At 63.9% G+C, this 57,671-nt stretch carries 43 protein-coding genes (1 of these 43 running past the window's edge); 21 read left to right on the forward strand and 22 right to left on the reverse strand.

The annotated features are described in order from the left end of the window. Nucleotides 1-232: 232 nt before the first annotated feature. The 9 genes from drmC to ACFYLW_RS11515 all read right to left on the reverse strand — a co-directional run bounded on the left by drmC (nucleotide 233) and on the right by ACFYLW_RS11515 (nucleotide 16,862). Nucleotides 233-994, reverse strand: coding sequence for a DISARM system phospholipase D-like protein DrmC (drmC, locus tag ACFYLW_RS11475; RefSeq protein ID WP_390183008.1), 762 nt, complete (start codon nucleotides 992-994; stop codon nucleotides 233-235). After that, nucleotides 994-2,835 carry a DrmB family protein gene (drmB, locus tag ACFYLW_RS11480; protein WP_390183009.1) on the reverse strand — a complete coding sequence of 614 codons (1,842 nt, stop codon included), beginning with the start codon at nucleotides 2,833-2,835 and terminating at the stop codon, nucleotides 994-996. Before drmB ends, drmC begins: the two co-directional genes overlap by 1 nt. Next, the gene (drmA, locus tag ACFYLW_RS11485) at nucleotides 2,832-6,821 is read right to left on the reverse strand and encodes a DISARM system helicase DrmA (protein WP_390183190.1); all 3,990 of its coding nucleotides are present in this window, start codon (nucleotides 6,819-6,821) and stop codon (nucleotides 2,832-2,834) included. The genes drmB and drmA overlap by 4 nt, the downstream gene beginning before the upstream one ends. Before the next feature lie 2 nt (nucleotides 6,822-6,823). Next, complete coding sequence (locus tag ACFYLW_RS11490) at nucleotides 6,824-10,912, reverse strand: Eco57I restriction-modification methylase domain-containing protein (protein WP_390183010.1); 4,089 nt, start codon at nucleotides 10,910-10,912, stop codon at nucleotides 6,824-6,826. After that, on the reverse strand, nucleotides 10,909-14,022 hold the full coding sequence (gene drmD, locus ACFYLW_RS11495; protein WP_390183011.1) for a DISARM system SNF2-like helicase DrmD: 3,114 nt from the start codon (nucleotides 14,020-14,022) through the stop codon (nucleotides 10,909-10,911). Before drmD ends, ACFYLW_RS11490 begins: the two co-directional genes overlap by 4 nt. Beyond that, nucleotides 14,019-14,459: a very short patch repair endonuclease gene (locus tag ACFYLW_RS11500; RefSeq protein WP_390183012.1), complete on the reverse strand. Its 441-nt coding sequence runs from the start codon at nucleotides 14,457-14,459 to the stop codon at nucleotides 14,019-14,021. Before ACFYLW_RS11500 ends, drmD begins: the two co-directional genes overlap by 4 nt. Next, on the reverse strand, nucleotides 14,431-15,522 hold the full coding sequence (locus tag ACFYLW_RS11505) for a DNA cytosine methyltransferase (RefSeq protein WP_390183013.1): 1,092 nt from the start codon (nucleotides 15,520-15,522) through the stop codon (nucleotides 14,431-14,433). Before ACFYLW_RS11505 ends, ACFYLW_RS11500 begins: the two co-directional genes overlap by 29 nt. After that, nucleotides 15,515-15,766 carry a helix-turn-helix domain-containing protein gene (locus tag ACFYLW_RS11510; protein ID WP_390183014.1) on the reverse strand — a complete coding sequence of 84 codons (252 nt, stop codon included), beginning with the start codon at nucleotides 15,764-15,766 and terminating at the stop codon, nucleotides 15,515-15,517. Before ACFYLW_RS11510 ends, ACFYLW_RS11505 begins: the two co-directional genes overlap by 8 nt. Nucleotides 15,767-15,878: 112 nt before the next feature. Further along, nucleotides 15,879-16,862: an HNH endonuclease gene (locus ACFYLW_RS11515; RefSeq protein ID WP_390183015.1), complete on the reverse strand. Its 984-nt coding sequence runs from the start codon at nucleotides 16,860-16,862 to the stop codon at nucleotides 15,879-15,881. 66 nt (nucleotides 16,863-16,928) lie between these two features. Here ACFYLW_RS11515 and ACFYLW_RS11520 point away from each other — a divergent pair, with 66 nt between their 5' ends. Both ACFYLW_RS11520 and ACFYLW_RS11525 read left to right on the forward strand, forming a co-directional pair. Next, entirely contained in the window at nucleotides 16,929-17,330 is a 402-nt protein-coding gene (locus ACFYLW_RS11520) for a hypothetical protein (protein WP_390183016.1), read from the forward strand. A 231-nt stretch (nucleotides 17,331-17,561) separates the two neighbouring features. Then, nucleotides 17,562-18,002 (forward strand): hypothetical protein, encoded by a 441-nt coding sequence (locus ACFYLW_RS11525; protein ID WP_390183017.1) that lies wholly within the window; start codon nucleotides 17,562-17,564, stop codon nucleotides 18,000-18,002. Between the two features lie 34 nt (nucleotides 18,003-18,036). Here the strand turns inward: ACFYLW_RS11525 and ACFYLW_RS11530 are convergent, their stop codons facing one another. The 4 genes from ACFYLW_RS11530 to ACFYLW_RS11545 form a co-directional block, all read right to left on the reverse strand. Beyond that, nucleotides 18,037-19,386: a hypothetical protein gene (locus tag ACFYLW_RS11530; protein ID WP_390183018.1), complete on the reverse strand. Its 1,350-nt coding sequence runs from the start codon at nucleotides 19,384-19,386 to the stop codon at nucleotides 18,037-18,039. 454 nt (nucleotides 19,387-19,840) lie between these two features. Further along, nucleotides 19,841-25,936: a DEAD/DEAH box helicase gene (locus ACFYLW_RS11535; RefSeq protein WP_390183019.1), complete on the reverse strand. Its 6,096-nt coding sequence runs from the start codon at nucleotides 25,934-25,936 to the stop codon at nucleotides 19,841-19,843. After that, nucleotides 25,933-29,328, reverse strand: a complete 3,396-nt coding sequence (locus ACFYLW_RS11540) for an STY4851/ECs_5259 family protein (RefSeq protein ID WP_390183020.1) — start codon at nucleotides 29,326-29,328, stop codon at nucleotides 25,933-25,935. Before ACFYLW_RS11540 ends, ACFYLW_RS11535 begins: the two co-directional genes overlap by 4 nt. A 183-nt stretch (nucleotides 29,329-29,511) precedes the next feature. Then, entirely contained in the window at nucleotides 29,512-30,141 is a 630-nt protein-coding gene (locus ACFYLW_RS11545) for a hypothetical protein (RefSeq protein ID WP_390183021.1), read from the reverse strand. Nucleotides 30,142-30,215: 74 nt separating this feature from the next. Here ACFYLW_RS11545 and ACFYLW_RS11550 point away from each other — a divergent pair, with 74 nt between their 5' ends. The 7 genes from ACFYLW_RS11550 to ACFYLW_RS11580 all read left to right on the forward strand — a co-directional run bounded on the left by ACFYLW_RS11550 (nucleotide 30,216) and on the right by ACFYLW_RS11580 (nucleotide 34,718). Continuing rightward, on the forward strand, nucleotides 30,216-30,977 hold the full coding sequence (locus ACFYLW_RS11550; protein WP_390183022.1) for an exonuclease domain-containing protein: 762 nt from the start codon (nucleotides 30,216-30,218) through the stop codon (nucleotides 30,975-30,977). A gap of 11 nt (nucleotides 30,978-30,988) precedes the next feature. Beyond that, nucleotides 30,989-31,960, forward strand: coding sequence for a CsgG/HfaB family protein (locus ACFYLW_RS11555; protein WP_390183023.1), 972 nt, complete (start codon nucleotides 30,989-30,991; stop codon nucleotides 31,958-31,960). Further along, the gene (locus ACFYLW_RS11560) at nucleotides 31,960-32,265 is read left to right on the forward strand and encodes a hypothetical protein (protein WP_181544088.1); all 306 of its coding nucleotides are present in this window, start codon (nucleotides 31,960-31,962) and stop codon (nucleotides 32,263-32,265) included. The genes ACFYLW_RS11555 and ACFYLW_RS11560 overlap by 1 nt, the downstream gene beginning before the upstream one ends. Continuing rightward, nucleotides 32,262-32,630, forward strand: coding sequence for a DUF4810 domain-containing protein (locus ACFYLW_RS11565; RefSeq protein ID WP_390183024.1), 369 nt, complete (start codon nucleotides 32,262-32,264; stop codon nucleotides 32,628-32,630). Before ACFYLW_RS11560 ends, ACFYLW_RS11565 begins: the two co-directional genes overlap by 4 nt. Before the next feature lie 5 nt (nucleotides 32,631-32,635). Beyond that, nucleotides 32,636-33,310: a DUF799 domain-containing protein gene (locus ACFYLW_RS11570; RefSeq protein ID WP_390183025.1), complete on the forward strand. Its 675-nt coding sequence runs from the start codon at nucleotides 32,636-32,638 to the stop codon at nucleotides 33,308-33,310. A 95-nt stretch (nucleotides 33,311-33,405) separates the two neighbouring features. Then, nucleotides 33,406-34,092, forward strand: a complete 687-nt coding sequence (locus tag ACFYLW_RS11575; RefSeq protein WP_390183027.1) for a hypothetical protein — start codon at nucleotides 33,406-33,408, stop codon at nucleotides 34,090-34,092. Continuing rightward, on the forward strand, nucleotides 34,089-34,718 hold the full coding sequence (locus ACFYLW_RS11580) for a hypothetical protein (RefSeq protein WP_390183029.1): 630 nt from the start codon (nucleotides 34,089-34,091) through the stop codon (nucleotides 34,716-34,718). The genes ACFYLW_RS11575 and ACFYLW_RS11580 overlap by 4 nt, the downstream gene beginning before the upstream one ends. 12 nt (nucleotides 34,719-34,730) lie before the next feature. Here the strand turns inward: ACFYLW_RS11580 and ACFYLW_RS11585 are convergent, their stop codons facing one another. Together ACFYLW_RS11585 and ACFYLW_RS11590 are read right to left on the reverse strand one after the other, a co-directional pair. Next, nucleotides 34,731-37,421 carry a UvrD-helicase domain-containing protein gene (locus ACFYLW_RS11585; RefSeq protein ID WP_390183030.1) on the reverse strand — a complete coding sequence of 897 codons (2,691 nt, stop codon included), beginning with the start codon at nucleotides 37,419-37,421 and terminating at the stop codon, nucleotides 34,731-34,733. Between the two features lie 20 nt (nucleotides 37,422-37,441). Beyond that, nucleotides 37,442-37,654, reverse strand: coding sequence for a hypothetical protein (locus ACFYLW_RS11590; protein WP_390183032.1), 213 nt, complete (start codon nucleotides 37,652-37,654; stop codon nucleotides 37,442-37,444). 739 nt (nucleotides 37,655-38,393) lie between these two features. On the opposite strand from ACFYLW_RS11590, the gene ACFYLW_RS11595 reads away from it, so the two are divergent. From ACFYLW_RS11595 to ACFYLW_RS11625, 7 genes are all read left to right on the forward strand, one after another. Continuing rightward, complete coding sequence (locus ACFYLW_RS11595; protein WP_390183033.1) at nucleotides 38,394-39,116, forward strand: hypothetical protein; 723 nt, start codon at nucleotides 38,394-38,396, stop codon at nucleotides 39,114-39,116. 154 nt (nucleotides 39,117-39,270) lie between these two features. Next, complete coding sequence (locus ACFYLW_RS11600) at nucleotides 39,271-39,468, forward strand: hypothetical protein (protein ID WP_390183034.1); 198 nt, start codon at nucleotides 39,271-39,273, stop codon at nucleotides 39,466-39,468. Between the two features lie 192 nt (nucleotides 39,469-39,660). After that, nucleotides 39,661-40,185: a hypothetical protein gene (locus ACFYLW_RS11605; RefSeq protein ID WP_390183035.1), complete on the forward strand. Its 525-nt coding sequence runs from the start codon at nucleotides 39,661-39,663 to the stop codon at nucleotides 40,183-40,185. A gap of 9 nt (nucleotides 40,186-40,194) precedes the next feature. After that, entirely contained in the window at nucleotides 40,195-41,730 is a 1,536-nt protein-coding gene (locus tag ACFYLW_RS11610) for a hypothetical protein (RefSeq protein WP_390183036.1), read from the forward strand. After that, the gene (locus ACFYLW_RS11615) at nucleotides 41,730-43,757 is read left to right on the forward strand and encodes a hypothetical protein (RefSeq protein ID WP_390183037.1); all 2,028 of its coding nucleotides are present in this window, start codon (nucleotides 41,730-41,732) and stop codon (nucleotides 43,755-43,757) included. Before ACFYLW_RS11610 ends, ACFYLW_RS11615 begins: the two co-directional genes overlap by 1 nt. Nucleotides 43,758-43,781: 24 nt before the next feature. Next, nucleotides 43,782-44,459 carry a hypothetical protein gene (locus ACFYLW_RS11620; RefSeq protein ID WP_390183038.1) on the forward strand — a complete coding sequence of 226 codons (678 nt, stop codon included), beginning with the start codon at nucleotides 43,782-43,784 and terminating at the stop codon, nucleotides 44,457-44,459. A gap of 168 nt (nucleotides 44,460-44,627) precedes the next feature. After that, nucleotides 44,628-44,933 carry an excalibur calcium-binding domain-containing protein gene (locus ACFYLW_RS11625; RefSeq protein WP_390183039.1) on the forward strand — a complete coding sequence of 102 codons (306 nt, stop codon included), beginning with the start codon at nucleotides 44,628-44,630 and terminating at the stop codon, nucleotides 44,931-44,933. 24 nt (nucleotides 44,934-44,957) lie between these two features. Here ACFYLW_RS11625 and ACFYLW_RS11630 read toward each other — a convergent pair whose 3' ends face one another. The 6 genes from ACFYLW_RS11630 to ACFYLW_RS11655 form a co-directional block, all read right to left on the reverse strand. After that, the gene (locus ACFYLW_RS11630; RefSeq protein WP_390183040.1) at nucleotides 44,958-45,881 is read right to left on the reverse strand and encodes a 3'-5' exonuclease; all 924 of its coding nucleotides are present in this window, start codon (nucleotides 45,879-45,881) and stop codon (nucleotides 44,958-44,960) included. A gap of 333 nt (nucleotides 45,882-46,214) precedes the next feature. Beyond that, complete coding sequence (locus ACFYLW_RS11635; protein WP_390183041.1) at nucleotides 46,215-47,108, reverse strand: plasmid partitioning protein RepB C-terminal domain-containing protein; 894 nt, start codon at nucleotides 47,106-47,108, stop codon at nucleotides 46,215-46,217. After that, complete coding sequence (locus ACFYLW_RS11640; RefSeq protein ID WP_390183042.1) at nucleotides 47,109-47,987, reverse strand: plasmid partitioning protein RepB C-terminal domain-containing protein; 879 nt, start codon at nucleotides 47,985-47,987, stop codon at nucleotides 47,109-47,111. Beyond that, a complete protein-coding gene (locus tag ACFYLW_RS11645) occupies nucleotides 47,984-49,546 on the reverse strand; it encodes a recombinase family protein (RefSeq protein WP_390183043.1) in 1,563 nt (520 codons plus the stop codon). The genes ACFYLW_RS11640 and ACFYLW_RS11645 overlap by 4 nt, the downstream gene beginning before the upstream one ends. A gap of 648 nt (nucleotides 49,547-50,194) precedes the next feature. After that, on the reverse strand, nucleotides 50,195-51,910 hold the full coding sequence (locus tag ACFYLW_RS11650; protein ID WP_390183044.1) for a recombinase family protein: 1,716 nt from the start codon (nucleotides 51,908-51,910) through the stop codon (nucleotides 50,195-50,197). Further along, the gene (locus tag ACFYLW_RS11655; protein ID WP_390183045.1) at nucleotides 51,861-52,283 is read right to left on the reverse strand and encodes a DUF2924 domain-containing protein; all 423 of its coding nucleotides are present in this window, start codon (nucleotides 52,281-52,283) and stop codon (nucleotides 51,861-51,863) included. Before ACFYLW_RS11655 ends, ACFYLW_RS11650 begins: the two co-directional genes overlap by 50 nt. A 369-nt stretch (nucleotides 52,284-52,652) precedes the next feature. Here ACFYLW_RS11655 and ACFYLW_RS11660 point away from each other — a divergent pair, with 369 nt between their 5' ends. Then, nucleotides 52,653-52,955: a DUF6680 family protein gene (locus ACFYLW_RS11660; protein ID WP_390183046.1), complete on the forward strand. Its 303-nt coding sequence runs from the start codon at nucleotides 52,653-52,655 to the stop codon at nucleotides 52,953-52,955. Between the two features lie 432 nt (nucleotides 52,956-53,387). Here the strand turns inward: ACFYLW_RS11660 and ACFYLW_RS11665 are convergent, their stop codons facing one another. Next, the gene (locus tag ACFYLW_RS11665) at nucleotides 53,388-53,519 is read right to left on the reverse strand and encodes a hypothetical protein (RefSeq protein WP_292082107.1); all 132 of its coding nucleotides are present in this window, start codon (nucleotides 53,517-53,519) and stop codon (nucleotides 53,388-53,390) included. A gap of 230 nt (nucleotides 53,520-53,749) precedes the next feature. Here ACFYLW_RS11665 and ACFYLW_RS11670 point away from each other — a divergent pair, with 230 nt between their 5' ends. The 4 genes in view from ACFYLW_RS11670 to ACFYLW_RS11685 are tightly spaced (at most 17 nt apart) and all read left to right on the forward strand, a layout consistent with a single transcriptional unit that may run on beyond the window. Then, nucleotides 53,750-55,195, forward strand: coding sequence for an aldehyde dehydrogenase family protein (locus tag ACFYLW_RS11670; protein ID WP_390183048.1), 1,446 nt, complete (start codon nucleotides 53,750-53,752; stop codon nucleotides 55,193-55,195). 17 nt (nucleotides 55,196-55,212) lie between these two features. Continuing rightward, nucleotides 55,213-55,977, forward strand: a complete 765-nt coding sequence (locus ACFYLW_RS11675; protein ID WP_390183049.1) for a glucose 1-dehydrogenase — start codon at nucleotides 55,213-55,215, stop codon at nucleotides 55,975-55,977. Then, complete coding sequence (gene leuB, locus ACFYLW_RS11680) at nucleotides 55,961-57,082, forward strand: 3-isopropylmalate dehydrogenase (protein ID WP_390183050.1); 1,122 nt, start codon at nucleotides 55,961-55,963, stop codon at nucleotides 57,080-57,082. Before ACFYLW_RS11675 ends, leuB begins: the two co-directional genes overlap by 17 nt. Nucleotides 57,083-57,092: 10 nt before the next feature. After that, nucleotides 57,093-57,671, forward strand: the 5' end (the start) of a protein-coding gene (locus tag ACFYLW_RS11685; RefSeq protein WP_390183051.1) for an acetylornithine deacetylase/succinyl-diaminopimelate desuccinylase family protein. Its footprint extends 708 nt past the window's final position; 579 of the gene's 1,287 nt are visible here — the first part of the coding sequence; the start codon lies at nucleotides 57,093-57,095; its stop codon lies off the right edge, out of view.

Genomic DNA, 57,671 nt, shown 5'->3' on the forward strand with positions numbered 1-57,671 from the left:
CCCTGATGGAAGCGATCAGAGCCTGAGAAGGAGGCGCTCCGCGCCTCGTCGCCACTACCGTCTCCCCGTGGCCCAACAGGTTTTTACACGGCCTCAGTCAGATCCGGCCACTCACCCCACCGCCCCTGGCCGCGCTTTGCGCATAAGGGCCATTTCCAGAAAGCGCATTTGCCGTTCCTATGCTTCGTCACTCATGGGCCGCACGGCAGAAGAACTGACTGCTTCCCGAACGCTAGACCCTTCGAATAACCTTCGTTTCGACAAGAGCGTTTAGATGCGCGCGTAGGTCCGTCGGAATGTGTCCGCCGCTGATCAGGACGCCAGCTTCCATGTTCTTCTCAAGTGCGTGACCTGTCAGGTTCGCGCTGGTCAAGAATGCTGCGTTCCCATCTGCAACAGCCACTTTCGCGTGAACTCTACCTTCGATGAACGGTGCCGGCCGGTCAGTCCAGGCATACAAGATCGCAGAGGGCACACAGCGCCGCATCGTAGCGATAGGGTCTACAGATAGGCTCCCGCCATGGCTCGTCGACGTCTCCAGAAGAACTCTTACATCCACGCCGCGGGCGGCTGCAGCAGTCAATGCGTTGACGACCGAGGAGACACTATATGCCACGAAGCTGACGAGGAAGAGGTCAGTCTGTGCGTGACCGATGAGATCTAAGAGCACCTGTGCTGTCCGACGTGTTGCGACGAAGGGTGTTGTCGGGCCAGTCCAAACTAGTTCAACACTGCTCTCCGACTGCACCTGTTGGCGAGCAAACGCAGCCCCGACCAAGATACCAGCCAGCACATCGCCTGATATTCCCGTATGCTTCCACGCCGCTATCAGACGATCAAGCGCTACGCGAGCAGCCGGCGTAGTCACGAGCTGGTGCAGCCCCCCATCTCTCTTGGTAGGCACCGAGCCACGGAGACGATCAGCAAGCGCTTCGACTCTCAACGGAGACAGCAGGGCTACGAGGTCCGTGATTGCGATCAGTATCGCTTCCATCAAACGGTCTCGAAGAATGCTGCATCGGGGTTTTCGAGAGTAGGTACGACGAGGGAGCGATCGAGATGGCGATTCCCGCGCTCACAGGAAGTCTCCGAGACGAACGAACAGGCGTGACACGCCGCACCGTGAAGCGATTGATCTTTGCTCGGATCATGTTCTGCGCAGAGGGGATCGGAGGCACAGATGTGGGCGCGGTCCAGCGCCTGGCGTAGAAGTCGGCTCAGATTCTCGGGCTTCCCGAGCTCTACCAGTCCGCCAAGGGTACCGTCGGAGTCGGCGGCAGCCGTGTAGATGAGAAATCCGGCTTGATCCTTGCCGTCCTCGACTTCTGCGTAGATCCGCTCACGAATGCTCGCGGCATTGTAACCGCACTCCAGGGCTAGTTCCCGGATCAGCATATGCGCGAGGGTGTGTAGCATGACATAGCGAACGCCCGGATAGCCTTCGTTCGGATCCAGGTTTCGCTTGTGACGCCATCCGCGGTGCCCTTGTCTAAGCCGAGCATCAAGCGCTTTCACAGCATCCTTGTCCGCCCATATTTTTAAAGTGTCGACGTCGAAGCGGATGAAAATTCCTTCACCGTGAACCTGCGTGGCAGGCACCCAGTTGGGCGCCGCGCGTGCAAGAGGTGCACGTGGAGCTGCCTGGGTGCCCGTGCCCTCATCCGGGGACTCGACCCTCGTGAACCCAAGGAGGGCATTCACCTCTCGAAGCCGTTCAAGCAACAGCACGCGTGTTATCGACGAATTGAAACCCGAGGGAACGCCGACCTTTTTGCTCATGAAATGCGGATAGTCGGTGGGCGGATTCTCAGCCGTGAGCACATCCCATTCTGGCCCTTTAAGGTCACTTTGCTCGACGGTCGATCCACCATTGCGATGGGTTTCTATTGCGGCCCAGATCTGCTCGTCGGTGAACTGCTCAATGCCGGGCAGCTGAGCTGTCTTCTTCAAGGTCCTGACGACGAACGCGACCTCGGGGGCGGAACCGACGTCTTCGAAGAAGGTCCAGCCGTCCGCGATAAGCTGCGTCAAAGGACTTCCGGTCTGCGGAATCGCGAGAACCGAGAGTGTGACAGGAAACCAGCTGTTGGTCGCGCCGAGGAGGATGGCGCGAGGCTCCTCGGTGCAATCCTCCTCGAAGCGATCCACGTGTGGATGTCGGCCTCGGCAGGCCGGCAGATTGTCTCGCCCCGCCTGACCGAAAGCCTGCGCCATGTTCTTCGATGCGCTGCAGCCGTCACACTTGACCCAAAGGTTTTCGGTTTGGAGAGAGGCACCGCTCTCAAAGAATCTCAGCGTCGCTCGACATGTGCTGGGCCCACCGTGAACGAACCAGTGCCACGCAAAGTCATCCAGATGGCCTGTACGACATGCCATGAGGAAACGGGCTGGAACCGCATCGGCATCTCTGGCCCTTTGACTGTTGCTCGATCCTCGACACCCCTCGTGAACGAAGCGCGTCGCTTCCGGGCGATACCTGTTCTCTTTCAACTTGAATAACCCTGCGTCATAGGGCGACAGCAGTCCGCATTTCACGCAACGCAGCCATCTGGGGAAAGGCTTTACGGGCACGCCGATCAGCGCCTCGGCAGAAAAGGGGTCAACGATGTCCCTTTCGCCGATAGGGGGCATACGCAACGAATCGATCTGAAGGCCGAGCACGCTCCGGACATTGGCCAGCAGGCGCGCCTCCTGGATCGGCTGACATCGATCTTTCTCCCAGCGATCGATCCCCATCGTGACCACCGACATGTTCGGGAGGTCAATCAGGGCTCCTGGACCATAGGTCCAAAGCAACTGGCTCGGTCGGATCTCTCCTACGGGTGTCCTGCTCATTGCTGATCCTCCTCGGCCTTAGCCACCCTCGGTCGCCAAGTCGGATCACTGGTCGATCGGCCATCCTCCATCACGAGCCTCACTCCAGGCTCAACCTCGCGCATCGACATCGGAACGGTCCAGTCGGTCCAAGGCTTAATGCCGGGCGCTGAGAGCAGCGGATAGGCGGTGGGACCCGCGCCATGCTTCTGGTAGACGAGCGTGCGGCCGCCGACGCCCGCTTCATTGGCCCAATCGTCAGCGCGGCTCTTCATCTCGGCTTCGGTCAGGGTCTTCTTCCCCGAGTCTTCCGTGACTTCCCAGGTGCGAGCGGCGACGGCGCCTATCGTATCCAACATCTCTTTGCGGCTCGGACTGTTCATGGCGCCAGCGCCGTCATTTGCCGCGAAGGGACCATAGGAGTGACGCATGATGGAGAGCATCGCGCCGGAGAGCCCTCGGTCCAACGCCCGTGGCGAGAACGGGGTGACGGACTGAGCCTCGACGTGCTGATAGAAGGTCGCGTGGTAATGCTCGAAGGTCTCGTAATGCGATAAGTCCCGAGGCCGCGCCCAGGTCAACACAGTGGCCACCAGTCCTGGCGGCGTTCGGCCCACACGGCTGGTCGCCTGGATGTACTCGGCCGTTCCCTTGGGTTGGCCGTTTACGACCATCACTCCGAGTCGATTCACGTCGACGCCGACCGACAGCATGTTCGTCGCGAGAACGGCATCGATCGGCCGGGCCTCCCCTGGCTTCCTGTTGGTCATCCATCTGCCTAGTGCCGGGTCGAAGGCGCCATCAAAAGGAACCTCAAGCTGATCGAGGTATCTCGGGATGTCCTGACTCGAGACGCGCGAGGTCAGTTCACTGACTTCTTCTACGCGACGCTGAGAGAGCCCCGGCCGGTCCACCAGGCTCATATCGACTCGGAAAGAACGCGTTTGGACGTCGTCTTCGGCCAGACGCTTCATCCCTCCGAGCTCTCGCAGCGAGTTGAAGTAGCCGACGAGGGTCATATAGGGGTCAGCCACAGGGCCGAACCGATCGAACAGCGCCTGAGCGGCGGTCAGGAACGCCGTGTACGTCCTGATCAGCACAGCAGGACGCGAGCTGCCGGGCGCACAGACGCCCATGTACCGCCGTCCGGGCTTGTCGCTGATCGGCCTTTGGACTGAGAAGAAGTTGTCTTCGACGTCCAGGCCCGAAGGTGGGAACACCGAGACACGGCGCATGAACACATTGCGCACCTGATCATCGGCCCGCCGCACGGTCGCGGTGGAGGCTACGACTTTGGGGCGGACCTTCGTGCCGCCCAGAGCCCAGCTGCTCAGCTCGTCGACGGCCGTTTCGTACAGACCGACCATGGTGCCCAACGGGCCGCTTATGAGATGGAACTCGTCTTGGATGATGAGGTCGGGCGGCCTTATTGCCCGGACCGGCTTCACGCTCGCGGCCGGATGCGAGCCTCTCGCTCGGTGTCCAGTGCCGCAGTCGTGGCTCGGCCAGAGCAAGCCATGGCGTCCGCACTCCTGATCGACGCGGCCGAAAAGGTTCCGCACCTCGGGGCGCCAAGCCATCATCGCAAACTTGTCGACGGTCGCGATCATCATCGTCGGCGGGCGATGATAGATTTCCTCGTCGACGACTTTCACGGGAAGCCCAGGGTGAGGCTGCCCAGTGGATTTCGCCTTCGAGAAATCGCAGCTGCCCAGCTTGTCGCCACAGTGGATCAGCGTTCGGCCAGCGATCCTGTCGACCTCGATGTCGCGACCACCGGAGATCTCCGATCCGCACCAAGGGCAGCTGGTCAGCTGTGCAGGCGATGCAATGCCTGCCTTGTTACGATCGTTGTTTCGAATGGCCTCGACAGCCTGGTGAGACGCTTCGGTCGTGCCCGGTGTCACGCGATTGCCGACCCAGAGACCGAGCGTAAACGGATCCTTGCCCCAGGTTTTGTCGTCTGCACGACGGATGACCTCCATTGCGCAGAGCAGCGTCGTCGCTCTCTGGAACTGCTGCAGGGTCAGTAGTCGCAGCGTGTAGCGCATGATGACGGCGAGACCGCGTGATGCGTCGAGGCCGCCGAGATCGTTCTTCAGTCGGCGCATGGCCATGGCGAAGGCCGCCACACCGAGATAGGCCTCAGTCTTGCCACCACCCGTCGGGAACCAGAGGAGATCGGCGAACGCCTCGACCGGCTTCGTCCGGTCCGGGTGTGTCGGATCGGCGAGCGACGGGATCGACAGGAGCAGGAACGCAAGCTGGAACGGGCGCCACGATCTGTTCTTCGGGACGTCCAAAGTGGTCACGTCGACGGCTTCGTTCCGTCTGCGCTTCAGAGCGTAGATGCTTCGGACACGCTGCATGGCCATGGATCGGTTGGCGAAGCGGAACGCCTCCAGCGCCTTCGGATCGGCGAAGAGCGTGCCCATGCCCTCTCGAAGGCGGCGCAGGATCTCCTCGCAGCGCTGAATGACGTCCTTGCCCGGATCATTGAAGCCGGTGATCCCCGACCCCAGCCGTATTTTCTGTTCGCCCATCCAAACGGCGTAATCGTCGACGAGGCACGAAAGGGCGTCGCGCAGCGCGTCCGGCGCCATCTCCGCCAGCCGCGTCATGTCGAGCCAGCCCTCGTCAACCATGCGCCGCATGGCAGGGCGGTCCCTGGGATCAAGGCCCGGCGTTTCGGTGACGGCGACTTCGTAACGCGGGATGATCTCTGTTCTGACGCGATGGGCCTTCGTAGGGTTCTCGGGCGTCGTGTCGGCGTGAACGGACACCCCGTGTCCGACCGCGAACTCCAGCCTGTTGCGATAGATGAGCGCGAGACGGTCGCGCTCCGGGTCGTCGACGACCACTTCGTTGGTGGGGCGACGCCGAAAGACCGACTTGTCCCCGTGATCTTTGGGAGCCTCAACGGTGATCTCCGGCTGGAACAGCCACGCGCGGTCCTTGTTGTCTTCGGGTTCCAACTGCCCGTTCACGAGAAACAACGTGACGAGGCGCTCCCCCTTGTTGTTCGTCCGAACCGTCCCCTGCAGTCGGACGTCCGGTTGATCGGCATCGGGAGTGGACGGCTTGATCGGCCCGTCGACGAGCGGAACCGTGATACCCCCACCACACGGGATGCGCTGCCAGACCCTGACCTTCACCTCCTCCTGGTGACCGGTCTGGCGATTCTTCCGCTTTTTGACGATGTCGTGTTCATCGTTGGGGACCCGCTCGTACCGTCCCCACCGTGCATCGACGGCCAGCTTCCCGACGTCGGGCGCCACGCAGAAGGTAAGGCCCATGCTGGAGGGAACCAGCGACTGGTTGTTCGTCGTGTCGATCTCGTCGAGCGCGTCGTCTTCGGGCTCCACTCGGCCCGAAGCACTGGCGAACTCGGCGCCGGGCTCGTGGAGTGGCGCCGTCCGCTCATCCTCGTGTTCGCCAGCCTCCTCGGCTGCCGAGGCCGGTTCGCCCCGTGCCGCCTGGTCGTCATCCGGCCGGCGCGGCGCCAGCTTGCCGACCAGATAGCGGTCGCGGACGCTCATGTCCTTGATCAGCTCATGGGGGCCACCGGCGGGGCCGAGCAGATCGTCACGTACGGCGAGTTCCAGGAGGTCGCGGGTGTAGACGACATCGTTGATCAGCGGCACTGCGTCGGGGCTAGGAACGCCGAGCGGCGGTAGGATGCGAAGGAACTCGTCCCATGGCAGTCGCCCGACCGACCCCTTTGGTGCAGTCAGGCTGAGTTTCGCAAGCGGCACCGACGGATCGACGACGTGCTGATGATCGAAATGAATCGTCGCGCCATGGAGGTCCGACCGGACACGAAGGATTCGGCCAACTCCAGAAACGTGACCGCTATCGCTCAGAACGATGACCCAGTGGCCTTTCTCCAGCGCGTCATGGCCGGTAGGTCCGTCCGCGATGCGCACGGAATAGCGAGTCGAGCCAGATGCGCTCTTGATGATCCAAGCGTTGACGGATGGCTCGATGGTCGTGGTCAAATCTGCCATGGTCAATTGCCCCCCTCAATTGTTGGAGAAAGAATATCGTCGAGGTCGAGTGTCAGCACGGATCCAGAAGTACTGCGCGATGTGCGCCCCCGCGCTTTGCCAGAGCCAACCGTCCCGCCATGCAGACCTCGGTCGACTTTTTCCTGGTATCGCTGCCGGTTTAGCTCAATGAGCTTGGCAAGCACGAGATCCCGCGTTTGCTCATCCAGGCCATGATGGCTGGAATTTGCATTTTTATCATCGGTATCGTCTTGAAAGCCATGAGCTAGGTCAAGACCGCTCCAGCCGTAGGCATCCGCCACGCCGGCGTCAATGCGTTCGAGAAGATCGCGCATCGCAACGATTTCAGTGTCACCGGAAGCAGATGAATGAACGGCGTTCATCGCGTCCGTCATGCCAGCCGAGTTTCGACGGCTCCATGAAACGAGAGTGTCCTGAAAGTCTCTGGCTGCAGCGATGGCATCTTCAGGCACATGCCCTTTTGGGAATGGGAACGTCGCAAGCGCTTCACTGACGGAGAGTGTCAGCGTGTTGTTGTCCCCTCCCAGGCTGCGAACAGAATAATTGCGCAGCCAAATTTGGAACATGGAACTCAAGCATATTGGGTGGACGTTTTTGTTGGCCTCTTCCACGAGCACGACCTTGTTCGTGTATATCCATTCCGTCGGCGCCAGAACGCAGATCGGATATTTTGCGGCCTTCGCAAACGCGATGAACTGAGGGCGGGCACGAAGCTGACGCATTTGCGCAGCGCGATGGTTCCAGAACTGCCACCACCGATCGACAAGCCCCTTGTAACTCTTGAGGGCTTTCGGGGTTCGAGTGGGCAATACGATTTCGATGAGAAACCGATAGGCGATCGGCCACTCGGTTTCGATCGTTTCCAGTGACAGGTCGGCGATGTCGAGAGCCCAACGCTCAACCCGAGTGAGTGAAGTGCTCGTGATGTCGTTGCCGGTAATGTAGGGCCGTAACAGAGAGCCGCTTTCAGAGCGAAGGCGCTCGAACCATGGATGTTCCTCGGTGAGGACGAACGCCAGCCCTTTGCTGTTGTCGACTCCCGCAAAGGCGAACAGAGTGTCGGGGAGTGCCTTTGGTTCCCATCCCCCGCCGATCTCGGGTTGGAGCCTGGGACCAATTTTCTCACATTTAATGCCGTCGCAGTTCCGAAGGCCGGTCCATCCTCCCTTCCGAAAACACGCGATAGCGATCACGGTGGAGGCGGCCCCTGGCCACGGCATACCCTTTCGGGAGAAGTAGAAGTCTCCTTCGACAGCTATACGTTCCAGCCCAACGGAAACAGCGCTGCCCTCGGCGATGTTGTTCGCCGCTAGCAGTCCATAGGTTCCGCCATGTCTCAGTAGTGCGGCCGCCCGACGATGGAAGACGACCGAGAGGTCGATCTTTCCGGGAGCTACCTCCAAGATCATCTGCACGACGCGCTGGTACGCAGCTCCGTAGGTTCCCTTCCACAATCTATTGCCAAGGAACGGCGGATTTCCGACGAAGGCGTCAAAACCAACGTTGGCGCGAAGGAAGACCTCCGGAAATTCCAGCGGCCAGTGAAAAGGACGCCCACGCTGTTCGGCGACAAAGTCACTCATGAGGTCGGACTGAGCCTGCGCCGCAAGAGTCCGACGGGCATCGACCCCACCATCCGAAGCTCGGTCGGCCGTTGTGGAGAGAGCAGCGAGACGCTTTTCTAAGTCCCCACCATTTCCCGTCGCGATTACGAGCCCGATGAAGGCGTCCGCGATCAGCTCCGACGTCGCAAGCGTCGCACTTGATTGAGCGTCGAGTGCAGCCATCGCCTCGACGTCGTGAATGTCACGGATGGGAATCTCTCGGAGGCGCGCGCGGAGTTCGAGCGCCTTGTCGACCGCTGACCGGATCGTCCGACCGAACAACCGCAACTGTGCCTTGCTCTTCGGATTCATGTCGAGCTCAACCAGTTGCCCGAGATCGTAAATGCCGAGAAGGCTATCGCCACTGCGAAGATTGTGGTCGAGGAAGCCGAAGGGCCGTCCCTTGGACATCGTCGTAAGCCAGAGCGACAACTTGGCCAGTTCGACGGCGAGCGGGTTCCGATCCACGCCATAAAGGCAACGCTCGGCGATGAGACGCCGCGCGAGGATCGCGCGCTCTTCCGGATCCTGCGACAAGGGCTCGAACCCAGCTGCATTGCTGTCGCCAAGGATGCGACCTTCGCTATCGATCCGCCTATCGCCTTTCTCAGTCACCGACCAGGCTTCGACCAAGCGATCAGAGAGCCAGCGACAGGCCTGAACGAGGAACGCGCCGGATCCCATGGCGGGGTCACAGATCTTGAGGTCGAGCAATTCCCCGGCGCTCTTCAGCTCCCAGTCCTCGGGCGCCTTGCCCTCGGCTGGCCCGCGATAGGCGACTGGCGTCAACGTCTCCTCAACGATCTTCTCGGTGAGGCTCTTTGGCGTGTAGTGCGTGCCGCTCTCTCGCCGGTCGGCGCCGAGCACGACGACAAAAGCACCCGAATGGTGGACCAGCGGATAACCCCAGGGGTCGGTCCGCAGGAGAGACGCATAGGTCAAGATACGGTCACGAAGACCGATGTCACCCCGGCAGACAGTGAGCAGTCGCGCAGCAACGCGATCATCCGACGACCGCTCAAGGGCGTTGCGAATGGCGGACTCCGAGCGTTCGCTCCGTTCCTTCAACAGCTCGGCGACTCTCGCCGCACCATCGAGGCGCGCCGACTCCATCTCGCCGAGTGTCACGCGCGGGCTCTTGGCTTTCGCGCCGCTGTCGAGTTCCAGCGTCACGTCGTCGACGCGCTTCACCGTGCGTTCGAGGAGGCCTTCATAGACGTGGCCGATCTGCTCCACGTCGAGTGCGCGGTATGACAGCGTGCGGCCTTCAAAGGTCTGGATCGCTTCCAGCAGCAGGAGAACGGTGCGGTCATCGATCGGCAGCGGTTCGGCCGGGTCGGTTCGCCAGTTCGTCCCCTTCTTACGACCTTCGAGGAAGGGATAGCGATCGGGATCGAACAGTGACCCACCGAGCGCGGGCAGCCGCAGCGTCGGATGATCGATACCGCCATACACGCCACGAAACAGGGCGAGCAGCCGAGACCAGGCGGATCTGCGACGCTCCAGGATTTCTTCAGAATCCGCCCGCAGCTGCATCCGCAGGCTGGAGATAGCGTAGAAAGAGTCGTAGCGCGGATCGCCGAGCAGCAGCAGTCCGCGTTCTTCGGCTGCCAACAAAAAGACGAGCCGCATCATGACCGTCAGCCCGGCCTCGTAGAGCTCTCGCGGATCGACGTCGCGCAAGAGCTCACGATTGCGATCCTGATCGGCGCGGTCGAGAGCTTGGACGAGCACTTCGACGGCGCGCCGGACCTGTTCTCCGAGCGCCTCCGTCACGTCGTCCTGGTGCTTCAGGGACCGCTCATAGAGCGCCGGCAGCTTGCCCTTGTCGGGCCCGAAGAGGCGGCGGATCCCCAGAAGGCTGACGAAGGCGCGGAGCGTTTCCGGTTCCTGGCCCCAGAGCCGCGCATACCAGCTCGCGAAGCCCGCTACGGCGCCAACGGGCGCGTGGACGAGCATCCAGCGCTCGCCATTGGTCACGACGCCAATGGGGCATCCCGTCGCCCGGAGCAGAGCGACCATCCGGTCGGCCGGGGTGATCGCGAGGCCATCGAAACGGCGCGTCGCTTCAAGATCGGTGTCCGGCTCGTAGACGTGGATGAGCAGGAGCGGCTCGTCGGCGTTCGTCGGATTCACGATGGCCATATCGGGCGCGACCGTGACCCTGTGTTCGGGCATCGAGACAGTCAGCTGCTCGGGCAGCGTCGCCCCGCTGCGAAGCACCGTCTCGTCCATTTCCAGTGCGGTGACCAGCACGTCGTCGATCCAGGCCGCGTGCAAGGCCGGGAGCTCAAGATCATCCATGTCGACAGCGTCGCGCCATTCTTCATAGGTGCGACGCAGCCGCGGGGCTCGGCCGGAAGGCAGAGCTTCGAGGCCTTGCGGGAAGACATCCCGCAGCACCGGCGCCGCCAGAAACGGCCCGGAGACTTCGATGAGGTTCAGCCACTCGTGATCGTTGCTCATCCGCGCTTCTCCGTCGCGAGGGATTTCGGAACCAGCAACACCACGGCCACGGGGAAGGTATGCTCGACGGCGTTGGAGTGCCGTTCCTCGATCGCGCGCAGTTCCTGCTCGCGTTCCTTCGGGATCCGGACCAGGCGTGCTTCGAGGGCCGCTCGGTCACGCTTGAGCTGAGTGCGTTCGTCCTCGGAAAAAAGAGAAAGCTGCACGGGTTGCTGCTCTGCCGCGATCTCGGCCTTCAGCGCTCGTTCGAGATCATCCAGGACTTGGCGGATGTCCTCGGCCTCATTGCGCTTTCGGGCCTCGATCATGTTCACGAGGAAGCGTAGCCGGTCTTTCGAGCGTGCATCGACGGCTGCCAGAACGGAATCACGCTGTTTGTCGAAGCGCGTCCTCAAGGCGTCGAACGTCGCGTCGGACAGGGCCGCGGGTTGCGACTCCTCCAGCCATCGTCGAACCTCCCCGACACGTTCTTCCCGCCGGAAACCGGCATCGCGCAGATAGCCGCCAGCCTCCGTGAGCTCCTCGTGCAGACGATGATGGTTCCCGCCGGTCACGACGAGCCGCGACATCACCACCACGGCCGGTCCCTCGATCCGCCCATCCGGAAGCGACCGCACGGTCACGCGGTGAAGCTTCTTTACGTCGTCACGGGCCCAGATCTCCGCCCGCAGGAGACGCAGACTCATCTGAACCAGTCGGTGGTTCAGGTGGACGAGGACGACGTCGTCACGGCCCTTGGCGACCTCGTGATCGAAGGTGATCGGGCGGACCTTCTGCGTGTAGGGGTGTTCTAGACCCTCGAGGCATCGGGACCAGGAGCCCGAGAGCGGCGGCATTCGGAAAACCGTGCCATCCGGTGAGCCAGCCAACGAAACGGGCTCCAAGTCGGTTTTGTCCGCATGACGCAACGCCGTGCGTACCGCCCGCTCGATGTGGTCGGGCACGAGCCTCTGTTCGTGCCGGGTCTCGTTCAGCCGCTCATGGAGTTTGCCCACACGTTCGCGAAGGTCGCGCTCCGCCTTCACGAAGCGGCGAGATTTCTCCATCCGGGCTTCGGCTTGTCTTGTGTCGAGATCGCGGCGGCGACCCTCGAGCAGGTCGGGCAGTTGAGGCGCGATGACAGGGTTCACGCTCCCCATGTCGGCGCGCATCGCATCCAATTTTCGAAGCGCACGCAATATATCGCTGCCATGCCCCCCCTCGGCATCCACCGGATGCCAGATGACGACCTCGCTCGCGCGTTGACCGTGACGGTCGATGCGCCCGTTCCGCTGTTCCATCACGTTCGGGTTGTACGGAATTTCGAGGTGGATCATCAGATGGCAGTGGTTCTGGAGATCGATGCCCTCGGAGGCGGCATCGGTCGCCAGCAGTATCCTCACCGGGGATTCCGAGGGGCTGGCCTGGAACGCGGCTTTCACGCGCTCACGTTCTTCCGGGTCCATGCCGCCATAGATGAGAGCCAATCGCTCGCCCCCGAAGCCGTGGGATGCGAGGATCTCCTGCATCCATTGCTGAGTGGCGCGATACTCGGTGAACAGGATCACCCGCTCGTTCGTCCACCTGTCACCGTCCTTCAGGTGGCTGGCCAGCCAATCCAGCACGGCGGTGGCCTTGGCGTCGGTTCGACGAGCCGCCTGTTGGGCCCAGGACCGTAACCGGTCGAGCATCCGGCGTTCTTCGTCGGTCGGTGGCCGGACGTGCTTGCCCGCTTCTTCGATCGCTTCAGCTTCAGCGGCATCCCGCTGTGCGTCGTCTGCGTAGTCTTCCTCGGTCTTCGCTATCGCCCGCCGAAGGATGCGGTCATCGAATTTCTTCTGACGGCGATCGCCAGCCGCCCGACCTTCGATCGTCGCGATATGCCGCTCCAGTGACGCTGCGAAGGCTGCGGGGGACGATGACAGGCGCTTGCGCAGCAACTGGTGCACGAAGTGATCGACGGCCCGCCCTCCGTCAGCACCACCTTCGCGGCTCTTGATGTATGCTTCCAGCTGTCGCCGGGCATCCCTCTCGTCTTCGCTATACTCCACCGGCAGCGCCTCGAGCCGTCGCTCGGGGTAAATTCGCTTGCCATTCGCATCGACTAGATCGCTCTTCAGCCGACGGACCATCACCCGGGCGAGCTGGGGATCACTTGGGAGGACGTTTCTCGCGAACCTCTGATCATCGAGAAGTTCGAGGAGCGCGGTGAAGGATTCAGTGTACCCGTCGTGCGGCGTGGCTGTGAGAAACAGTTTGTGCTGGAAGTGTGGCGCGGCCAGACGAACCAGACGGGTCCTGAGGCTTTCGACAGCGTAGCGGCCGACGGTCGGGGCGACGTTGTGAGCCTCGTCGATGATCAGCAGGTCGAACTTCCTGGGATGGCTGACGTGCGGGGGTAGTGCGTCCCGCAGAAGACGCAAGCCTTCACCCTGCTTGGCCCAGTCCATCGATGTGATGAGACGAGGAAAAGACGTCCATGGATTGGCGTGGAGACCTCGCTCACGGCGCAGACGCTTGACGTAGTCCGTATCGACGATCCGGAACTCGAGTCCGAACTTCTCCTGCATCTCGACGCGCCACTTTTCCTGCAACGAGGCAGGGCAGAGCACCAGGACCGTGCGGGCACGGTGACGCAGGAGCATCTCTTGAACGACGAGCCCTGCCTCGATGGTTTTCCCCAGGCCGACGTCGTCGGCGATCAGAAGATTCGTGCGCGCCATGTCGATCGCGCGCACGAGCGGATCAAGCTGATAGTCCTCGATGCTGACACCGCTGCGGAATGGCGCCTGCAGATAGCCGCGATCCGCGTTCGTCGCTGCGCCCCAAACCACCGCATCCAAGAAGGCTTGAAGCGTGGAGGAGTCATCCAGCCCGGTCATGCGCGGTAGTCCGGCCCGCTCGATCACATGCGCTCCGGGCTCCAGCTCCCAGAGGACTTCGATCTCTTCACCCAGCGCATCCTCGTCGATCGAGGCCAGCCGGACGAGATGCCGCTTAGGAAGTCCGGGGGCAACCGAACCGCCTTCGACCTCGGAGACGATCCATTGGCGGCGGCGAGTCTCGACCAACTGGCCCGGCTCAGGCGCAGTGGCGTGAGCGACCTCGGCCACTATTTCATCTGCGGTCATCGGCATAGATGGGCCCCGTTCTTTCTGCGAGCGTCGACGAGTTCGGCGATGCGGTTCGCGGCTTGGATGGCGTCTTCGTGTTCCCAGATCCGGATCGTCTCCCAACCGAGAGCAGTCAGCCGCTGATCGGTATCGGAATCCCTGGATCGATTGGTTTCGATCTTCTCTCGCCAGAAATCGGCGTTGCTCTTCGGCCAGGAAGCGTGCTCAGGGCAGCCGTGCCAAAAGCATCCGTCGACAAAAACGGCCAGTTTCGCGCTGGGGAAAACGATATCGGCGACGCGCCTGGGCTTAATCAGGAGCGGAACGTGGAGGCGATAACGCAGCCCCTTGGCATGCAGAGCATTGCGGAGGTCGATCTCCGCACGCGTGCCCTTCTGTCGCACGCGAGCCATGCGACGACTGGCGTCATGCGACGAGGGACTTACGCGCGCCATCCGCCACGGCCCCCTTCTTCTTCGCCTTCTGGACCTTGATCCCCAGATGGTCCGCGATGCTCCGGCCGATCACCTCGCCCAGAGTGACCGGAACGGCGTTTCCAATCATCCGACCCAAGGCCTTGAAATGGACTGGAGCTCCGTCGGGTAGGAAGGAATAGGACTGGGGGAAGCCCTGAAGAATTGCGCCTTCCCGCAGAGAGATGGCTCGGTCCTGCTCGGGGTGCCCGAACCGACCGTTCCCGAAGCCGTAGAACTGGGTGGTCAAGGTCGGGGCGGGCTCATCCCATACCATCCGACCATACACGCCCGGATAGGTACGACCCGTCTCACGCCGGTGGCAGTCGGCAATGAGATGTTTTGGCCAGTCCCGCCATGTTCCACCCGGTCGCGAGGCGCGAATCCGTTCGAGGTTTAGCGCCGAAAGCTTCGACGCCGCGTGCAACACATCCTCCGGATGCCCTCCTCCCTGGGCGATCGGCATGAGCTCGCCGATCGCCGCGCGAACGGTCGCTCCCCGATTAGATGCCGGAGCAATCAACTCTATGGGGCCGAGGCGGGAAGCGAGCAACACCATGCGCCGACGCCCCTGCGGCAGTCCATAGAGGGAACAATCCACTACCCCTTGGTGGACGTGGTAACCCATTCTCCGCACCGTCTCGACAAAATCGTCGAACACCGCATGCTTCGCCACTGATGGGACATTCTCCATGGTGACCACGTCGGGGCGCGTGGCTTTAATCAACCGGCCGAAATGGTACAGCAAGCTCCAACGCGGGCTTCCCACGACATCATAACGCTGAGCATAGGTCGAAAAGGGCTGACACGGGGCGCACCCTGCCAGCACTCTGATTTCGGCATCGCCGAACAACTCATCGACGCACCTTGGGGTTAGGCGCCCCACATCCTCTTTGATAAATCGCGCGGCGTTATTGGCTTCGAAGGGATGACGGCAAGCCTCATCGACATCGATGCCCGCGACGACCCTGATGCCCTCAGAGATTAGACCATGTGTGAGGCCCCCCGCCCCGCAGAAAAGGTCGACGCACGCGACATCAGTCATCAGTTCCCGCTCCGCCTGCACGCTTCCCCTTATGTAAACTGGGACCCGCCCGTTCGTCTTCCGTCTGATCGTCCGATGCTTTTCCGTGCCTCACCCAGGCATCGACTTCGTCGGTCTGGAACTTCCAAAGCCGCCCGACCTTGTGGGCGGGCATTTCTTTCTTCGTGATCCAGCCGTAAACTGTGTCTTTGCTGACCCCGAGGTGCTCGGCGATCTCTTCCACTGAGACCCAACGGTCGGACATGGGACGCCTTTTCAACAGACAAACTTGTTCAAGTTCAGCATGGCACCCAACCATTAGATCGTAAACCGGAAATAGACTGCTTTGACCGGAATAGATCGGGTTTAAGCGGGTTTTATCCGAAATGGTTAGGATAATCGGCGCGATCCGCGATCAGCGCTTTCAATTCCGCCAGCGACAGCCACGGCCGCTTGGCGTGCACCATCCGATGGCAGTTGGCGCACAGGAGGGCCAGATCGCTGACCTTGGTCGGCTGGCTCGGGTCGAGCGTTTCCAGCGGCCGGGTGTGATGGGCCTCGATGTAGGCGTCGCCGCGCGATCCGTAGGCGACGCCGAACTCGAAATCGCAGGCTTCGCACGCCAAACGCCCATGGCGCTTCAGCGCCAGCGCCTTGCGCTTCTTGACCAGACCCCGATCGCGTTCGCGATAGTGATGCAGGCGGGTCAGCACAGCGCCTTCGGCCGCCTCCGCCTCTTCATCGTCCGCCTGCGTCACAAGACCCGGGGATTGGGCGAGGGCCGCCTTGATGGCCTGGGCCACGGCGCCGAGGCGGGCGCGATCGCCGGAGAACTCGTCCCAGATCTCGACATCGCGCTGCGCCCCATTGGCCAAACCCTTGTTCCCTCGGCTTTGGTACTTCGGATCCAGCCGCTGAAAATTACTCAGCTTCATCGACACGCCGGACGGGTTGCGCAGCGTGGCGGAGGTCGCGCCGCCGGCCTGCGCCCAATAGTGGTTCAACAGCGCCGAAAGCGCTCTCACCTCCGGATGCGTTTGATCCGGGGCGGGGTGATCGAAGTAGAGATCCAACGCCAAAATCAGTTCGTCGCGCGTCCAGTTCGGATTGCGGGCGCGCGGCGCCGGGGCGTCGGCTTCCAGGATGTCTTCGGCTGAGACGTCGAACCCCGGCGCGCCGCCGTCGCAGTTTGGGCAGCGTCGCGCATGGATGTCGGAGCCGTTGGCGCCGTAGACGTGGGCGCAGGTTTGGCAGGACAAAACATAGATGCTCTGCCCGTGGTCGGTGCCGGGCCGCCCCGTGGGGCCGAGGACGACCTGGCCCCGACCGTTGACGTAGCCCGGCGTGGTGGTGACGGCCATCGATCTTCCCCCGAGCGGCGTTGACGCCCCATGCTAGCCGCCGAGTCTCACCGAACGGTATCCGCCATGCCGCACCACGTCTTCACCCGCCGAGATCTTTACGACCGCGTCTGGACCGAACCGATCCGCACCGTGGCGCTGAGGTTGGGGGTGTCCGACGTCGGCCTGGCCAAGGCCTGCCGAGTCGCCGGCGTTCCGGTCCCGCCGCGCGGCTATTGGGCCAAGCTGCAGCACGGCAAACCGACCCCGCCGCGCCCGCCCCTGCCGCCGCGCCCCGGCGGCGAGTCGGTGGTGATCGCGCCGCCGAAGAAACGCCCAGCCGTCCCGCCGCCCGAGGCGACGTCCTTTGAGGCGATCGCGGTTCCGGACGACCTGCGCCGCGCCCATCCGATCGTGCGCGGCTGGATCGCCGAGGACGCCGCGGCTTTCGCCGCGAGGGTTGGAGCGTGGCGGGGCTGGCGGATCTGAGCTCCCCGCTGGCGCAGCGCCGCCTGCGGATCACCAGCGCCCTGCTCAAGGCGCCGCCAGCGCCAGGTCGCCAGCGGCCCGGGCGGGCTGACCGTCTCGGCCAACGGCGAGACCCTGACCTTCAGTCTTTACGAGCGCAGCCACGTCCAATTTCGCGCCGCCAGCGCCGAGGAGGTGCGCTGGCGACCCGAGCGTCGAACGGTGCGCGCGACCGTTCCCGCGGGCGATCTGGTGCTGAAGATCCGCGATCCCCTCACCCGTCCGACCGAATTCAAAGAGCTCACAACGCCTTTGGAGGCTCAACTGCCGGCCATCGTCGCCGCCCTAGAAGCGGGTCTTCTTGAACTGGCCGAACGACGGCGTTGGCGGACGCGTGAGGCGGAACGGCGCGCCATCGCGGAGACAGCGCGACAGAAGCGCCGGGCCTATGGCGAGGCGCAGACGGCGCTGCAAGCCCGGCTCGTCGCCCAAGCCGAACGCCATGCGCAGGCCCAGGCGATCCGCGCCTATGTCGCGGCGGCGGACGCTTCGGCGGCGACGACCGCGGCGGACTACGCCGACTGGCGGACCTGGGCCTTGGACCAGGCCGAGGCGATGGATCCGCTTCGGAACGGCGCGGCCCCGTTCGCGCGCCTGCCGCCTTTGGAGGATTGGACGTGGGACGGGCGGTGACCGGGGGAGACGAACCGGGTGCGTCTAACAGATCTTATCCCGCGTCGGCGTCCTCAGCCGCGTCAGATCCGTCCAGCGCCGGCAGGCGACCCGTCGCCTCCTGCCACTCCAGCGGGGTCAGCGCCACCGCCCGATCGCGCTCTTCGCGCCACAGCTGCAAAGCCAGCCCCGCCGGATGCCGCCAGCTCGGGACCGGCGGCGCCGCCCGCGCCCGCGCCTCGTCGAACTCCAGCTGGGCCGACCGCGCCGACCAGGCCACGAAATCCGCGCTCAGCCGGGCGTCCTCTTCCGCCAGCCGACGCTCGACATAGGCCCTCAAACCGGGCGGGCCGGACGAGGCCCAACCGTCGATGTGGTCGAGCAGACGCTGATGGGCGGCGCGGCGATCCAGGGCCTGACTCATCAGGGCGAGGAAGGCGTCGCGTCGCTGTTCGCGTGCGTTGAAGGCCTCTCGCCGCTCGCGGCGACGCCGTTCGATCTCCGCCTGACGCCGCGCGATCTCGGCCTGACGCTCACGCTCGCACCGATAGTCGGCGTGCGCGACGGCGGCGTCCAAGACGTCCTCGATCAGCGCCTCCAGCGTGCGCGTCTGGCCGTCCGCGAAGCTGCGCCTGAGGCCCGAGTAGGCGTTGCCCTCGAGCTGGATCGACAAACGCCCCGACGGTCGATGATCATATTTCGGCCAAGGATCGGCCGAGGACGCCCAGGACCACTGGGCGCGCTCGGCCTTGCGTCGCAGCTCCGCCGGCGTCGGGACATGCGGATGCCTGTCGCTCTTCTCCTCCAGCCGGAACGGAATCTCTTGCCCGGCGACGATGAGACAGGGCCCAGAGTCGCGCGCCGCGAGCACCATGCCGCGCGCGGTCGCCGCTTGCAGAAAACGGCTGAGCCAGGCCAGGGCGCGCTCGCGGGTCGCCTCGCTGAGCACAGCCGGGATCAGCCCACGACCGCTGACCGCAAGAAACCCCATGGGCGTGGGCTTGGCCCGCTCGAGCGCTTTGCGCAACGCCCGCACCGCCGGGGGCTCGTGGGTCGAGGGCGTCCACGACGGCTGCGCCGTCGGCTTCGGCCGCGGCGCGGTCAAGGCTTCGGCGGCGGACGGGCGCGGACGAACCGCTTTGGCGATCGGCCGCGGCGGCTTGGGCGGCGGCGCGGCCAGGTCGATCACCTGATCCGCCGGCCAGGGCGCGGTCGGCAAGGCGCGCGGCGCGCCGGCCCGTCCCGCGCTCTTCTTCTGCCAATAGCCGCCCCGCGGCGTGGGCACGTCATAGCGGTCGCAGAGCGTTTTCAGGGTGGCGGCGCTCAAGCCATAGGTCGGCGCCAAGGCCGTCATCGGCTGAGCCCAGACCTGGGCGTAAAGGGCGGCGCGGGTGATCGTGGTCATAGGCGTCCTGCAAAAACGTCATATCGACGATCTGGGCCGAGAGCGAAGGCGAGAAAGCGGCTGTGTGGGGTCACGGGCGAGGTGAAAGCCCCCAAAAGCGCGCTAGGCGCTCGTCAGACGCTTGAGCAAGACCATCATCGCCCCGCCTTCAACTGCCTGTTGAGCCGCGCCGCCGTCTTTCACGCGGAGATCATCCTAGGCGAGCTCAGGCGCGACCCTAGGCAGCACCGCCTTGATCGACCAGCTTCTTTGCGAAATGGGGCGCCATCGCCGACGCGCTCTCTCTCGCAGCAGCTCATTCAGGTCCGCCTTGCGCTACAGACTGATCATCCCTTGCTAAAGTCGGCAAGACCGCGGCTTGGCCGGTTCCTCGCAGATCAGGCTCCCCATGGATTGCTGAGTTTCAAGCCAGCGACGACTAGATCCCGATGGGCAAAGCCAAACAAGTGCAAGCTCAAACCCGTCCCAAATGCGCCACGACGTAGGTCCCCCCCAACCTTCCCTTGAGCTTCACATGAGCGGAAGCCAAGGCATTGGCCTGCTGCATGGGAACTGCATGGAAGTCGAACGGCGGGCTTGCCCCCTCGCCCTCCCAAGCCCCGAAGCCCTGGTCGAACAGGATCGTCGCCTGAATGCCGTTCGCAAAGATCAGCTCCAAGACGCGTCCGTGGCGAGTCGCACCTTCGCGACTCGTGACCGACAACCCCATGCGGCGACCATAAAGGCTAATCACATCCAGACGGTCATCGGCGCGCTTCCAGTCGTTCCAAAGCCATCGCGCCGGTCGGTCCGACGCCTCGAGCGGCCTCAGATGAAGCCTCACGTCCAAGGGTTCGCCGGGACGGGGCTGCGCCAACTCTTTGAAGGTTTCGAGCGCGAGACGAACGACGAGCGGGGAGTTCAGATAACGATCGTTGTAGTTCAGCGTGACGATGGACTGTTCGGTCGGCGCGCCGACATCGACCAACAATTGACGCAGCACAGCAGCAGCTTTTTTCCCAAAGCGCGCCAGATCGCCGTCCAAGTCGTCACGCATCGTTTTGACGGCCGCGCCAGAAGCCGGTTGAAGGCGATCGAGACTGACGCCGTCGCCGGCGATCAGCGACTGAGAGGCCGTAAAGGACACCAGCGGAGCCTCTACGACTGCCCCCCAGTCCGCCCCGCCGACAAACGCTGTAGCGTCGCGGGTGGCGATGACCACCACGCCGTCAGCGCCTTCCGCTTCCGCCAGCACGGCGGCGCCATTGGGAAGACGCGCTCCATCGCCCTCTTCAAGCCGCGCGCCCCACATGTGTAAGCGATCTCGCAGCGCCAAGCGCGCAGCGCCGTCGAGCAGGCTGAACTCCGATCGGCTGATCGACAAGATGATATTCCGCTTCAACTCCGCCCAGCGTCGCGACGACCCGGCGGCGCTCCATGAGGCGAGCTCTCCCAGATCCAGCGGACCTTCGACTCTCAGCCGTACGGTATGGGCGCCGCCCGCTACGGCTCGATCGAGCGCGTCAAAGACATTTCCAACGAGACGCGATTGCGCCGAAGCGCGATCGGCGTCACGCGGGGCGGTATGCTCAGCCAGTAGCCGCACCACTTCCAGCGCGCCCTGCCGATCGAGAGCGTGCGCTTCCGCGTCGCTGAGATCGCCGACGAGGACGCAAGCCGGACACCCGTTCACGCATCCCGGCACGGTGCAGGCCAAAAGCGCGGCGGCGTCCGCGAGAAGCTCGGGGAGTCGATCGGGGGCTTGGACCGAGAACCCGGCCCCGCCGGACGATTTGTCGAACAAGAAAAGGCTGAACCGACGGCCGAAGGCTCCGACGCGCGGCTCGACAGCGAACCCCATTTCATCGGGCTCCACGCCAAGACGGCGCGCCAACGTCTCCCGTAGGGCGATAGCCAACGCCAATGCGGCCCCCTCCTCGGCGACGCCTGCGACTTGGAGTTCAAAAACATCCGTCGATATTTCATAGCCGAGCCGAAGCGATGGCTTAACGCTGAACGGATGGAGCGACCCCGGGCAATCGCCGGCGGCGTCGGCCTTCGCCAGGAGGGGGCGGTGGCGCCACACGAGACCGTCGTCATGCTCCTGCGCGACGCCGTCCGTCTTGCTGGCTGTGCTCGGTTCGGCACGTCCGCAATGAAGGCAGAGCTTATAGCCTTGCCGATCTGGACCCGCATTGCAGAAGAAGACCCGGCCATGGCGACTGGACCGCAGACGTCCCATGGCCGGGTCGATAAGCGCGGTCCATTCGACGTCGCGGATCGTCACAGCGGACGGTTCAGCCGACACATGCGTCACGACGTCAGGATCGGCGTGAGGTTCACTGAGAAGATCAGCAGCAAAGCCGGCCGGCTCGAGATACTCGGCCCATTTCAGCGACTCTGAGAGACAGGCAGGGCACTCGCTCCTGTCCCGGCTGCGCGTGGTTCCAGATTCTCCGCAGGCGCCGCAACGCCAGCGCCACAAAAGGTTCTGGATCTCTCTCACGCCATCCGGCGACGCCGGCCGGCGCCAGTTGAGCGTCACACCTGCAGAACGATGCACCAACCCGTCGACGACGACTTCCGAGCCCGGCGCATACTCTCGTATCGCTACATCGAGTTGGCGCTGAGGATAGGCGCCAAAGCGGGAGCGTTCGGCCCCGTCATCCTTGGGATGGTCGCTTCGGCACACAAAGGCGACGACGCCCGTCGGGAAACCATGGCTCGGCAGGAAGCCGCGTCCGCTCAAAACGCTCAGCAGATAGTCTTCGCACATCCGTTTGAGCTGGATCGTCAATCCACGGTTCATCGCTGTATCGTCCGACCCGCCTTGAACGCGCACGGCCTGAAGCGCAGCCCATTCCTCACGGAAGGCTTCCCGAATACGGCGAAGATCCGCTGCAGCGCGGCCGAACGCTTCCTCATCATGCTCGAGCACGGACCCGCGCACTAAACGCTCAACGGAAGCGCGATAGGCCTCTCGGGTGGACGGCTGTTCGGCGAAGTCGGCCAATAGGAGCGCGGGACAGTTGGGATCCTCCGACGCGCCTGCCGCCGCGCTGCAGCCGAAGAAGGGCCCCGCCTGCATTTTGAGCGCATTGCCGGCTTGCGCCTTGATAAAGGCGGAAAATAGCAGCGCATTGACATGTCGTTGGACAATCACTGCGCTATCAAGCGCAACACGCGGCGCGGCCACTCGGCGTTGAAGGAAACCGACGGGATCGGAAAACGCAGCGCGATCGAGCGGTCGGTCTTTGCAGAAGGTGAAGCCCAACGACACGGCCTGCTTGCGCCGACCAGCTCGACCGATCCGCTGGCGGTAGGATGCGAGCGAGGGCGGCACGTTCGTCATCATCACGTGACTGACGGAGCCGATATCGACGCCCATTTCCATCGTCGTCGAACAATTGAGGACATTGATTTCGCCGCGCTTGAACTCGGCCTCGTAGCTTCGCAGTCGATGGGGCGCTTGCTGCGCCGAATGTTCGGCGGATCGGAAATAGTCAGCAAAGAGCGCGACCCGGTCTGAGACGTCGGACCAGACGCCAGCGGAGCGCAGATCTTGGATCACCGGGTCGGCGCCGAGCCAATCCGAGACCAGCGCCCGCGCCGTTTCACGATCGGCGCCTTCGCCTCCGCCGAGGAAGGGATAAGGATGCGCCGGCAAGGTGACCTTGGTCGCGGCGCGGGGCGGCGCTTTGCGCGATTCTGCTCCATAAGGGGTCAGCCCCTTGAAGGTCGTATCCAGCAGACGTCGCGTGATCGGGCAAATATAAGCCTCGCTCACCGGCGTGATCCGCGCTCGCGTGAACTCCAACTGCCGCCCCGCCCCGCCCGCCGTCGTCATCACGCTCGCGAGCTGCAGCCAAGCTTGGTCGAGGCACTCTTGAACCGCCGCCCTGGCTTCAACATCTTCCAGGGGCACCCCGAGCCCCTGAGCGAGCAAAATTACCGGTCGGCTGAGGGTGCCCAACGCCCGATCACCTTGGCGAATGGAGGGCCAGAGCTTGTGCCAAGTCTCGACCTTGTCGTCGGCGCTTTTCACGTACTCTGCGGAGAATATATTCGGCTGAATCCAATGGCGGTCGTTCCATGGAACATTCACCGCCGCATTTTCGCGCACGAGGTAGGTCAGAATGATGTTGAGGTAATCGCGCCAATCAGCGGGCGTGCCCCCGAAGGTCGTGAAACTGCTCGGCGTCCGCACGTCTGGAATGGCGTCGACCCCCGAAAAACTCAACCGGGCGAGCCCGAGCGTCTCGATCGAGATGGCGCGCCGCGGCCGCCGGAAGAACTCCCTCAACAGCAGAAAATGAGCCAGGCTCTCAGGGTTTTCAAAGCGAGGATCTCGGCGCGACCACAGCGCGCTTAGCCAACGTTGCACTTCGGTGCGCTTGCTCAGGGCCGTCACCAGCTCCGACCAGCCCAAGCCGGCATCGGATCCGCTCAGGGCGGCGTCTCGATCCGCGACGCGCTTGTCTAGCATCGTCTGCAGGTGGGGCACGCTCGCGACCGCAGTCTTTAGGCTCGCGATCTCAGCGTCCAAATCGGTCGTATCTGGACGCTGGCTTAGTGCGTCCTGCATGGCGTGATACACGAACGAGCGCACGAAGTTGCGCTCTGACCCGACTTGGAGCTTGGCCGAAAAACGGGCCGTGCCTTGTCGACTATCGGTGAAGGACAATAGTTGTCGGCCTGCGATCGGCACGGCCTTCGCCGTGGCCGCACTCGCCGCCGACGTCGCACTGTCGAGCAGAACGGGCGTGGCGTTCTGCAGAATGAAGGGCGCGCCAAACCGGAATGGCCGGATCAGGTCGGGCCCGTTGTCGCGTGAGGCATGACAGGCGCAGCAGGACCGAGAATCGTCGGCGTCGACGCGATAGAAAGTGCGGCGGTCATCGCCTGCGCTGTCGAACACCTTCGAGTTTGCGACATCCACATGGAGCGGCCTCGCTTGCGCGAGCGGTCGAGCGAGCAAGCGATGATGAAGATCAGAGCCGTGAGGCGCTGTCCCGGCCATCTCTGCGTCATCGGATTCACGGTCGTCATGTGCGGAATCTGCGCTATCCGCTTCAAGCGCGTATTCGTCGGCCACGACCGCGCGCTTAACGCGCGCCAGAGCGCCGTCGCCGCGCTCCGCGACATCGACGAAAGGTTCTCCGCAGGCGTTGCAGAGCATCACGTCGAATGTCGGTGAGCCGCAAACGCAATGCTCCACGTCTTCAGTTGAGACGGAGCCGAACGGCCAGTCAGCCGGAATAGGTCGACGGCATGCGCTGTTCAGGCAAGTCCATAAACCCGGTATCGCCCGGTGGAAGGCATGAACGCGCAAAGGGGACAATCCCTCGCCGTCGCGCCGTGCGGAAGCGAGACCCATGGCCAAAGCTTCGGGCGCAGCGCCCGCAGCGGCGGCGATGCGCTCCACGGAAGACCAAGCGACGGGCCCCTCACGCAACTGGTTCAGCAAGGGACGCGTTGCGGGATGGCTAGCCAATGTTTGATAGGCCTCGGCGCTGGTTGGAGCGCGAAGGGCGTCGCTAAGAGAGCCTTCTGAGAGGGCAGGCAACGTCGGCCATTTCGGCTGACCTTCGATCACCGTCACCTGATCGAGTGGAACGCCCGCAACGTCGGCTAAGAACCTCTGCAGCTGGGCCTGGGAATCTGGCCCGCCGATAGTCGCCGACGTGGCTATGAAGCGAACGTCCGATGGCGACACGCCGAAGCCGAGGCATACGCGGCGAAGCAGCAACGCGATCTCCGCCGCCTGCGCCCCGACATAGCTATGCGCTTCGTCCAGCACGATATAGCGCAACTTGCCTTGGGATTGGGCGAGGATCGGGGCGTCCTCCTTCCGCAGCAGCATGTATTCCAGCATGGTGACGTTCGTCACCAGGATCGGCGGCGGACTTGCCCGCAACGTCGCGCGATCGCGAACGGCTTCAGGCCGCCCTTGCTTGAGATGAGAAGGGAGTTCGTCTGGCAACAGGCCATTGTAGAGGCAGAATCGCAGCCGTCCCTTGAACGGCGCGGTCCAATCTCGCAGTCGCTCTTCCTGGCTCGCGATCAAGGCGTTGAGCGGGTAGAGGATCACCGCCTGAACGCCTTCCAGGCCTGATCCGTCCGATTGTCGCACCAGTTCGTCAATGATCGGCACGAGGAAGCATTCGGTCTTGCCCGAGCCCGTGCCGCTGGTGACGAGAACCGATTGAGGACGGCTCGGGTCGCTCAGCTTCCGCCAGGCTGCGATTTGATGCGCATAGGGACGCCATTCGGCACGAAAACGGTAGCGGTCCGGGCGATCGTCGTCATGGCCATCCAGCGCCTCGACGGTTTCGGGGTGAAGCAAGGCGCCGGCAAGCTCAGCCATCGTTTCCTCAGCTTCAACGTAGCCAGGCGCGGCTTCGAGCACCGCATGCTGCATTACGCCGCCCTGCAGGGGATCCGTTGAAGCGAACCGCCGCCGCATCTCAGCAGCCAAGCCGACATGATTGAGCCCCGATTGGCCGATCACCGCTTCCGTCGTGCGGTGGCGCAACGCATCCAGGGTTTGGAAGATGCTGGACTCTATCATCGGGCGACCTCGGCAGGAGACGGGTGAGACAGGTGAAGAAGGCAAGCCTCATAGGCTTCAGAAAAGTGCTCGGGGTCTTCGAGCATGGCTTCGCGGATGCGCAGCCGGTGAAGCGGCAGCAACGTCACCTTGCCGGCGGCCCGAAGGGCGGCCACCAGGGGAGCCTGAACGCCCTCCCATTGGTCTTCATGGAAGCTCTGGAACCAATCCGCCAAGCTCAGAAGTTCAGCGCGCAGATCAGGGTCGGCCATGAAGCAGGAGCTTCGGCGAGGCCCCTGTTCAGAGCCGGCCATTCGGCGAATACGATCCTGGCCGACCTCCCTCGGCGAGCGCAGGGGCCGCTCGCCGCGGACGCGCAAGCCGGCCGCAGCCATCGGCGCGCGCAGATCGTCATCAAGCAAGAGAAGCTTGTCGAGCAAAGTGTTGATCTGGGCCGCTGCGGTGGCATGCGCCTTGGCCTCTTCCCAACCCAATCCCCGGAGCGCCCGCCAAGTACGTTGATATTGCTCAGCAAAGGCGTGCCGCCAGTCATCCAACGACACCAACACCCAAAGGAACGGGAGTTCCGGCTCTAACGCCCAAACACGTTCCAAAGCCTCCTCGTTGGGGCTGGAGGCGATCAAGTGCGCCAAAATGCGTGAGCGACGGCCAAGGTGTTTGAGCACATCAAAGGTCGTGGCTGGCAGGGTCGCGGCGAGCTTCGCCAGTTGATGCAGCCATTGTAGTTCGACATCCGCCGCGGCGCCCCCGCCTTCTATGGTGGCGAACGCGGCGTCGAGCGCCGGCTTGAACGACGATCGATCTTGCACGACCGCGGTTTGCAGGCGGTTGAGGTCCTGGCCGTCGATCGGGGCGCCGTGGACGAAATGGGGACGGCTGACAATCGCTTCCCCTTGGCGCAAATAGACCAACCCCGGTCCGATCAAGTCTTCCGGCAAACTGAACGGCCGCATCGCCATCGCATCGGCGACGCTCGTCGACGCCACCAACCGTCGACCATTTTCAGACAGGTCGATCAGTGATCGCCATTCGAAAGACAGCGGACGTCCGTCGCCTTCCGTCGGCTTTCTCAGACGTACAGTCCCGCGAGCGACCTCCAGGGCATGCTCATATCGCCTGACACGGAGAGCGGGCCCGTTCGGCTCAAAAGCGACGCGCACCTCGGCGTCGAGATCGCCGGACGCCTCCATCAACGCCGCGATCCTGTCTCTTAGCGACCAGAGCGAGCACTCGTCGTCAAAGACCTGATGGTAGACGGTTCGATTATCACGATCGGTGGTTTCGATCGCAAGTTTGCCTTTTCCGCGCGCGAACGCCCGCGCGCCACGGAGTTGTTTAAGGGTCAGAACCGCGTCGCCGCCCAACACCGACCCGTTTGCGCCCACGAGAGCGCCGTCGCCCAACGGAAAGCGCGTTGTCACTTTGGCCGACCGCCCCTCAGGCGAGATCAACTGCAGATCAATCGCGTTTTGGCGATCAATCGACCACTTCACCCGCACGCCGCGTTCGAGGCGCTCCACGCCGTAGGCGTGGGACCCTTCAAGCTCGAGCCTCCAGCCCTCTGCGCCTTCCAGCCAAAACTCCGCAGCGCCCTGGGCGCCGGCGCGACCGCGCACCTGCAGATCCGGCGGGAGAACGATCAGACGCCGACGGTCCCGCGCCGTTCGGGTTTCGCTGGCGCGCCAAACCACTTCGATCCGCCCAAAGCCAAGCCGCTCACGCTTAAGGTCGCGCCAGGGCTGCTCGCCTTCATAGCGCCACATCACCTGTCCGAATCCGAACGCGTTCTTAGCTACACCGGAAAGCAACGAGACGGCGGGCGCCCCGCGAAAAACCGGGCGGCCCGCAACACAGGCCACGCCCCGGTATGGTTCGCCTGCGAAATCGAGAGACTCGGCTTTTCCCGCGGCCGTATTCGGCTCGTAGAAAAAAGCCAGATCATCGTCCGGCCCGCTCACATAGGCAGGCTCGCACAAGCAAAACAGGCGATGCGCTTGATCCTCCCATAGGCAGGGGAGCGCCATTCCCTCTAGAGTTTTCGCCTCATGGTCCGCCGGCGCCCAAACATAGATGGCGCGATTTCGCGCCCGTTGGGATCCGCCGCCTAACAAGGAGAGTGTTTCGGCCGAACCCGCTTCAAGATCCTGATCGTCGATAAAGGCTAAGACTTCGCCGTGAAGCGGCTGACCCGCAGTGGACCAGTTAAAGGCCGCAACGCGCTGCCCGTCCGAGCGTAGCTCAACTTCCACCGGCGATGAAAAAGCGTAGTTGCGCAGAGGACGACGCGGTGCGGCAGGGCGCGGTCGCGCGACCCAGGCGCCGTCTTCTCCAGGAGGGTCGAGCAGCGCCAACTCCCCCGCCAGCCGGTCCCCCAGATCACCGATCGCGTAGAGACGCAATCTCGACGACATCGCGCGCACGGCAGCTGGCACGCGGATTTCGCCGTCGAAGGCGAGTTTCAGAGCCGGCGTCCAAACACCGTCGCGGCGCACCAACATACGCCAGCATCGGGCCCCGCTGCCGCCCAGCCGGTCCAAACTTTGACTGACGAGCTCATCAATCAGCTTACTGGCGCCTTCGCCCTCCAAGGCGATGGGCAGTTCGTCCTTCCAGCCTTCTCGTCGCGCATCTAACCAAGCCGAGGTCGAAACACCTGCGGTCGTCGCCTCATGCGAAGCGCTCGCCCGCAGGTCGACGATCGCCAGGGCTAACTCCGCAAGCAAGGTGAAGAATTCAGGCTTGCGAAAGGTCTGTGGAATGGCGGGTTCTGCAACCGCCAATTCAACCGTCGCCTCTAAGCCTTGATCGCCGAGGACGGCAGCGCGGGCTATTAGACGTCGAAGAGCGCCCGAGAGCCAACCCTGCTCTCTCGAGTCCAGCAACCGCGTGGGAAAGCCGCCCTCCAACGCCAAGGACATCAATCGCTGTTCGCCATGATCCGTGCGATGGGTGCTGCGTCCCCACCACTTCAATCCTCGGCGAGCGAGCCGCGCCGTAATCTCGGGCGCGACCCCGCCGATGCTCTCAAGCAAAGCTTCCCAGCGATAGGCGCCGCCTTCAAATTCGCGGCGATACCATTCAGCCGCGTATAGAGCGAAGGCTGCAGCGTCGCGATCGTCGGCGTGTTCGATCGCCTTTACACGCGTCATTTGCAGGAGATGACGGCGAAGTCGCTCCCACTCGCTGATGGTCACGCGATAACGATAGAGGGGACGGCCGTCAGCCCGCGGGAGCTGGCGGGCGCCTAAAACCGCCAAGGCTGGATGCTGGGTTTCAATCGGCTGAACTTTCCGTGCAGCCACCAGCGCACGTGCGACTTCCGCCAGCAGGTCAAATCCAGCGTCGCAGGAACGCGTCTTAAGCTCGGCGCTCAAGCCCTCCAGGACGCCCACGTCCCCGTCTTGCTGTTCGTAGATCTGGCGAAGCTCGCTAATCGATGCTCGCCTAATCCCAGTAAGCTTACCCTGCCCCGACACCTTCGCCCCCCCCCAGACTCAGGCTCACCTCAACCGGCAACACTTGCCATCAGGTGAACACCGTTCAACAAATAAGTGAACTCGCTCGATCAGAGGCGGTCACAGGTCATCAAAGGGTTCGAACGCCCAATGGTACTTGCTCCTTCGCTCGGGGCGGTCGGGCCATAATCGCGCTCTGAACAGCGCACCTGTGCCCTCCTCCACGGTCACCACAGCAATGTCCGCCGCCCCGTAGCGCTCATCCGGACGGCCCCGACTCCGAAACTTTCCAGGGATCGCCTTCTCTTCGTCGCGTAGGATGACGACGGCGGGATGGATGAGCAGTCGTCTGATTACGTCATCGACGCCGAGGCCCTCGTTCTTGTCGATCCAGTCCTGGACCTCCCATACAGGGTCTTGATGCTCGAAGGTTACGGCCCGCGTCCATGCCTGCACCTTCTTGCTCGTTGGCTGATCGTCTGTCAGCAGGGCCTCTCGCAAATCACGGGCACGCTGGCTCAGCACGCGGCTGCCCCAGATGCTGGCGCCGTCCCGCCCTTGGCAGGCGATCCGATTGGTCGCAAAGCGAATGGCGCTGTTGAAGGCAACGTGGCGATCCGCCGGCAAGGTCCCTGGAAGACTGGCATGATAGAAGGCGCAGGTGATGAAGTTGCGGATAGATCCGAGACCGCAGCGCCCCAACCCCAAGGCCCGACATCGCGCCACGATCTCCGTTTCCAAATCCGACATATCGCCCCCTATCACGACCGATTCTGACGGAAAGCTCGGCCATACGTGACCCGGTAGCAAGAGGGAGGCGCCGCATGCGGTTCAGGGTCATTGATATCGAAACCAGCGGCGGCTCTCCCTCCGAGATTATCGAAATCGCCGCCGTCGACGTCGTTGCACGCCTCGGCGGCTGGACCGCGGAGCCGCCGCGCATCCAACGCTACAAGCCCGTTGGCGCGATCTCCTTTCACGCAATGGCGATCCACCATCTCACGCCGGCCGAACTCGCCGACGCTCCGTTGTGCACCCATGCAGCGTTAGCCGCCTTCCTGGATAAAGGACCTGCGGCGGACATCCTTGTGGCCCACAACGCCGCCTTCGAAGCCCGCCATATTCCAGCCGACGTCTCGGGCGCCCGTCCTTGGCTTTGCACCGTCAAAGCCGCGCGATGCGCGTGGCCTGACGCGCCCGGATATGCGAACCAAGTCCTTCGATATTGGCGAAATCTCGATCTCGCACCCGACCTAGCCATGCCCGCTCATCGCGCTGGACCGGACGCTTGGGTCACCGCCCACCTTCTCATCGACCTTCTAAAATCGGCCTCTGTCGAGCGCTTGATGGCGTGGAACAGGGATGAACCCGACCCCATGCAAGTGCCGTTCGGCAAACATCGCGGCAAGGCCTGGTCGGAGACGCCAATCGACTATCTCCAATGGCTGACGGCGCAGGCAGACATGTCTGACACGGTGCGCACCCTTGCCCTGGCGGAACTAGCGCGTCGTAACGCCACCTGCCCTAGGTCGAACCCGCAACCAACATCGCCCGCCCCAGGCGCCTGCCGATCGGGGCTAGCTTAACGGTGCGCGACATGGCAAGGCACATTTCATCTATCAGGGGCATTTCAATGCTAAACTATCAAAGAGTTTCCGTCGCTTGTGCGGCCATAGCTCTATGCGCCACGCTGGCGCTCCCGCCGGCGGCAACCGCCCAATCCGCAACAGCCACCGCGGCGACAGAGCAACGTCCGAGTTTGAAGCGACGGGTGGCCGTCGGACGTTTCACCAACAGCACGCCCTACGGACGCCTTCTTCTTAACCCGGGCCAGCCCGACCCCATCGCCACACAGGCCAGCGACATGCTGACCAACACTCTTGTCGGATCCGGTCACTTCTTCGTCTTTGAGCGCGGCGACCTAGAGGCCCTGAACGCCGAACGGGCGATGTCCTCGTCGGATGCGGCCAAATTGGTCGGCGTCGACGCCCTGTTGCTTGGCTCGATCACCCAGCTGGGACGACGTAACGAAGGCAAGCAGGGCTTCCTCAACTCGCAACGTCGTCAGGCCGTTAACGCCACGGTCGAAATCCGCCTCGTCGATGTGCGGACGGGCCAAGTCTTCTTCACCGCCTCTGGCGCCGGCGAAGCGACCACCGAAACCGGCGAAGTCGCGGGCTTCGGCACGCGCGCGGGCTATGATTCCACCTTGAACGACCGCGCCATCGCCGCAGCGATCGCAGACACGATGACCAGCGTCATCAACCAACTGCAGCAACGCGCCTGGTTCACGGACATCCTGCGCGTGTCCGGCGACACGGTCTTCGTCAGCGGCGGCCAAAGCCAAGGCTTGCGCGTCGGCGATCGTTTTAGGGTCGAAACGCCCGGCGAAGTGGTCGTCAGCGGCCAGTCTGGCCTGCCGATCACCCTGCCCGGATCCCGCATCGCTGAAATCGAACTAACCGGTTTCTTTGGCGCCACGCCTGAGACCGAAGGATCCACCGCCCGGGTGATCGAGGGACATCTTCCTGCCGACACCCACGGGCTGCGCGTGATGGAGAACCGATAATGAACTCGAAGCTTTTCGCTGCCGCCCTTCTGTGCGCGATACCCGTGACGGGGTGCGTGCAGAATTACGCCGAGCGCGAAATCGTACAAGGAGCTGCGGCGGCCGCCGTCATCTTCCCCAATGCACCGCAAGAGGCTCGTATCCTGATCGACGGTCGAGACCTCGGCGCAGTGGGCCAACATCCCAATGGCGTCGCTCTGCCCTCAGGACGTCATGACATCGTTCTCGCACTTGGCGAGCGACAGCTGCACAAACAAGCCGTCTACGCATCGGCCGGCGCCCGCATCGAGGTCCGCATTCCATGATCCGTAAGTTTCTCATCGTCGCCGCGGCCGGCGCGGTCCTAACCGTGGCAGCCTGCGCGCCTGCCACACGGTTTGAATGGGGCGCTTACGAACAAGCGCTGTACGCCTACACGCAGAACCCCGAGAGCCGCAGCGTCTACAAGACCTCCCTTGAACAGGCCATTGACCGGGGTCAGAAGCGCAACGCGGTCGCGCCGGGTCTGCATGCGGAACTCGGCTACCTCTACCTCGAAGAGGGGGAGCGCGCCGCAGCGCTTCAACACTTCCAGCTGGAGCGCGCCCTGTTTCCCGAGTCCGCCCGCTTCATGGACCGGGTGATCAACCAGATTGAGCCGTCGAAGGCGGTCGCCGGAGGCCAGAACTAATGCGCATGCGATCCCAGCTGATCCTCGCCGCCGCCCTCGCGGCGCCACTAGCCACAGCAGCCTGTGTGACGGTGCCATCTCCGAAACCCTACGCCGCCTTCCGCGCCGAGAACCCGCGCAGCGTCCTCGTCGTCCCGGCGTTGAACTCGACAGTCAATGTCGATGCGGCAGACTATTTCGTGTCGACCATCTCCCGCCCCGTCGCTGAGCGCGGCTACTACGTCTTCCCGGCGCACATGGTGAAGCGGGTGCTCGACGACGAAGGCCTGTCTGACGCCGGCCTGGTGCACCAAGCTGATGCCTCGCGGTTCGCGCCGCTGTTCGGTTGCGACACGGTGATGTTCGTCGAAATCAAGAAGTGGGAGTCGCAGTACATCGTCATCTCGACCTCCACCAATGTGGAATTCGATTACATCTTGAAGAGCTGCCGAACAGGCCAGACCCTGTGGTCGAGCACCCAGGCCATGACGTACAGCCCCCAAGCTTCCAGCTCTGGCAACCCTCTGGCGGACCTGCTCGCCCAGGCCATCATCTCGGCGATTGAGAAGGCCAAGCCCAACTACATCCCCCTCACCCAGCAAGCCAATCTGCTGGCCACCCACACCCTGGGACAAGGGCTACCCGCCGGCCCCTATCTGCCGACCCAATACGGAAGCGATCAGAAACAGTTCCCCGACTAATCATCAGAGCCGCCACAAAAGGTGGCGGCTCACTTTTCGAATGTCGGCGATGAGGTTGGATTCATTGTCGTTCGCTTGGCTGCAGTCGCTCGACCATGATCCATGCCTTCAATCAAAAGAACGTCCGTCGCCTTCTCGTTCGCAGCCGGGCCGAGCACGGGCTTGAAAAGACCGAGGACGCCGTCACCTCCATGGTCTTCTCGCCGCTCGACTTCATGAGCGCCGCCGACGCGCTCGAAGCACTGTGCACCGTCACCCTTCATGATCGGGTTGAATTGAGCGGCCGGCGCCTTCTTCGGCACGACCTTCAGCTTTGGCCGAGCGGCCTGACAGCCAAGGCCTGGAACGATGACGGCCATAGTCGATGCGAGCCCGATCTGCTGGCCAAGTTCGAGTTCGCCGACGGACCGGATCTCGTCTTCATCGGCGAGATGAAATGGGATTGGCGCATGCCCAAGGATGCCTTAGCCGCCGAACTACGGCGTGAGCGCGAGGCGGTACGACGGCTCCACCCCCGAGCCGACCTCGTGCTGTTCGTGATCTCAAAACACCGGCTCCCCACCACGGTAGCTGGCGCCTCTACGGCTACATGGACCGATGTCGCCGGGCGCCTTTTAGCCTCAGAGCGCTCTGCCTTGCCGAGCGCTGTTTCGCGCTGGGCCGGACTCGTCCGCACCTTTCTCAAAAAGGCTGACCAAACCGCCTTCTCCGGTTTGCCCACGCCGCCGCCGGTTCGCCCCGCATGGCTGACTCGGCCAATTTTTAGAAGAATACTCGAATGACGACCTCGCCTCTGTTCGCCGCCGCCGGCTATCTCGAGGCCGTCTGGCGCGAGCTCGACCATCTCGCGATTGCCATCCCCGAAGCGCTTCGTCCGTTCGGCGTAAATGCCGAGAGCCCACGATCCGAGAGGCACACTGATGACTACAGCTCTCGGCGCCTTGCCTATTTTTACACCTTGTGGGGGATCGTTCCGCGGCAAAGAATGTCTTCGGATTTGGTGCTGTATCTCGATCTGCATCGCGGCGAATTGAACCAACCTTCGCTTTGGCCCTTTGCACAAACCCCGCTGCTTGTGGTCGCCTATGCCGCAAGAGACGGCTGGGACCTGGCGCAGCTGGAGTTCGACATCGACGGCCGCTTCGTCGATGATGATGCGCAAGAGCAATTGCGCCCTGATCCCGAGTCCGATGGACGCCTCATTGTATGGGAAGGATCTGGGCCAGTGGACGCGCCGCTCCTGCGACGTGACTGGCTGTTCGGCTTGCCCGTGGAGAGCCTAACGGATCCTGACGCCGTCGATCGCGAGCTTATCCAACCTCTAGCCGGCCTTCTGAAGCGCGGCCTATCTCCGCGCGAGGCGTTCCATGAGGCACGGACCACGGTCGTCTGGCCACAACCGCATTAAACGTCCGCGGGCCTAGGCCGCTGGCCCGCTAGTTCGGCAGATCGGAAACGCTGAACACCCGGCAAACGCGCCGTGCTTTCCGTGGACGAGACGCATCCGGCCCGTCCCACACGTCGGGCAGGCGCTCTCAAGCGCCACGGGCGTGGCGAGCCGGACTCCGGGCGTCTGATCGGCCTGTTCGATCGGACGTTTGAAATTGCAGCGCGGATAGGTGGTGCAAGCGTGGAACGGCGCATAGCCGGAGGTCACGCGCCTGACGACGCCGATCTGACATTTCGGGCAGGTTTCTAGCGCCTCGCCGTCGACCGGTTCGACGACAAGCTGTCCTCTCGACACGAGTTCGGTGACAAATCGCGATGGCTTGCTCAGAGACGTATAGAGGCGGACTTGTCGGCTGGCGCGCGTCAGCGCCACATAGAAAAGGCGGCGTTCCTCCGCCGCCGCAAACGTCTCCGCGCTCGGCATCGCCAGCTGCAGCACGGGATCGTCCTCGATCTGGCTGGGGAAGCCGCGCCGATCTTCGATCAGGTTCAAGACGTAAACGTACTCAGCCTCCAGCCCTTTCGAGGCGTGCACGGTTTTGAAGTCGATATCCAGGTGGTCGGCGAACGTCTGACGCCAATGCGACAGTCGCTTGGGACGATCATTTTTGTATCGCCCTAGAAACAAGACAGCGAGCCGCCCGCCCTTCCCGGCCGGGATCTTCTCTTGCGCCAAGAGCACAGCCATATGGCTAAGCTGCTGTTCGATATGATCGTCGACGTGGGCCGGGTTGACGAAGCCGAAGCCTTGGAGGGGACGGTTGTCGAAAGCGCTGACCGAGCGAACCGTCTTCTTGAGCTGCTTGGGATTGGCTTGAACAAATTCGCTGGAGATGTCGCACAGCGCTTGCGGGCATCGGAAGGTCGTCGCCAGTTGCAGACTTGTGGCGTGGCTGAAGAAGGACCCGAACTCTGACATGACGCGCAGATCCGCGCCCGCGAAGCGGTTGATCCCTTGCCAGTCGTCGCCCACCACCGTCAGGTGCACATCCTCCGACTGGCGCCTCAGAACCTGAAGAAGGCGGACGCGCGCTCGCGAACTATCCTGAAATTCATCAGCGAGAATGACGGTGAAAGGACTGGCATAGCGGCTGGCCTCGATATGATCAGCGGCCAGCCGAAGCATGTCTTCAAAGTCGATATAGCCGCCATCGCGCAGACGGTCTTCCCAAGCCTGCGCGACGCGCGCGTAGAGTTTCAGGAACAGGCGCAGTCGATGGTCATGGCCCATGACGCCCTGCGCCTCGGCGGCCTGTTCGAGCTGGTGTTGGGACAGACCGTTGCTCTTCACATGCTGCAGGAACACCCGCAGCGTGGACGCCAGCTGCTTGTCGGTCATTGGCGGCGGCCCCGCCGCCTTGCGATCCGCTCGGAAGTCGAGCGTGACGCCACGCTCGGTCAGCGCCGCCTCGAGGTTTCGCAATGCGTCATTCGATCGGATCTCAGCCGAGGTCGTTTCAAACAGCGCCGTGCCTCTTTGGGCATGCAGCGCCCGCTTCCAATGCACGCCCGCGACGTAATCGCCTGCGAAATGCGGGGGAGCAGCGCCGTCTGCATCCAGCGCGAAATGCTCGTGATAGAGATCCACGTCTGGATAGTAGAAGTCCGGGTGGTACTGCCCGTGCTGCTCGTCGGCGGTGTCGTGCTCGTAGGGGCGCTCGTAAGCGTAGTTGACGCCGTTGTAGAAGAGCCAGTCGGCGATGAGCCGTTCTTCTTTGCTTTTGACGACCTTGCCGTCGACCGTGCGAAACCCCCGGCGCGCGCCATCAAAGGCTTCAGGATCGGCCCGCTCGCCGAGGCCACCGACATCGCGTCCGTAGACGGTTCGAAACAGATCCCAATCCTGTTTGAATTGTGGATCGCGTGCGGACAGCGCACGCGCGATGTCCGCAACGGCGGCGACATCCTCGCCATGACGACGATCTTCTGACACCCAGGGCGCCAGCTTAGGCCTTTTGCCGGTCGCCTCACCGATGACCGCTAGGCCAAAGGCGGCGAAGGTCTTGGCGGTGACCCCGTCGATGTGGGGGAAGGTCTTCAGCCGCTCGCGGATGCGCTGGCCCAATTCGTCCGCCGCATCGCGATTGAAGGCCAAGAGAAGTATTTGATCCGGCCTGGCGAGGCCCTGTTGCAGTACATAACCGGTCTTGGCGACCATCGTCGACGTCTTGCCCGAGCCCGCCGCGGCGACGACCAGGAGGTTGTCGTCCATGCATACGCACGCGGCGATTTGTTCGTCGGTGAGCGGACTCTTCTCCACCGTGTCAAAGAAGGATTTTAACTCGACCTTGCGTCGTTCGAGGATCGCTTGGTTGTGCAGGTCGAACTTTACGGTCGACCGATGCGGATCGGGCAGCCCGTCCCTCTGGGCGCGCAGGCTCTCCACAAAGCGCGATGGGGCAAAGCCCTGCTGAGGTACCGGATGTTTGCTTAAGAACCGCCGCGCAGCGCTCGCAGGGATCCATCCCGCTTGGCCGAACTGGGTCGCAAACAGACCGTCCCATGACTCGCGTTGCCGCTGGCGCTGAGCTTCAAGCTCCTGCGCCGTTGGCCCAGGCGGTGGTGCGGGCGGCGAAAACTTGGGCTTCTTTCCCTTAGAGCCTTTGAGCAAACCTTCGCCGAGTGCGAGGCCTACCGCGCCGATAACAATCCATTCCAGCACTCAGATTCAGCCCCGAACCCTTAGTCGTTGAACCAGCCGCCCGCCGTTAGCCAACCGCCATCTCCGAGGTAAGCGGCCCCCCCGCCCCCCCCCGTAAGGGCATCGTAAATGTCGCCCATAGAGGTGTCTCCTTTCTCGACCTCCGGCTTCTTCTTCGACGACGATCCGATGCGAACAAGAAACTTCTCGATGTCCGCTGTGTCGGATCTAAACGCATCGGCGAATTCGATCATGTGCGCGATCAAGTTTATGCCTGACTCATTAAGCGAATGACGAACATGCAACGATCCGTCCGAGATGGACAAAGGCTTGTCCAGCTCCTCCCGACTCGTTCCCCCCTCGGAGAAAGCGACATCGAATCCGTTTGTCCGAACCAAGACGTGGCAAACGTGTGATGTGTTGGAGAGTGAATATCCCACTTTGAACTGGCGACTGGCTACGCTTCGCCGTCTCCAACCGGTTGCGGCAAGATGGCGGGGCACATCGTAGACCGCGACTGGCCCCCTTTTGATGGGCACGTTTATGTCGATTGAAACTCTGCCGCCCTGATTGTCTGCTTCGGATGCGAGACAGCGTATGGTCCATCGACAGTTCCAGTTGTGAAATTCCAGCCTCTCTACGCGCCCGATCTTGGCTCGATTGTCAGGGCCCGTAATAATAACCCGATCACCCACCTGGATGTCGGCGCGCAGACAGTTAACCGGATACTCTTTCTCTGACCGGTCCAGCACAACGAAAGCGTTAATGTAGGTCAACTAGTACCTTCTCGGATCGGCTTACGAATTACTCGCAAATGTTATTCAAGATGCCCCGGCCAACGCAAGGGTCGCCATCTCTTGAAAACCGCCTGGAGATGAACTGGGCGCGTCTTAGATATTCTGTGACGATCTCCGCGACGCGCCCCGCTCACGATCCGGCGTGGACGCCGACTGATCGACAGGTCATCCTAGCGTCGCCATTCCGAGGGGGACCATGCGCAAGCCGACCCAAGCCCAGACCGACATCGTCGTCGCCGAGACGGAAGCGACGACGCCCTCAACCCGCGACGCCTTGCGCCGCGCCGCCGCCGTCGCCTCAAACGCCGCCTCGGCCGCCGCGCGCGCCGGCGGCGATCTGGCGGCCTCCGCCGCCGCCAAGGCCGGCGCAGCCTCCGCCGCCCTATCGACCCAGGCGGTCGCCCAGGTCGGCGCCGCCGCCCACGCGGCGGCCAAAGGCGCACGTACGACGGCGGACGGCGCGGCGGCCCTCTCCGGCCGCGCCGCTGAAACCGTGCGCCAAGCGGCCGTCTTGGTCGGCGATCTGAACGGCGACGGCCAGGTCGACCAAGAGGACTTCCGTCTGGCGCGCCACGCCGCCGGCAAAGCCGCCGCTGCGCTCGGCGCGGAAGCCGGGGCGATGGGCCAGACCATTCTACGCCATGAGATGACCAAGGACGCCGCCGCCGGCGCGGCCCTCGGCGCCGTTATCGCCGTGCCGATCCCCTTCGTCGGCCCCGGCCTGGGCGCCGCCGTCGGCGCCGCCTTCGCCGTCACCCGCGGCGTCTTGGGCAGCCCCGCGTCCGAGACCCTGGCCGGCCATGTGGTGTCGACCACGGTCGACGCCGCCGCCTCGCTGGCGCGCGGACGTCCTCCAGCGGCTCCGCCCGCCAAACGTCCCCGGACGAAACGCCGGAGCCCGACGGAGGGCGAACTCTAAGGAACGTCGATTTTTAGGGCTCGCACCGCGCCGCCTGGCGTGGCTAAATCCTCCGGCACGGCCCGAGGTCTTGCCGGGCGGTTCGGTCACAGCGCCTCGCGCCCCCCTTGTCAGGCCCGCGTCCGAGCCGCCCCATTTTTAGGGAGGGACGGGGATGAACGGCTACACCTTCTATGCGCTGCCCTTGTCGCCCAACGCGCATCTGTTTCACCCCGCGACGCTGCCCTCTGATGAAGTCGCCGTCGCCTATGCCGTCGCCGCGTTGAAAGCCTGCCCTGTGGCGCGCGAGGTGGCCGTCTGGAAGGACTGGACCTTCATCGCCCGCGTCAACAAGGACCGCGCGCCTGCTTAAAAGACGCCCCGCCGAAGAACCGTCCCTGCCTCGCCAGGCCCCTTGCGCGTCGCCGCTTACGCGCTCTGAAAGCGTGGACAAGTTTTAAAGAACATTGCTCTTCACGATAACGCCAAGCTAAGACCTTAAAGCGAAGCTTCCGTCGCGGTCGCGCTAAGATCGGCCCAATTTCAAAAGGATCTTGAGCAGTCCATGGCGTTTCGTCCCTCTCTTCCGGCGCTCCTTTGTTTAGCGGCGCTGGCGTCTTCCGGCCTTGCGGCCTGCAACAAGCCCGAGACGCCGCCCGCCGCTGAAGCGGCTGAGGCCAGCGCCGACGCCCGGCTCGGCGCCGTCAACGACAGCTTGGCCCGCATGAACTACGGCGAAGCCGCTCGTCTGGCGGCCGAGGCCCAAAGCCACTTCCCAGGCGATCACCGCCTGCACGCCGCCGCCGCTCGCGCCCAGGCGCGCCTGGGCGATGCTGAAGCCGCCGCCGCCGCCCTAACGCGCGCAGTCGCCGCCGGCCTGCCCAACCCCGCCGAGGTGTTGGCGGAGCCGGCCTTCGACGCCGTGCGCGATCACAAGGCCTTCACCGCCTATCGCTCGCCTCTCGCCGCCAAGGCGGGCGCGTCCGTCGCTCCGACAAGCCGCATCCGCGCCGGCGACGTCGAGATCATCGAAAGCGCCGACGGCGACGTCATCCGCGCCGGCGACCTCGTTCTCGACACCCGTCCCTAAGAGCATCCCATGACCTTCATGTCTTCCTGCGCCGCCGCCCTGGCTCTGGCGGCGATCAGTTCCGTCGCCTTCGCCCAATCGGCCAATGTCGTGTCCGGCAGCGGCTCTGCGCCCGTCACCCGGGACGTCAATGCCGTTCGCGCCCAGGCCGAAGCCCTGGCCAAGGCCGATCTGGTGCGCGCCTTCGCCCGCCAGGTCCTCGGCGCCGAACGCATGGGCGAACTGACGCCGGAGATGGTCGACCAACTGGCCGTCCAGATCCGCAACGACATGATCGTCGACCGCTCGTCCGAACGGGTCGGAAACGCCTTCAACGTCACCTTGTCGGCCAGCATCGACCGCCAATGGTTCCAAAGCGCCCTCGACGATCTGGGCCTCGCCTCGTCCTCGCGTCGCGGCGGCGGTCAGCAGCAACGCATCGTGGTCATGATCGACGAGGCCATCGGCGTGGCGCCGGACTTCAGCCAACCGGCCGAGATCGTCACCGAATACGACCGCGACAGCGGCTCGTCCTTCAGCGACAAGTCGGCCGTCGCCTACAGCAACCGCGAACGCTCGGGCACCTCCTCCTCCTCGGCCTCGGGCCAATCCTCGCAAGGCCGCTACGCCGGCGCCGCCAGCGGAGCGCGCGGTTCGGTCGCGGTCAGCGGTTCGGGCGGCAGTTCCAGCGCCCAGCGTTCGCGCTCGTCGTCAGCTTCGTCCAGCGACACCTCCTTTATCGATCGCACCAATATCGAAGCCAGCACCCACGACGACGTGCGCTTCCGTCAGCGCATCACCTTCCAGTCCGCCGCCAACAGCGCCACCGGCCGCGCCGCCGTCTCAGCCCTGACCGAAGGCTTGGTCAACTACGACATCGGCACCGCCAGCGTCACGCCGCTGATGGCGGCTTTCCAGCCGGGTCCGACGCCGCTGTTCAGCGAGCTGCAAGCCAGCGGCAAGCTGAGTTCGTTCTTCCAGTACGCCCAGAGCCAGTCGGCGCCCTTCTTCATGTCGGGCGCCCTGGAGATCAATCACGGCGGCCGCCACCCCGCGACCGGCGAGGTGGAATGCACCGGCGCCTTCAACGCCGACGCCTACAGCACCGCCACCGGTCAGAACGTCGGCTCCGCCTTCCGTGAGGCGACCGGCGTCGGCCGCAACAGCTCTGACTGCGAAAACCGTCTGACCTCGGTTCTGGCCAGCCAAGTCGCTGCCGCCCTCGGTCCGCAGATTCAACGCGAATGGCGCAATGTCAGTCGCGCTCAAACCTCGGCCGTCCAGTCCGCGTCGGCCCCCGCCGAATACACCCTGACGGTGCGCGGAAACGACCTGAACATGGGCGTTCAGGCCGATCTCTTGGACGCGCTCGGCGCCATTCAGGGCGTCGACCAGCACGCCTTCCTTGGGCAGGATGCGCGTCAGATCAACATCCACGTCAAATATTCGGGGTCCACGCCGTTGCACCTGGCGCTGTTCCAGCGCCTGCGCAGCAATCCGGCCTTCGCCGCCATGCAGTCGCAGACGGCGCCCCAACAGGTCATCCTCTGCCTGAACGGCTGCTGATGTCCCGCCTCGCCTCCCTGCTGCTGGCCGCCGCGATCGCTGCGCCGACGACCGCGTCAGCCGGCGACGACGGCCTTCGCCTTCACCCCATCCGCGGTCTCTTCGGTCCTGAAGATTCCGCTTGCGGAACCTCGGGGCGTTCCAACACCCTGATTGCCCTGGATCTCTGCGACAAGCTGGACCCGACCGAGCGTCGACAATACTGGGGCGAACGCTTCAGCGCCCTGGTCATTGACCGCTTCGGACAAGACAGGCTGTCGCCCGATCTGTCGGCGGCGCCGCCGTCAGGCATGACGCGCGAAACCTTGATGTCGCGCACCCTCGCGACCTCCTTGCATGTCTCCCGTGCTGATCTCTGGCACGTGCCCAAGGCCAGCGTGGTCGAGGTGCACATGCCCATCACCGTCACCCTGTTGATGACCAATGTGCTGACCGGCGAGGTCATGTTCGCCCACACGGTCTCGACCTATGTCCAGGGCGATATGGACCGCTCCGGCTATCAGGCCGAGGCCGCAGCCCAATTCGATCGTCACTTCGACGCCGCCCTCGTGGCCCTGGTGGATGGAGCCAAGGCCCGGTTCCAATCCGGCGCCGTGACAACCCAGGTCCGCAGCCGAAACGGCGATCTCTACGTCGTCGACGCCGGCCTGCAGAAAGGCCTGCGCCCTGGCGACCAGATCGGCGCCGACGCCCGGGTGGTCTTCGCCGACGCCCACTACGCCGTAGTCAAGCCGGCTCTCGACACGCTCAGCGTCGGGCAATCCCTGTCACGCTATGTGGCCCAACCCATCGACGCCCTGAGCCGGCCCTCCCTTCTGGTCGTGGTGGCCGACACCCCGTCCGACGTGCCGTCCGGCTACGCCGCCGTCATCATGGAGGAGGCCTTGTCCGCCGCGGGCGGCTTCGCCCTGGTTCAGATCAATCCCGCCGCTTCAGCCCTGCGCGCCCCGCTCCTGACGGCTGCCGGCGTTGAAAGCCGCCCGCCCGCCCTGCCCGACTACTTCCTACGTGTCACCGTCGCCCCGCTGGCGCCCGTCCAGGCGCCCACCAATGTGCGCGGCGTCGAGCGCCGGGTGCAGGACGCCCGGGTTTTCTTGGAGGTCATCGACCATGACGGCCGCGTGGTCTTCGCCGTCGAAGGCAAGGACCAGCAGGTCGATGAGATCGCCAACGGCATGGCCCCTTCGACCGACCAGCGCCGCGATGTGGCCGTGCGCAACGCCATGACGCTCGCCGCACGAGCCCTCAAGGCCGGCTTCACGCCGTCGCGCGTGCGACTTGCCGTCGCTTCGGCGGACGACGGCGAGGTTTCGATCACCGATCCGACCGGCGCGCTCGGCATGGGGCAGGACGCCCAGGTGGTGCGTTCTATCGGCCGAGTATCGGGCGTTCAGGGCGATGTCTGGGTGCCGGTCGCCGCCCTTGAAGTCACCGGCTTTGGCCAGGGCGTCGCCACGGCGCGCCAGTCCGGCGTCGAAATCGCCAGGGTGCGACGCGGCGACCAGGTGGCTCACGACACGGTCGGCTCCCTGTCAGCTTCGCGATTCCGCTACGCGCCTTGCGCGCCGGCGGTGGCTTTTCGCGGCGCGGAGCAGCCCCTGTTCCAGGCCCTCAGCTTCAACCGTTTCGCCGCAGGCTTCCCGGGCGCGGTTCAGGCTACTCGCTTCGGCGACGAAGCCGCGCCCCTGGGGCTCGCCTCCATCGCTCCGGACTATCGCGAGGTTAAGGCGCTGACGGCGCGCCCGGCCGATCTGTGTTTCGAAGCCGTCCACAATCTGGCTCACACTGGCCAGAAGCCCTCGGGTCGGACCTTCGTTCAGAACACCTATGATCTGACCGTCGGCTACGTGTTGAAACGCAACGATCAGAGAGTCGGCGCGCAAGGCCTGCAGCAAACGCTCACCGCCACCGCCGTCCCGTCGGGTGCGGACCCCGCCTATCAGGATCAGTCGCTCCAGATTGATCTGGCCGATTTCGCCTCGGATCTGGCGCTTCGCGCCGCCAAGGCCCTGAACCCCAACCCTTAAACCACCCTGCTATTGGAGCTTCTGATGAAGACCTCTTCCCTCTTGGCTGTCGCCTTGGCCGCTGTTCTGGCCACCTCCGGATATGCCTCCTCCGCCCACGCTCAACTGGGCGGCCTGCGCAAGCTCGCGCCCGGCGGCGGTCAACCCAACGTCACGGCCGGCGATCCCGACGCCTTCCTGAGCGAAACCCTCGAGACCACCAAGCTGGTCTGGAGCGCCGCGACGCTTCTGGCGCACGCCGTCGATGAAGACGGCAAGCAGGAAGAGGCCCGGGCGGAGCTTGCAGCCATCCAGGGCGCGTCGTCGCTCCGTGAATTGCAAGCCCACAAGGCCAGCTTCGAGGCCAATGTCGCGACCGTGAACGCCAAGGCGGCGGACACCGCCGCCCTACAGGCGAAGTACGACGCCGCCAGTGCGAACCAACGCACCCTGATGCTTAACGCCGCCTACAACTTCACTATCGGCATGATGCGCAACATCGAACTGGGCCAACAGGCGCCCAGCCTCATCAGCGGCCTGCAATCCAACCCCATGAAAGTCACCAAACTGGGCAGCCTGCGCGCCGCCGCCGGCCTGCTCGGCGATCAGATCCAGGCCACCCGCACCATGGTCGGACCCATGCGCACCCTGCTCAGCCGCGGCGGCGTCGAAGTCCCCGCCAACGCCACGGCGTCGAGCGCCAAGCCGATTACGGACTTCTAAAGCGCTTGGTTATGGGCGGGGAGATCGGACCTCCCCGCCGGTCTTCGCAGAGCGATCCCCAGCTCCAAGTCCGCGCTTCATAACGCAGCGAGAAAAGGCCTGCGTCTTTGCGCTCGCCGAGCCGCTGGCCCTGACTGTCGATCAACCCCTAATCGCCAAGGTGCGCCTATGCCGCCCCGCTTGCGACATTCTCGTCCGATCGCGCCCCCTGATCGCCGCAGGTGGCCGTTTGCTGCAACCGTCGCGCTCATCGCCCTGGCGGCCTTTGCAACGACGCTTTTCATCGTCTCGCCATCACCCCCTCGCGCAGCGCTAAGGGCCTACATCAAGACGCGCACGACCGATCAACATTACAGCGGATGCGACGCCGTTCGCGCCGCGGGTCGACAAGATATACCGTCCTGGGATCCGTCCTATCGTTCCTGGATGGACGGCGACGGCGACGGCCTTGCCTGCGAGCCGCTGCGACATTAGCGCGTCCACGACAGCTTTCGAAAACTAGCACCGGTCTGAAAACCGATCGTAGGCGTCAATCTTGACGGGATGGATATCGATGTCGCGCTGATAGATCTCGCGTCGGAGATAGTCGATTTCACGGTCCGCATCCGCGACATCCGCGTACCAGGCCCGGGGGGCCCCGCGCGTTCCATCGTCCCAGCGATAGCCGCGCGCTTTCAACGCGTCCTTGAGGTCGAAAGGCGCGCCCTCGGCGCGAATGCGCCATGTCGGACGACGCGCGGCCTCCAGCAAAACAGACAGCGCCGGCGCCCCGCTTATGGGCAAAGGCCGTGACAGCAGCTCGATCGCTGCGGCGCAGTCGTTCACTGCCCTGTGCTTATCGTAGAAGAAGCCCGCGCCGCTGGCCAAATAGGCGAGCTTCGTCCCCTCATGCCCCTGCGCCGCCCAATCGATCTGCGACATGGAACAGGCCCAGGGTTTGGTTTTGAAAACGTCGCTGAAGCGCTCGAGAAAACGGCGGTCGAAGGCGGCGTTATGGGCGGCGACAAAGGCTGCGGACGCGGCAAAAGCGGAAACCGCCCCTGGGTCAATCACATGCCCCGCCACCATGGAGTCGGTGATGCCCGTGATCGCCGTCACCTCGGGAGGAATCGGTTGGTCCGGCTGTCTGAAGCCTTGGAAACTCTCCCCCAGACCAAGAACGCGGCCATCCGGGCTGTAGAAGAAACGCGTCATGGCGAGTTCGATGATTTCGTCGTGACGCGGATCCAGGCCCGTTGTTTCCACATCAACAAATAATCCCAAGCGCAGTCCAACAGTCTCGGCGGGCGCCAAAGGCGCTCTCGCCTGCAACTTGCGCAGAATTCGATAGTCGCCGCTCGCCTCAAGCGCCGCCGCCATCCCCTCGAAATCCACCTCTACCCCTCTCGCTCCCCTCGACCTCGCCCCAATGATCACCCGCATTTATGGTTTTGAAAACCGCCCGCCGACTGCGCCCCTCTTGCATCGGAACGAGGTTGCGTGGCGACAGAGCCTGACGTCGGGTTTGTTCGCCCTTTCGGAGAGCCCGAGCCTTGCTCAGCGCCCAAACCCATCCGCTTCTCGGGGTAGGCGGCCGAAATGCGCCGCGCCGCTCGCATTTCGGCCGCCTCAGGATCGACCGATCTGATCGCGACCGGCCTAGCGGGCTCCGAACGGGTTCGCCGCCATCCCCGCCGCCATCCTTGATCCGTCCCGCACGACGGCTTCTCCGATGGTCCCGGCGCTTGAAGGGTCCCGGTCCCCTGATCCAGGCGCTCACGCCGCCGCCGACGGAGCCTCAAGCGAAACGGCGGCGATGACGCCCCGGAAGGTCTCCAACATCTCGAAATGCCCGGTCGCCAAGAACTGCTCGATGGGCCGCCGAGACAGCAGACGCTCCAGGAAGCCCGCTGCGATCACCAGCAACAAGGCGTCGTCGCCGTAAGAAATCTCCAGCTCCCTATAGTCGTGTGTCACCACCGCCAGCTCACGCACCAGTCGCTCTCTCTCGGCATGGTCGGCGCCGGCGGCCTTCTTCACCGCATCGGGTTTGACCAAGTCAGCAGGTCGGGTCGTCACTAGAAGGGCCTTGGCGTAATTGGCGCTGTAGTTGTTCGCCGACACCATCAGTTCCGCGACCTCCAGCTGGCGGATCGGCTTCATCTTCCGCAACTTCTGGAAGGCGTTGATCCCGACCGGCTTGTCCTTCAGCAGTTCGGCCACGTCGGCATGGATGCCGCTCAACAAATGTCGCCGTTGGCGGATGGCCGCCACATCGACATTCAGCGCCCGCGCCAGCTTTTGCATGGAGACGCCGCGCTCGATCGCGCGGACGATCATATAATGCTCTTGGATCGGAGCGAGACGATTGACCCGTTTGTTGTAGGTGAAGGCTTCATCGTCCGCAGCCACCACGCAGCGGGCTTCCGTTTCTCCCCTGGCCTGCAGCACGCTCAAGCGAACATGGCCGTCGAGCAGGGTGTAGAGGCCGTCGGCGCTCGCCTGAGCCACCACCAAGGGCTCCACCACGCCGACCTCCGCGACAGACGCGGCGATCCGTTTGTACTTCACCGATTCCATGACCGCTGCCGGCAAGATCTTGGATAGCAGGAGCTTGTCTAACGACAGCACGCGAACCTGAGGCTCAAAGGCGATCCGGACCGGCTCCATCTAGAAGCGCTCCTGTCCAATGCGCGCCGCCAAGGCGGTCGGGAGGGTGTTGAAGCCTTCCGCCCGCATCAGGGCGACGAACAGGTCGTTGGCCAGGAGGTGTTGAAGGGCGCTGACGACGAAGTCGAGACGCGACCGGGTCAGCCCCGCCCGCCGGACAAACGCGGTTTGCCGTTCCGTCTCACGCTTCAAGGCGCGGATCAGCGACTCTGGCGTAGCCGGCTTAGCAGAGCGAGCGCCGCGGCTGCGCGGGGTCATGCTCTTCCCACTAGTGTTACGTTGTTCGATGATCCGGCGGATCGCCAAAACCTGATTTCCAGGGATGGCCTTGTCTTCATAGGCCTGGGCGAGGGCCTGCTGGACATCGCCTTCTTTGGCTTGAGCGATCTCCATGGCGATGGTGTGCGGAATGACTCCCCGCTCCACCGCAGAGATCAGTTTTTCCTCTCCGTTCTCCAGCAGGAAACAGATGGCGTAGATATATTCGCGGCTGAAGCCGACCTTGACCGCGATCTCCCCATGGCTATAGCCGCGCTCGCGCAAAGCGCCGATGGCGCGCACCAATTCCAGCGGCGTGTGCTGTCGCCGAGCCAAGTTTTCGACCAGGCTCATGACGAAACAGTCGTCTTCGGCGGCGTCGATCACGACAGCGGGAATCGACTCTTGGCCAAGGGCCACGAAGGCCTCCAGCCTTCCTTGCCCGCAGACGAGATCATAGCGAGAGCGTCCAGGGCGCTGGCTGACCGTGATCGGCTTCTTCAAGCCCAACCGCTCGATGCTGGTCACGAGTTCTTGGAACACGCGCTTGTTGCGCGCCCGGGGATTGAGAACCGTGATGGCGTTCACTGGGATCATCAAGATATCGGGGACGTCACTCATGCTGCTCGCAGCTCCGTTCGACGCGTGAGATCGTAAAATCCGCTCAAGTCATCGAAACGAAAGGCGTCCAACCGCACGCCGTTTTCCGGCGACAACTTGAGGCTGGGATCAGCGCCGCCCTCGAGCCAGGGCAGAAGGTAATAGTCGCGGATCTCCGCATTCCCAGCCTCCATCCGAACGGCGATGGTGATGTCCGGTCGAAGCCCCTGATCTAGGCGGATTTTCCATCGCAGCGCCCCGGCGGCGGTTTCGCAACAACGGGCGAGCACGATAGAGGCGGTGAACTCGGCGTTGACGGTGATCAGGTCGGTGGCCTCGTCGCGCTCGGCCGTCCCTCCGGCCTGCGCAACTTCGGCGATCACTTGGGCCACGATACCCGGGTGGAGGCGGCGCAACGCGCGATTGGTTTCAATGTAGCGGAAATCCTTCGCCGGCGCGTAGCCGATCAGGGCGTAGGCGCGCACCAGACTGCCGAAGCGCTGACGAAAGGTCGAACTCGACGCCATGTCTTCGACTTCGTCGATCACCAACCCCGACAACCAGCCCTTCTGCTCCAGCAGCGCCGACAGCTGACCGAGCAGCTCCTCGTCGGAATACCGTCGACTGCGGTCCTGAATGATCCTCTGCGCCGCTTCAAAGAAGTCGGGCTCGACGATGCCGTCGAAAGCGCCGTCCTTGCGCACCCACATGTCGGGCGTATTCAAAACCCGTTTGGCCTTCAGCTTGAAGGAGCGTCGATTGTAGACGTTGTTGCCGATGTATTTTTCATTGGTCAGCACCTGGTGGACGGTCGATCGCGACCACGGCCGCCCGAGGTCGGTCATCACGCCTTCGGCGTTGAGCAAGGCGGCGATCTCGCTTTCCGAACGTCGCTGAAGGACGAACAGCCGATAGAGGCGCCGCACCACCTCCACCTCCTCCGGCGGTCCCGGCGTCAGGATCACGCGATCCGTTTGCAGACTCTTCTGCTCGCCGCGCGCCAGCTCCCCCTTGGGGCGGCAGAGTTCATCGACCAGCTGGCGGCGCAATCCAAACCCCGCTGGTCCGCCCTGACGGAAGCCAAGGGTGATCAACCGGCACTGGCCGGCGAACACCTTGGTCGACAGCTCGCGGCTATACTCCCCGGCCATCGCGCGCTTCATGCTCTTGATGATGGTCGCGCTAAGACTGCCGTCGTTCTCGAACTGCTCGGCGCAATAGTGCACCGCGATGCCGGCCTCGCGACAGATGAACTCGTAGTAGGCGCTCTCGTCGGCGTCCTGAAATCGACCCCACCGGCTGACGTCGTAGACGATGACGGCGTCGAAGCCGGCGACGCCGTCGCGCACGTCGGCGATCAAGCCTTGCAGCGCCGCGCGTCCGTCCAGCTTCAGGCCGCTCTTTCCGGCATCGGCATAGGTTTTGACGATCTCGAATCCGCGCCGTGCGGCGTAGGCCGCAATCGCCTCCGACTGATTCTCAGTGGAGTATTTTTGATGCTCGGTCGACATGCGCACGTATTCAGCCGCACGCACCAGCGCCTCGCCTTCACCTCCGCCGTGGTCGCTCGGTCGGTCCATCGCCCTGCCGGTCGTTCGCCGCCTTGGCGGCACGGTTGGACCGACACCGTAAGCGCCCTTCGGCGTGAAAGTCGTTTCAGAAATTGGACTGAAAACTTCAGTCCAAAACAGGAAAAACTTTTCACACGGAAGAGGCGTAGGATGGAGAGCTTCCCGCAGCAGATCGCCGCGGCCATGCGGCGAGAGTGGGGGGCGACGCCCTCGGCACGGAAAGAGGTCGGACGGATCACGCGCGCCAATGAACGCGCGGTCCGGAACTGGTTCGAGGGCCGAAACGGTCCTAGCGGAGAAAACCTCGTGTCCCTCATCCGCGCCTCGGACGCCGTCTTCGAAACCGTCTTGGCGCTCTCAGGACGAAGGTCTGCCTTATCGGGCGTTCACGTGCCGGCGCTGCGAGAACGTTTGAAGCTGCTCCTCGATCTGATCGACGAAGCTCCTTCTCGATAGATACCGACACCTCGGCGAATTTCTTTACCCGGAAGAAGCGGTCCCAAGGCGCGGCCTATGGGGACCCGACGCGCGCCTTCCAGGCGCGGTACATCTGGAGACAAGTTCGCATTGGACTGGCAGCACCCCACCCAGTCAGACGGCAAGTCTCCAAGTAATCACCGCATTGTTGGAGACAAATTTGCCATCATGTCGGTGCCCTCACCAGCCCTCTCCCTTCGCATAATTCGTCCCCAATAGTTGGCGCTGAACATCCCAGCTCAACGGAATCGCCGTCTGTTTTTCGAGCGCGGCTATAGCCGAGGTCGAGAGTCGCCCATTCAGAATTGCGGATTGAATGTCAGGAGCCAGAAAAGCCCAGGCGAAGCGGCCGTAATTGGCCGACGGCATCATCGTGGTTCGCACGACGTGGTGGTGGGCGGCGAACGCGGGACGCGCCGAGCCTAATGCGACATGAGCGAGCCTCAATCGCTTACGCGCGCGCAATTTCATTATCTTGGCATCGGGATCGATCTCCCGCTGCTCGTTCCCAATCCAGGTACGGCCGCCCGAGAACTTCATGCGGACGGGTATGGCGATCCGGACATGACCTGGCCTTGCCCCTTCGGCGAGCACTCGATCACCGGAAGCCAGCCGCGCCTCCACCGCTGCCACCGTGTCTAGATCGCAGCGATGATCACGCAGGGCTCGAAGAGCGAGCACGACATGCGTGCAGTCGCTCCTGATCTCGATGCGAGCCACCATCTGCCGCAGCTCCTCAATGGTAATGGCTCGCTCATCTCTGTCGATCAGCTGACCAAGACGGCGGCGAATGATGCCCTCAAGCACGTCGCAGGGAACACGACGAATTAGGTCTGTGCGATCTGGACCGACCATGCCCAGCACTGGACCGGGTCCAAGATAGTAGCTGTATCGCCGCCCCTTTTGCCGGACGAACGTCGGCCGCATCAATTGTCCGAGCTCGTCGAAAACCCGCCCCCTAAGAGGCGCGCGCTCAAGGCTGGGCGCGCGAGCCTTCCACGTTGCGCTCCTCTGGCGAAGGAGCGCCTGGACCGCGTCAAATGTCTGCTGATCCACGATCGCCTCATGCCGGCCCTGGTAGGTCGCGCCCTTGTGGCAGATCAGCCCCAGGTAGATCGGGTTCTGGAGCAGATGGCGCAGCGCTCCGCGGCTGAACGGCATGCTGGGATAGGTAAAGCCGCGTCGAGACTGGCCAGCCTTCGACCGAATGCCCTCCTCCGCCAGTTGCTGCTGAAGGTCATAGAACGAGCGGCATGCAATCAACCGGTTGAAGATTATACGAACGGTTGCCGCTTCTTCCTCGTTCACACGAAGACGGCGATCGCCCGATCCGTCTGGCGCATCGTAGCCAAGTGGAACGACGCCGCCCATCCACATGCCCTTCGCCTTCGATGCGGCGATCTTGTCGCGTATCCGCTCGCCGGTGACGTCACGCTCGAACTGCGCGAAGGACAGCAGCACATTGAGCGTCAGCCGGCCCATCGAACTGTTGGTGTTAAACGCTTGGGTGACGCTGACGAACGTGACGCCCCGCCTATCGAGCGCCTCCAGTATTCTCGCGAAGTCGGCCAATGACCGTGTCAGGCGGTCGACCTTGTAGACGACCACGGCATCGATCGATCCAGCGTCGATGTCGGCGAGCAATCGTTTGAGACTGGGTCGTCCCATCGACGCGCCTGTAAAGCCGCCGTCATCATATCGCCGACGATCGATCGTCCAGCCCTCGCCGCCCTGCGATTTAATGTAGGCTTCGCAGTACTCACGCTGCGCATGGAGCGAGTTGAACGACTGGCTCAGCCCCTCTTCTGAACTCTTTCGGGTGTAAATTGCGCACCGCACCCTCGCCTCATGATCCATGACCAGCCCCCGGCCGTAGACCGAAGAAACGCGGACCATTCCAACGCACGCCGGTGATCTCCCGAGCGATTGCGGACAGGCTCCGGTAGTCGCGGTCGCGATAGCGGAACACCCTCCCCTCCGCGATCACTTCATGAACCACGCCCCGGTACTCTCGGGCGACACGACTGCCGGGTTGAAGCGGCTGGAGGGTCGGCGTCGCGGTCGATTTGAGACGTCGGCGATCATCAGCCGTGAGGTCACCGTGCCTAGCGACTTGAATCCGCCAGGCTACAATATGCCGGATTAGGCGCTTCGAGCACATGTCAGGGGGCGGCCCCCAACGCCGTCGCCATTCATCCCTGAGCGATGCCAACGACATCGTTTCCAAGCTCGCCAGGAACGCCTCGTCGTCATCATCAGCAGCCGTCATCGCATCCTCCTGAAAGGGCGAAGGCGGCGACTAAAATATCACATAAGTCCAGCCATAAAAGTCTGTTTTTGCAGTTACTTACGGGCCATTTTCTGGAGACTACTTAACATCTGACTGGGTCCACCGCCACCGGCCTTCAATAAAATCAACAACTTAAATCAAACCCCCTAGGGGGTGTCCACTGGCACACCGCGCCATTCGATTTTCTGCTGGCGGACTCGAACTTGCGGCAGACGAATGGCCGTCGCTTGGTGGACGTTGGCGGCAACTCATTTGTCCCGCGCTGAAAACAGTCGCTGAAGCTGGTTGGCCGTTCTGGACTCTGCCGCGCCCACCGTCGAACATCACCGTTCAACGGGGAGAGGTGACATGACGCCACAAGAAATAGCTTTAGTGGCAGCGGGCTGCTCCGCAATAGCGGCGATATGCAGCGCGGCGGCAGCTTGGCGGGTGCCTCATGCTGTCGCCGAGCAGAATGAGAAAATCCGCAAAGGCAACGAGGCCAGAACTCGAAAGCTCCATATTCTCGAGACCCTCGTTCAACATCGGGCGATGATTGCCGAACCCGCTTCGGTAGCAGCCCTGAACTCAATCGTGATTGTGTTTTCGGGTAGCCCGCGCGTGAAGGATGCGTTCTCCCGCTTTATGACCGCCACCACGCCAAGCCGATGAACACGGGAGCCATCGTCGAGCGGTACATCGCAATCATAAACGCTATCGTCAGTGATCTGGGAATGGATGGTCAGATAGCCGGTTCTGACGTTGATCAGATCTATTTTCCTGACGCTCTCAGCATGGCCAAAGCGGTAGAAAGCGCTGAACTTGCCGCACGCTTCACTTCAGTCGCCACAGCTAATAACGATCCCAGAGCCCTGCAAACGCAGGTCCCGTAAATCGAACAGGGACTTCGCCCTGCTAGGTAGCCTGGTAATCGTGCCATTGCGGTTTCCACGGATTGGTGGGGAAAGGTGACCAAAAATGGTCACCCCTTTCCGTCGAAGAAAGCCCGCCACCACTGGCGTTTGATTTCGCCCTCTCCGCCACCGGCCTTTGATCAAAACAGTCGCCCTTCGGGGCAGCGCCCCTGCGATCGCCATGCCCCTGTCAGCCGACGATGGCCGCATAGAGGCTGACGCCGAACGCCACGAGCACCGCCAGGGCGGACAGCACGGCGCCGATAGCGCCTATGACCAGGATGACGATGAGCAGGACTTCCTGCAGCGACGAAGGCTTCATCAAGAAAGCCTAGCTTTGCCGTCGCGCAGCGTCGAGCCCCTCAACCGGAGCCCTCGTCGATCCGCTCGATGATGATCACCGGCGCGCATTTCGATCAGAATTCCGATCACGTCGAACGTAAAATCAGGCACTTGCAACCAGACCAAAAAGGGCTTGTTGCATAATCCATAATCAGGCCCACTGGCTTTCGAACGTTCGCGGCGGCGAGCGATGAGGATGAGCAGAGCTTGATGGTCGCGCCCTTTCCTACCGATCAGGTCTTCATCGGCGGCCAGTGGCGCGCGCCGGTCGGCGGCGGCGTTCTGCCGATCGAAAATCCCTCGAACGGCGAAACCCTGGGGTCGCTCGCTGCAGGCCGGTCAGAGGACGTGGACGCCGCCGTCCAGGCCGCCCGCGCCGCCTTCGACGGCGACTGGGGCCGCATGACGGCGGTTGAACGCGGCCGTATCCTGGCCCGCATGGGCCGCGAGGTCGAAGCCCGCATCGACCTGCTGGCGGAACTGGAAGCCCTCGACGTCGGCAAGCCGTTGAAGCAGGCCCGTAACGACGTCGTCGCCCTGGCCCGCTATCTCGAATTCTACGCAGGTGCAGCCGACAAGCTGCACGGCGAGACCATTCCCTTCCAGGACGGCTACACCGTCTACACCCTGCGCGAGCCGCACGGCGTGACGGGCCACATCATCCCCTGGAACTATCCGATGCAGATCATCGGCCGCTCGGTCGTGGCGGCCCTGTGCGTCGGCAACGCCGTGGTGCTGAAGCCCGCCGAGCAGGCCTCGCTGACCGCCCTGGCCTTTGCCCATGTCGCCTTCGACTGCGGCCTGCCCGCAGGCGCGCTGAACGTCGTGACCGGCACGGGCGCGGAAGCCGGCGCGGCGCTGGCGGCACATCCGGGCATCAACCATCTGTCCTTTACCGGTTCGACCGGCGTGGGCGTGGCCATCCAGCAGGCGGCGGCGGTCAACGCCGTGCCGGTGACGCTGGAACTGGGCGGCAAGTCGCCCCAGCTGGTCTTCGACGACGCCGATCTGGACAAGGCCCTGCCCTTCCTCGTCAACGCGGGCGTCCAGAACGCGGGCCAGACCTGCTCGGCCGGATCGCGCGTCCTGGTCCAGCGCGGCGTCTATGACGAGGTGGTGCGCCGCATGGCCGAGCGCTTCAGCGCCCTTAGCGTCGGCCCGGCCATGGACGACCGCGACGTCGGCCCCCTGGTGTCCAGGAAACAGCAGGCCATGGTCGAGGGCTTCATCGACAAGGGCCGCGCCGACGGCCTGATCGTCGCCCAGGCGCCCCTGGCCGACCTGCCGTCCGGCGGCGCCTATGTCGCCCCGACCCTGTTCGCCGGTGTCGCGCCCGACCATCCGCTGGCGCAGCAAGAAATCTTCGGCCCCGCCGTGGTCGTCATTCCCTTTGACACTGAGGAGGATGCCGTCGCCATCGCCAACGGCACCGATTACGGCCTGGTCGCAGGCGTCTGGACCGCCGACGGCGGACGGCAGATGCGGCTGGCCAAGCGGCTGCGGGCCGGACAGGTCTTCATCAACAACTACGGCGCGGCGGGCGGGGTCGAACTGCCCTTCGGCGGCGTCGGCAGGTCGGGTCACGGTCGCGAAAAGGGGTTCGAGGCGCTCTACGCCTTCACCACGCTCAAGACCGTCGCGGCCCATCACGGATAGCGCAAGGGAGTAGCGTCTTGGGGGAGAACAGATCGAAGCGGCTGGAGGGCAAGCGAGCGATCGTCACGGGCGGAGCCTCCGGCTTCGGCGCCGGCATCGCGCGCCGCTTCGCCGAGGAAGGCGCCCGCGTCATCGTCGCCGACCTGAACGGCGACGCCGCCCGCGCCCTGGCGGCGGAACTGGGCGACGCCGATCTGGGCGTCAAGGTCGACGTGTCCAGCGCCGCCGACGTCGCCGCGCTCGCCGAGACCGCCGACCGGCTGCTGGGCGGGGTCGACATCGTGGTCAACAACGCCGGCGTCGGCCACACGCCGCAGCCGCTGGACGAACTGTCGGACGAGGCCTTCGACCGCATCGCCGCCGTCAACATGCGCGCCATCTATCTGATGTCGAAGGCCTTCGTCCCGGCGATGAAGGCGCAGGGCGCTGGCGCCATCCTCAACATCGCCTCGACCGGCGGGGTCAGCCCCCGCCCGAACCTGACCTGGTACAACGCCTCCAAGGGCTGGGTCATCACGGCGACGCGGGCCATGGCGGTCGAACTGGCGCCCTTCCAGGTGCGGGTGAACGCGCTCAACCCGGTGGCGGGCGACACCCCCCTGCTCAAGACCTTCATGGGCGCCGACACCCCCGAGGTGCGGGCCAAGTTCCTGGCCTCCATCCCCATCGGCCGCTTCTCGACGCCGGAAGACATGGGCGCCGCGGCCGCCTTCCTGTGCTCGGACGACGCCTCGATGATCACCGGCGTGGCCATGGAGGTCGACGGTGGCCGTTGCATCTGACCGCCCGTTCAAGCTTCTGGTCCTGCCCGGCGACGGCATCGGACCTGAGATCATTCGCGAGACCCTGCGCGTCGCCGACTGGTTCGGCCGCAACGCCGGGCTGCGAATTGAACTGAGCGAGGCCCTCGCAGGCGGCGCCAGCATCGACGCCGTGGGCGCGCCCATCGCCGAGGACGTGGTCGATCAGGCCCTGGCCTCCGACGCCGTCCTGTTCGGCGCCGTCGGCGGGCCGAAGTGGGACCACCTGCCCCGCGCCCAGCGGCCCGAGATGGGCATCCTGCGCCTGCGTCAGGCGCTGGACCTCTACGCCAACCTGCGCCCCGCCGTCTGTTTCGACGAACTGCTGGACGCCTCGGCGCTAAAGCCCGAGCTGATCCGGGGCCTCGACATCCTGATCGTGCGTGAGGCCACGGCGGGGGTCTATTTCAGCCTGCCGCGCGCCAACGAGGTGGACGCGAACGGCCAGCGCCGCGCCTATGACACCCAGGCCTATACCGAAGCCGAGATCGCCCGCGTCTGCCGCACGGCCTTCGAGTTGGCCCGCACGCGCAAACGCCGCCTCTGCTCGGTCGACAAGGCCAATGTCATGGAGACCGGCGCTCTGTGGCGGACCGTGGCCACCGAGGTCGCCGCCGACTATCCCGACGTGGAGCTGTCGCACATGTACGCCGACAACTGCGCCATGCAGCTGGTCCGGCGACCGGACCAGTTCGACGTCATCGTCACCGACAACCTGTTCGGCGACATCCTGTCCGATGCCGCGGCGGCCCTGACCGGATCGCTGGGCCTGCTGCCCTCGGCCTCCCTGTCCGGCCTTGGACAAGGGGGGCGCAGCCGGGGCCTGTATGAGCCGATCCACGGCTCGGCGCCCGACATCGCCGGACAAGGCGTCGCCAATCCCATCGCCGCCATCCTGTCCTTCGCCCTGTGCCTGCGCTGGTCCTTCGACCGCGCCGACCTGGCCGATGCGCTGGAGCGCGCCGTGCGGCAGGTCGTGTCCAGCGGCGTCCGCACCCCCGACATCGCCGAAGCCGGCGTCGCCCCCGTCTCCACCCTTCAGATGACCGACGCGGTTCTGGCCGCGCTGGACGCGCAGTTCGCGTGAGGATCGACCGATGAGCGCCCCCACCTTGCAGACCGTCATGGACCTGATCGACGGCCGCACCGACGAACTGGTCGCCCTGACCCAGGACCTGATCCGCTTCCCCACCATCAACCCGCCGGGCGAGGCCTATCGCCCCTGCGCCGAATACATCGGCGAGCGGCTGAAGAAGCGCGGCTTCACCGTCGAATATGTGCGCGGCGAAGGCGCGCCGGGCGACAGCGACCAGTATCCGCGCACCAACGTCATCGCCCGCTGGACCGGATCCGAGCCGGGCCCCTGCGTCCACTTCAACAGCCACATCGACGTGGTCGAGGTCGGCGCCGGCTGGACCGTCGATCCCTTCGGCGGCGAGGTGAAGGACGGCAAGGTGTATGGTCGGGGCGCCTGCGACATGAAGGGGGGCCTGGCCGCCTCCATCATCGCGGTGGAGGCCCTGATCGATTCGGGCCTGCCCCTGCCCGGCGCGCTGGAAATCTCCGGCACGGTGGACGAGGAGTCCGGCGGCTACGGCGGCGTGGCCTATCTGGCCGAGCGCGGCTGGTTCTCCGAGCCGCGCGTCAACCACGTCATCATCCCCGAGCCGCTGAAC

Source organism: Brevundimonas sp. NPDC007368 (assembly GCF_042869015.1).
Taxonomy (GTDB): domain Bacteria; phylum Pseudomonadota; class Alphaproteobacteria; order Caulobacterales; family Caulobacteraceae; genus Brevundimonas.

Excerpts from the sequence above, each read along its gene's own strand:
- drmC (WP_390183008.1), bottom strand. The coding sequence starts at position 994 with ATGGAAGCGATACTGATCGCAATCACGGACCTCGTAGCCCTGCTGTCT.
- drmB (WP_390183009.1), bottom strand. The coding sequence starts at position 2,835 with ATGAGCAGGACACCCGTAGGAGAGATCCGACCGAGCCAGTTGCTTTGG.
- drmA (WP_390183190.1), bottom strand. The coding sequence starts at position 6,821 with ATGGCAGATTTGACCACGACCATCGAGCCATCCGTCAACGCTTGGATC.
- ACFYLW_RS11490 (WP_390183010.1), bottom strand. The coding sequence starts at position 10,912 with ATGAGCAACGATCACGAGTGGCTGAACCTCATCGAAGTCTCCGGGCCG.
- drmD (WP_390183011.1), bottom strand. The coding sequence starts at position 14,022 with ATGACCGCAGATGAAATAGTGGCCGAGGTCGCTCACGCCACTGCGCCT.
- ACFYLW_RS11500 (WP_390183012.1), bottom strand. The coding sequence starts at position 14,459 with ATGGCGCGCGTAAGTCCCTCGTCGCATGACGCCAGTCGTCGCATGGCT.
- ACFYLW_RS11505 (WP_390183013.1), bottom strand. The coding sequence starts at position 15,522 with ATGACTGATGTCGCGTGCGTCGACCTTTTCTGCGGGGCGGGGGGCCTC.
- ACFYLW_RS11510 (WP_390183014.1), bottom strand. The coding sequence starts at position 15,766 with ATGTCCGACCGTTGGGTCTCAGTGGAAGAGATCGCCGAGCACCTCGGG.
- ACFYLW_RS11515 (WP_390183015.1), bottom strand. The coding sequence starts at position 16,862 with ATGGCCGTCACCACCACGCCGGGCTACGTCAACGGTCGGGGCCAGGTC.
- ACFYLW_RS11520 (WP_390183016.1), top strand. The coding sequence starts at position 16,929 with ATGCCGCACCACGTCTTCACCCGCCGAGATCTTTACGACCGCGTCTGG.
- ACFYLW_RS11530 (WP_390183018.1), bottom strand. The coding sequence starts at position 19,386 with ATGACCACGATCACCCGCGCCGCCCTTTACGCCCAGGTCTGGGCTCAG.
- ACFYLW_RS11535 (WP_390183019.1), bottom strand. The coding sequence starts at position 25,936 with ATGATAGAGTCCAGCATCTTCCAAACCCTGGATGCGTTGCGCCACCGC.
- ACFYLW_RS11545 (WP_390183021.1), bottom strand. The coding sequence starts at position 30,141 with ATGTCGGATTTGGAAACGGAGATCGTGGCGCGATGTCGGGCCTTGGGG.
- ACFYLW_RS11550 (WP_390183022.1), top strand. The coding sequence starts at position 30,216 with ATGCGGTTCAGGGTCATTGATATCGAAACCAGCGGCGGCTCTCCCTCC.
- ACFYLW_RS11555 (WP_390183023.1), top strand. The coding sequence starts at position 30,989 with ATGGCAAGGCACATTTCATCTATCAGGGGCATTTCAATGCTAAACTAT.
- ACFYLW_RS11560 (WP_181544088.1), top strand. The coding sequence starts at position 31,960 with ATGAACTCGAAGCTTTTCGCTGCCGCCCTTCTGTGCGCGATACCCGTG.
- ACFYLW_RS11565 (WP_390183024.1), top strand. The coding sequence starts at position 32,262 with ATGATCCGTAAGTTTCTCATCGTCGCCGCGGCCGGCGCGGTCCTAACC.
- ACFYLW_RS11570 (WP_390183025.1), top strand. The coding sequence starts at position 32,636 with ATGCGATCCCAGCTGATCCTCGCCGCCGCCCTCGCGGCGCCACTAGCC.
- ACFYLW_RS11575 (WP_390183027.1), top strand. The coding sequence starts at position 33,406 with ATGATCCATGCCTTCAATCAAAAGAACGTCCGTCGCCTTCTCGTTCGC.
- ACFYLW_RS11580 (WP_390183029.1), top strand. The coding sequence starts at position 34,089 with ATGACGACCTCGCCTCTGTTCGCCGCCGCCGGCTATCTCGAGGCCGTC.
- ACFYLW_RS11590 (WP_390183032.1), bottom strand. The coding sequence starts at position 37,654 with ATGATCGAATTCGCCGATGCGTTTAGATCCGACACAGCGGACATCGAG.
- ACFYLW_RS11595 (WP_390183033.1), top strand. The coding sequence starts at position 38,394 with ATGCGCAAGCCGACCCAAGCCCAGACCGACATCGTCGTCGCCGAGACG.
- ACFYLW_RS11600 (WP_390183034.1), top strand. The coding sequence starts at position 39,271 with ATGAACGGCTACACCTTCTATGCGCTGCCCTTGTCGCCCAACGCGCAT.
- ACFYLW_RS11605 (WP_390183035.1), top strand. The coding sequence starts at position 39,661 with ATGGCGTTTCGTCCCTCTCTTCCGGCGCTCCTTTGTTTAGCGGCGCTG.
- ACFYLW_RS11610 (WP_390183036.1), top strand. The coding sequence starts at position 40,195 with ATGACCTTCATGTCTTCCTGCGCCGCCGCCCTGGCTCTGGCGGCGATC.
- ACFYLW_RS11615 (WP_390183037.1), top strand. The coding sequence starts at position 41,730 with ATGTCCCGCCTCGCCTCCCTGCTGCTGGCCGCCGCGATCGCTGCGCCG.
- ACFYLW_RS11620 (WP_390183038.1), top strand. The coding sequence starts at position 43,782 with ATGAAGACCTCTTCCCTCTTGGCTGTCGCCTTGGCCGCTGTTCTGGCC.
- ACFYLW_RS11625 (WP_390183039.1), top strand. The coding sequence starts at position 44,628 with ATGCCGCCCCGCTTGCGACATTCTCGTCCGATCGCGCCCCCTGATCGC.
- ACFYLW_RS11630 (WP_390183040.1), bottom strand. The coding sequence starts at position 45,881 with ATGCGGGTGATCATTGGGGCGAGGTCGAGGGGAGCGAGAGGGGTAGAG.
- ACFYLW_RS11635 (WP_390183041.1), bottom strand. The coding sequence starts at position 47,108 with ATGGAGCCGGTCCGGATCGCCTTTGAGCCTCAGGTTCGCGTGCTGTCG.
- ACFYLW_RS11640 (WP_390183042.1), bottom strand. The coding sequence starts at position 47,987 with ATGAGTGACGTCCCCGATATCTTGATGATCCCAGTGAACGCCATCACG.
- ACFYLW_RS11645 (WP_390183043.1), bottom strand. The coding sequence starts at position 49,546 with ATGGACCGACCGAGCGACCACGGCGGAGGTGAAGGCGAGGCGCTGGTG.
- ACFYLW_RS11650 (WP_390183044.1), bottom strand. The coding sequence starts at position 51,910 with ATGGTCCGCGTTTCTTCGGTCTACGGCCGGGGGCTGGTCATGGATCAT.
- ACFYLW_RS11655 (WP_390183045.1), bottom strand. The coding sequence starts at position 52,283 with ATGACGGCTGCTGATGATGACGACGAGGCGTTCCTGGCGAGCTTGGAA.
- ACFYLW_RS11660 (WP_390183046.1), top strand. The coding sequence starts at position 52,653 with ATGACGCCACAAGAAATAGCTTTAGTGGCAGCGGGCTGCTCCGCAATA.
- ACFYLW_RS11665 (WP_292082107.1), bottom strand. The coding sequence starts at position 53,519 with ATGAAGCCTTCGTCGCTGCAGGAAGTCCTGCTCATCGTCATCCTGGTC.
- ACFYLW_RS11670 (WP_390183048.1), top strand. The coding sequence starts at position 53,750 with ATGGTCGCGCCCTTTCCTACCGATCAGGTCTTCATCGGCGGCCAGTGG.